This window comes from Streptomyces sp. NPDC056128, from assembly GCF_042263835.1.
Taxonomy (GTDB): domain Bacteria; phylum Actinomycetota; class Actinomycetes; order Streptomycetales; family Streptomycetaceae; genus Streptomyces.
On record NZ_JBHJVQ010000007.1, the window covers coordinates 17,867 to 71,963 of the forward strand.

Sequence of the window (54,097 nt, forward strand, 5' to 3'; positions counted from 1 at the left end):
GGCACCCCGGCCGGGCCAGGGCCGCCCGCCACCCCGTCCCGGCGCCCGAGCACGCCCCCGCCCTCCGGGGGTAAACCCCGCGCCCCGCGCAACCCCCCCCCCCCCCCCGCCGCCGCGTTGTTGGAGGTACACGTGCCCATCGCCCAGAACCCGTTGTCCGTCGAGGTGACGCTGCCGCGGGAGGAGATCGCGCTGCTGAAGGTCGAGGGCTACCTGGACGTCGACACCGCGACCGAGCTGCAGCATCACCTGGCCAACCAACTCCACCACGGCCGACGGCACTTCCTGCTGGACCTGTCGGAGGTCCCGTTCATGGACTCCTCCGGCATGAACATCATCCTGCGGGTCTACCAGGAGGCCCGGGAGCTGCCGGGCAGTGTGCACATCATCGCGCCCGCCCCGGCGGTGCGGCGCGTCCTGGACCTGACCGGGGTGAGCATCACCGTGCCGGTGTCGGAGAGCACCGAGGAGGCGCTCGCGCGCGTCGACGCGCAGCCGGAGGGTCCGGACGTGCCGGAGGCCTGAGCCCCCGGTCCCGCCGCTCATGGACCGGTCGTGCGGGAGCAGGTGTCGTACGAGGTCGGCGGGTGGTTACAGTTGTCGCCCGGCAGAGTCACATCACCGCCGCACCGCTTCGCGCGCTGTGTGCGGCACGAGCGGATGAGGAGTGGAACAGGTGCCGGAAGAGGGAACCGCGGGATCGCCCACGCTTGAGATCAGGGACTTTCTGCGGCGCCGCCGGGAGCAGATCGCCCAGCGCTGGGCGGACGAACCCTTGTTCCGGGCCGTGTTCACCGTCTCGCGCGACGAGGCGGTCGAGGCGGGCAAGGCCGTGGTGGACGCGCTGGCTCAAGTCGCGGACGCGGAACGGGTGGAGGATCCGGACGCCGCGGGATTCACGACGGTGCGCGAGCAGTTGGCGCGGATGGGCGCGGCCCGCTCCCGGGCCGGCCTGAGCAGCGCGCAGGTGTCGGGCGAACTGGCCGCGCTGCGGTCGCCGGTCGAGAACCTGCTCCTGGCCGATCTGCCCGACGACTCCGTCGAGCACATCCGCTCCTGCCTCACCACGCTGGGTGTGCTGATGGGCACGCTGCGGGTCGTGGTGATGCAGACGGCGCTCAGCGAGGGGCAGGCGCTCATCGACCGGCAGCGGCTGCAGTTGCTGGAGGTGGCCACTCCGGTCATCAAGCTGTGGGACGGCGTCGTGGCCGTGCCGCTGATCGGCACGCTGGACAGCGCCCGCAGCCAGGTGGTGATGGAGACCCTGCTGGAGTCCATCGTGGAGCAGCAGGCGCGCTTCGCGATCCTGGACATCACCGGTGTCCCGACGGTCGACTCGCTGGTGGCCCAGCACCTGATGAAGACGGTCGCGGCGGCCCGGCTGATGGGCGCCGAGTGCATGGTCTCCGGCATCCGGCCGGCGATCGCGCAGACCATGGTCCACCTCGGTCTCGACCTGGGCAACGTGCCGACCCGTGCGAGCCTCGCCGACGCGCTGGAGTACGTGCTGGACCAGCTCGGGGTCGGCATCGTGACGCCCGGCAGGAACGGAGCGGTCACGCGGTGAGCGAGGGCTTCCCGGGGCCCCACGGGGGTCCCCTGTCGGGTCGTCTTCCGGTCCTGCGGCTCGGTGACGTCCTGCTGGTCACCCTGCAGGGGGATCTGCACGACAGCACGGCGCAGCAGCTCCAGGAGGATCTCGCCGAGACCATCGTGCGCAGTGGCGCCACGGGCGTGATCATCGACATCTCCGGCGTGGAGATCGTCGACTCGTTCCTCGGCCGGGTGCTGGCCGAGATCGCCGGGCAGAGCGGTCTGCTCGCCGCGCGGACCGTGGTGGTCGGCATGCGGCCGGCGGTCGCCATCACGCTGGTGGAGCTGGGTCTGACGCTGCCGGGCATGCGGACGGCGCTCAATCCCGAGGCGGCCATGGAGTTCCTCACGGGGCGGGCCCCGTCGTCCCGCTCCGGCGGCCCGCGCCGGGAGACTCGGTGATGCACACTGCCGCGGGCTCCCAGGCCCGCCTGCCGATCCGTTCGGACATGGATCTGGTGTGGGTGCGACAGCATGTGCGGCAGGCCGCCGCCCAGACCGGCTTCGGCCTGGTGGACCAGACCAAGCTGGTCACGGCGGCCAGTGAACTGGCCCGCAACACGCTCGTGTACGGCGGTGGCGGAACGATGGAGACGGAGCCGCTGACCGACGGGGGCGCCCAGGGGCTGCGGCTCACCTTCGCCGACGAGGGACCGGGCATCGCCGATCTGGAGCAGGCGCTCAGTGACGGCTTCACCTCCGGTGAGGGGCTGGGCCTGGGGCTGGGCGGCGCCCGGCGGCTGGTGCACGAGTTCGCCATCGAGAGCGCTCCGGGCGCGGGCACGACGGTACGGGTGGCCTCCTGGGTGGGCCGGCCGCCCCGGCCGCGCGAGGAGACCTGATGCCGCGCGTGTGGGACGTGCCGGTGCACGACTCGACCCGGGTGCGCGACGCCAGGGTGGCCGCGGAGGAGGCGGCCGCCCTCGCCGGACTGGACGGACAGCGCACCGCCACCGCGGCCCTGGTGGCGACCGAGCTGGCCACCAATCTGCTCAAGCACGCCGGGGGCGGCCGGGTCCTCATCGACGTCGTCGCCCCGCCCGTCCTCGCCGGCGGCCGGGACGGGGCCCGGCTCGTGCAGGTCACCACGGTGGACCACGGCCCCGGGATCGCCGACGTGCCCGCCGCCCTGGGTGACGGTTTCACCACCGCGCGCTCCCTCGGTGCCGGTCTGGGCACCTGCGCGCGCCTCGCGGACCACTTCGACCTGCACAGCGTCCCGGGGCGGGGCACGGTGGTGGCCGCCCGGATCGGCGCCGTGCCCGACGGTCCGGCCGCCGAGCCGGGCCCGGCGGACCGGGTGCGGGCCGGCGGCGTCAACTTGCCCTTCGGCGGGGCGCAGTACTCCGGCGACGCCTGGGCCTGGGTGCGCGCGGGCGACCTGGTCACGCTGATGCTGGCCGACGGTCTGGGCCACGGCCCGGAGGCGGCCCGTGCCTCGACCGCCGCCGTCGAGGCCCTGCGCGACGCGGCCCACGTCACCCCCGCGGACGCGCTGCGGCGGCTCGACCGGGCGCTGACCGGCACCCGCGGCGCGGCGGTCGCGGTCGCCCAGGTCGACACGCGGGCCGGCGTGCTCAGGTTCGCCGGGGTCGGCAACATCGGGGCGCGGCTGTGCGAGGGCGGCACCTGGCGCCACCTGGTGTCCCGGCCCGGCATCATCGGCACCCACCGGCCCACGACCCTGCGTGAGGAGACGGCGGACTGGGCGGACGACCGGGTGCTGGTCCTGCACAGCGACGGTCTGCCGAGCCGCTGGACGCCGACGTCCGAGACCTGCCGCACGACGGTCGACCCGGCGGTGACCGCCGCCGTCACCCTCCGCGACGCGAGCAGCCCGGCCCGCCCGGTACGGGACGACACCGCGGTCGCCGTGCTGGCCCCCGTCCCGGCGGACCGCCCATGACCCGTACCTGGCAGATCAGCGACGTCACCGACGCGGCCCGGGCGCGCATTGCCACCGCGCGGCTGGCCACGGCCTGCGGCGTGCCGCCGCTGGAGCGCACCCGTCTGGCGTCCGCGCTCGGCGCGCAGCTGCGGCTGTGCCTGACCAAGGGCGGCACCTGGCGGTTGACCCTGACGACGGGCCCGGCGGGCCGCGCCGCGGCGGAGGCCGGGGAGGGCGCCCTGCACGCCGTGGTGACACCCTCGCCGGACGCCGCCGCCGCGGGTGAGCCGCCGTGGCGGGTCACGGTGCCCTGCCCCGAGCCGGCGCCGGACCTCGGGGACGGCGCCGGGCCGGACGACGCGACCGGGCTGGCGGAGGCCCTGCTGGGTGCCGACGAGGACACGGCGCTGGTGCTGGAGCGGCTCGGCGAGCAGGAGGACCTGGTCGACTTCCACCGCGAGGAGTTGCAGCAGACCAACCAGGGTGTCGTGGCGCTGCACGCGGAGCTGGACGCCGCCGGGCGGGCCCAGCGGGAGGCGTTCGCCGCCGAACGCAAGGCGCGCACGGAGGCGGAGAACGCCCGGCGCCGGCTGACCTTCCTGGCGGACGCGAGCGCGGTGCTGACGGCGTCCCTGGACCACCACGAGATCGTGCGCCGGCTGCCGGAGCTGCTGGTGCCCGAGTACGCGGCGAGCGTCGACGTCTGGCTCTTCGAGCAGGACGGCGGGGGGACGGGGCAGGCCCATCCGGCGGCCGCCGTGGTCGCGGCCCGCACCGGGCGGCCGCAGTACGCCGCCACGCACCCGGGGGACCTGCCCGGCGTCGAGGACCAGCCGCCCTCGGCGCTGGACCCGGACCGGCCCGCGCTGTGCATCCCGCTGCCGACCCGGCAGGCGCCCCTGGGCGTGGTGACCCTGTCCCCGCCCGGGGAGCTGTGGGACCCGGACGACGCCGTCATGCTGGTGGAGCTGACCCGGCGGGCGAGCATCGCGATCGACCACGCCCGGCGCTACCAGCACAACCGCGACATCGCGGAGACGCTCCAGCGGGCCCTGCTGACGGAGCTGCCCTCCCCGGCGGGCCTCGGGCTGGCCGCCCGCTATCTGCCGGCCACCCACGGGCTGAACATCGGCGGCGACTGGTACGACGCGTTCCGGCAGCCCGACGGCGGGGTCATCACCGTGGTCGGCGACGTCACCGGGCACGGGCTGCGCGCCGCCGTGATGATGAGTCAGCTGCGTACCGCGCTGCGGGCGTATGCCGTGGACGGCGGCAGTCCGGGGCGGCTGCTGACCCGGCTGCACACGTTCCTGCACCATCTGCAGCCCGACCTGTTCGCCACCGCCGTCATCGCGCGCTTCCACCCCGACGACCCGACCCTGACGTGGGCCGCCGCCGGCCATCCGCCGCCGGTGCTGCGGACCCCGGACGGGCGGGTGCGGATCCTGGACGACAAGCCCGGCGCGATGCTCGGCATCCCGCTCCGGCAGGAGATCGCCGACCACACGGTGCCGCTGGCGCCCGGTTCCACGCTCGCGCTGTACACCGACGGTCTGGTGGAGCGCCGCGCCCGGGGCATAGACCCGGGCATCGGACGACTGGCCGACGCGCTGGGCTCGTTCGCGCCGGCGGAGCTGGAGACGGACCTGGAGGGTGCGGCGGACGGGCTCCTGCGTCCGCTGCTCAGCGACTCCGAGCGGGACGACGACGTGTGCCTGCTGCTGTGCCACCTCCGCGGCCCGGCCTGACCGGCGGCACCACTCCCCCGGCCGCACCCGCCTCATCGCACCCGCCTGCCGCGCCCGGCTGGCCGTACCGGCCTGGGCGCGATGGGATGGTCGAGGTGCGAAGCAGCGATCCAGGGGCAGGCGAAGGGCGTTCGCGGCGGAACGTCCGAAGCCGCAGAAAGGGATGAACACCGTGACACGACCCAGGATTCTGGTGGTCGGCGCAGGTTTCGCCGGCGTGGAGTGCGTCCGCCGACTGGAGCGGAAGCTCGCCCCCCGAGAAGCCGACGTCACCCTGGTGACACCGTTCTCCTACCAGCTCTATCTGCCGTTGCTGCCCCAGGTCGCCTCCGGGGTGCTGACCCCCCAGTCCATCGCGCTCTCCCTGCGCCGCAGCCGCCGCTACCGGACCCGGATCATCCCGGGCGGCGCCATCGGGGTGGACCTCAAGGCGAAGGTCTGCGTGGTGCGCACCATCACCGACCAGATCGTCAACGAGCCGTACGACTACATCGTCCTCGCGCCCGGAAGCATCACCCGCACCTTCGACATTCCGGGGCTCACCGACAACGCGTTCGGCATGAAGACGCTGGCGGAGGCCGCGTACATCCGCGACCACGTCATCTCCCAGCTGGATCTCGCCGACGCCAGCCAGGACCCGGTCGAGCGCGCCTCCCGGCTGCAGTTCGTGGTGGTCGGCGGCGGTTACGCGGGCACCGAGACGGCGGCCTGTCTGCAGCGGCTGACGCACGCGGCGGTCAAGCGCTACAACCGGCTGGACCCGAGCCTGATCAAGTGGCACCTGATCGACATCGCCCCGAAGCTGATGCCCGAGCTGGGTGAGAAGCTCGGGCGCGACGCGCAGGAGGTCCTCGCCCGGCGCGGCATCGAGATCTCCCTGGGCGTCTCCATCGACAAGGCCGGGCCCGAGGAGGTCACCTTCACGGACGGCCGGGTGGTGCCGACCCGCACGCTGATCTGGACCGCGGGCGTGGTGGCGAGCCCGCTGATGGCCACGCTCGGCGCGGAGACGGTCAAGGGGCGGCTCGCGGTCACCGCCGAGATGTGCCTGCCGGACCACGACGGGGTGTTCGCGCTGGGCGACTCCGCCGCCGTGCCCGACCTCGCCAAGGGCCAGGACGGCGCGGTGTGCCCGCCCACCGCCCAGCACGCGATGCGGCAGGGCCGGCACGTCGCCGAGAACCTCATCGCCACCCTGCGCAACCAGCCGATGCGGCCGTACGTGCACAAGGACCTCGGTCTGGTCGTGGACCTCGGCGGCGCCGACGCGGTCTCCAAGCCGCTCGGCATCGAGCTGAAGGGTCTGCCGGCGCAGGCGGTGGCCCGCGGCTACCACTGGTCGGCGCTGCGCACGGGCGTCGCCAAGGCCCGGGTGGCGGCCAACTGGGCGATCAACGCGGTGGCCGGCGACGATTTCGTACGCACCGGCTTCCAGGCCCGCAAACCGGCCAAGCTGAAGGACTTCGAGTACACCGACGCGTATCTGACCCCGGAACAGGTGCGGGAGCAGGTCGAGGGGGCGGGTCTGAAGGAGCGGTGACCCCGCGGCCGGGACCGGCCCGCGGCATGACATGCTGAGAAGTGGATCTCGGCGTGAACCGGCCGGGAATCGGCTGTGAATCGGGAGAGTGTACGGCGGCGTGAAGGCAGCGGGGCGCTCGGTGCGGACACGGCTGCGGGACAGCGTCGCCGCGTCCGACCCCGGGCTGTTGCGGCTGACGGCGGGACTGCGGACGGTGGGCGCCATCGCGCTGACGCTGGCGGTGCTCGCCGCGTTCGGCGTGGACGTCAAGCATCTGGTGGCCGGCGCCATGGCGGCGATGGTCGCCACCTTCGCCATCCGGGAGAAGGAGCTGGGCCCGCAGGCCGTGACGCTGGCGCTGGGCCTGCCCGTCGCCCTGGCCTCGGTGTCGCTCAGCGCGCTGCTGACCTCGCGGGTGATCCTCGGCGACGCGATCTTCGTCGTCCTGATCTTCTGCGCGGTCTTCGTCCGCCGGTTCGGCGACCGCGGCACCGCGCTGGGGCTGATCGGCTTCCAGGTCTACTTCGTGTCGCTGTTCGTCGGCGCGAAGGTGTCGGGGCTGCCGGCGCTGTGGACCGCCATCGCGGTGGCGTTCGCGTCCAGCGCGGTGGTGCGCTTCGGGATCGTACCGGCCACGCCGGCGCGGATCCTGCAACGGCTGCGGCAGGCGTTCCGGGCCCGCCTGGCGCAGCTGATCGCCACGCAGGCCGAGTTGCTGGACGCCGGTCCCGACGACATCGAGAAGACCCTGGAGCGGCTGCGCGAGGGCACAGCGCGGCTGCACGAGACGGCCCTGATGATCCAGTCCCGGCTGGATGAGGGCACGCCCGACGAGTCCACCGCGCGGCTGGTGCAGCGGCGCATCGCGGACGCCGAGATCGCCGCCGAACGGCTGGGCCTGCTGCTGCTGACCGCGCGCAGCGCCGAGCGGGCGGACACCCTGACGCTGCATCTGCCGGGGGCGCCCGCGCCCTCGGTGGGCCGCTCACCGGCGCCCGGTGAGGCGACGGACATACTGCGCCGGGACCTGGCGGCGCTGCGCACGCTGGTGCTGAAGCCGCCGGCCGAGGCGCGCGGGACCGCGCTGTCCCATCTGCGCAACCGGCTCCTCGGCTACCGCGACGAGGAGAACCTGCCCGAGGCGACCCCGGCCGTCCAGGACGTGTTCCGCGGGATCGGTGAGAGCGCGCGGGCGGTCATGGGGCTGCGGATCGCGCTGGACGGGCCGCAGGACGAGTCGGACGACTCACCGGCGACGGCCCGTTCCCGGGAGGAGCTGGACGCCGAGGACGCGGCGATCGACGCCGGTGAGGAGGCGGCGGCCGAGGACGAGCCGACCGGGCTCAGGCGCCCCACCACGCGGGCCGCGGTGCAGGTGGCGGTGGGATCGTCGCTGGCCATCGTGGGCGGTGAGTTCCTGTCGACGCAGCGCTGGTACTGGGCGGTCCTCACCTGCTGGATCGTCTTCATCAACACCGCGTCCACCGGCGAGATCCTGGTCAAGGGCTACCGCCGGCTGCTGGGCACCGTGCTGGGGGTGGTGGCCGGCATCGTGCTGGCCGGTCTGGTCGGCAACCACACCTGGACCGCGTTCGGGCTGGTGCTGGTGCTGATCTTCGCGATGTTCTACACGGCGCCGCTGTCGTACACGCTCATGTCGTTCTTCGTCACGGCGATGCTGGGGCTGCTGTACACCCTGCTGCACACGTACAGCATGTCGGTGCTGCTGCTGCGGGTGGAGGAGACGGCGCTGGGCGCGGCGTGCGGGATCGTCGCGGCGGCGCTGGTGCTGCCGATACGGACCGACCGGCGGACGAACGAACTGCTCGGCACGGTGCTGGAGCGGCTCATCGACGTCACCGAGGGCGCCGTCGACCAGCTCAGCGGCGGTCCCGCGGCCGACCTGCTGGACCGGGCGCGGGAGCTGGACCAGGCGCTGGGCGACCTGCGGGCCGCCGTGCAGCCGCTCACCCATCCGATCACGCCGCTGCGGACCCGGCGCAACACGGCGCAGTACGTGGTGGCGCTGCTGGAGACCTGCGCCTACCACGCGCGGTCCCTGGCCGCGACGGCCGAGCTGCTGCCCACCCACCCGTCGATCGCGGCCGACCCGAGGCTGCGCGGGGCGGTGCGGCGCACGGTGCGCAACATCGAGGCGATCGCCGCGCACGTCGCGGACGGGGACGCCAGGACCGAGGTGGAGACCGGCCCGAGCATCGCCTCGCTGCTGGAGCCGGACGCCGCCGGGGTGCCGCGGTACGGCCGTATCACCGGCCGGGTGCTGCGGCACCTGGAGCGGCTGGACGAGGCGGTGGTCGGCCTCGCCCGGCCGCTGGGTGTGGCCGTGAAGACCCCGCAGCGCTGAGCGGCCGGAGCCGGGCGGTCAGAAGTCGCTGGGCAGACCGCTCGCCTCGGCGATGCCGCGCAGTTCCTCGTTCTGCCGGTGGCGTTCCTTGAGGTAGTCGGCTATCTCGCCGAGGCGTTCGGGGTCGGCGGCGGTGGTCGCGTCGGTGACGACCCGGACCGGACCGGTCTCGTCGGTGCTGATCTCGACGACCTCGTTGTCCAGCCGCCCGGTGACGGCGGTGGCGATGACCAGGGCGGCCTCGTCCCTGATCTCCTGGGGCAGTGCCTCGGCGTTGTCGCCGTCCAGGGAGAAGTCGATGGTCGGCATCTGCTGCTCGTCGATCGCCTGGAGGACCGGTTCCACCACGCTGAGCAGCAGCTGGTAGTCGTCGTTCGGCATGCGGACGCGCAGGAGGTCGAGGTAGACGTCCACGGGACGTCCGTCCGGCGGAGGAATCTCGTGTTCGTTCATTCGCCCCGTGTTCCCCGTGCCGCCCGGCTCAGACGCGGCGCCAGCGTGCCAGCGCGAAGGAGAACACCCCGAACAGGACCAGACCCGCCGCGACGCAGGCCAGGAGCCAGGGTCCGAGCGGGGTCTCGGCGAAGGAGCGCAGGGTGTCGTCCAGCCCCTTGGCCCGGTCGGGCTGGTAGTCGACGGCGGCCCGCACGGCGAAGGCGCCCGCCGCGGCGAACACGGCGCCGCGTGCCACGCCGCCGCCGACACCGGTGACGTCGAGCAGCTTCCGGGACCGGGCGCTCAGGGCGCCGAGCTTGAGCTTCTTGTGATAGGTGCGGCGTATGGCCTGGACGGCGATCACCACTCCGGCGACGGCGATGCCGGCGCCGACCAGGCCGACGAGCCAGCGTCCGGCCGGCATCTCCATCACCCTGGCCGTGATGTCCCGGGACTGCTGGTCGCTGGAGCCGCTGCCGCCCGAGCCGGCCGCGAAGGCCAGCACGGAGTAGGCGACGAAGGCGTAGAACACGCAGCGGGCCGCGGCCGGCGCCCGCTTCTTCGCCTTGTGGCCGTCCTTGCCGGTGGCGCCGAAGGCCGCCTCGGACAGCCGCCACAGGGCCATGCCGACGAGCCCGATGCCGAGCGCCCAGAGCAGGACTGCGCCGAACGGTTTGTCCGCCAGCTCCTCCAGGGCGCCGCCCCGGTCCGCCTGGCGGTTTCCGGTGCCGAAGGCGATCTGCAGGGCCAGGATGCCGACCAGCAGGTAGATGACTCCGCGAGCGGTGAGCCCCGCCCTGGCGGCCCCCTCGGCGGCCGATCCGTTCGCGGCCCTCCGGGCGCTGCTGCGGCCTGTGCGTGCCATGACTCGTGCGTTCATGTGGACCTCCCCTCCCGGACTCCGCATGCCCCGGCATCGGCCCCGCACGCACGGTCCGGCCCGTACACCGCCCAGCGGTGTACGGGCCGGAGTTCACGCGGTCAGTGCTGCGGCGGCCGCCCGCCGCCCGTCCGCTCGCCGAGCGCCTCGTCGCGGACCCGGGCGCAGCTGCGGCTGATGAGCCGTGAGACGTGCATCTGCGAGATGCCCAGCTGGTCGGCTATCCGGCTCTGCGTCATGTCCTCGAAGAAGCGCATGTAGAGGATGGCGCGTTCGCGTTCGGGCAGCCGGCGCAGGCCCGTCTTGGCGGACTCGCGGTCGATCACGGTGTCGTACGAGGCGTCCGCAGCGCCGAGGGTGTCGGCGAGGCTGTAGCCGTCGTCGCCGGCCGACAGCTCGGCGTCCAGCGACAGGGTGCTGAAGCTCTCCAGTGCCTCCATGCCGGCGCTCACCTCGTCCTCGGTGAGGCCGGTGTGGGCGGCGAGGGCGGTGAGCGAGGGTTCGGGGCTGCCCGGGCTCTGGGTGAGTTCGCGGCGCGCCACCCGCACCTTGTTCCGCAGCTCTTGGACCCGGCGGGGGACCCGCAGCGCCCACATCCGGTCCCGGAAGTGGCGCTTGACCTCGCCGGTGATGGTGGGCACGGCGTAGCTCTCGAAGGCGCCGCGCTCCGGGTCGAAGCGGTCGATGGCCTTCACCAGGCCGAGCGCGGCCACCTGGCGCAGGTCCTCCAGGGACTCGCCGCGGTCCCGGAACCGGCCGGCGATCCGGTGGGCCATGGGCAGCCAGGCGGTGACGAGTTCGTCGCGCAGGGCGTCCCGCTCGGGGCCGTCCGGCAGGCCCGCGAGGCGCCCGAAGAGGGCCATGGTGTCGGGGGCGTCGTCGTGGCGACGGCGGTTGGCGGTGGCGTTGGAGGTTCCCGGGGCATCGGGGGGGCCGGTGGGCGTTTCTACGAGCATGCGGATTCGCTCCTGAACGGTGGTGTCAGGGGACTTGCCGCGAGAACGGCACCGTTCGGACCCACCCCGGTCGCGATCCGTCGCGATCCGGAGGGGCCGAAGCGGCCATACCGCTCCCGCTGCTGCGCCTCCGGTCCGAAGCACGATTTTGCGACTGCCCCCGCCCCGGGGGAACAAACTCCGCTTTTCGAAATGTACTCAGGACAGCGGAACGAGGACGGTGATGCACTTGCCGCCGGCGGGAAGATCTGCCACGCGCACGTCGTGGGCGAGTCGGCAGACGATCGGCCAGCCCCGGCCGCCGACGCGGCGGCGGCCCTGGTCGTCGGTGGGCGGCACGGCCACCGGCAGGTCGTGGCTGCGGTCGCTGACCGACAGGCGCACGCCGGGTCCCACGACGTCGACCCGGAAGTCGGTGATGCCGCCGCCGTGCAGGATCGCGTTGGTGGTCAGTTCCGAGGCGACCAGCACGGCGTCCGAGAGGGCGCGCGCGTCGTACCGGGCGGGACCGTCGGCGCCCCGGCGCCCGGTGACGGCGCGTTCGACGGCTCTGCGGGCGTCGGCGGGCCGGCACGGCCGGTACCGGTCCGCGCCGTACTGATCCACGACGGTTTCGGTCGTGTGCCTGTCGCACATACGTCCGCTCCCTGATCGGTGACATGAGCCTTCGGTCCGGGCCGTGCGCCGCGGTGGGCGCCGTACGGACCCGTCACTTCCGGCTGACCTGTGGCCGCACCGGCAAACCTCGGGCCCTCCTTATGGCCCAACGGCCATCCGGGCGCCGTGCGCGGGTACGCGGAGTACATGACGGATGTTGTGGACTCGGACGAACTGCTCCGCCGGATGCACCGGGCGAGGTCCTGTGCGCTGGAGGAGACACGGAGCTGGCGGGACCGGAGCGCGGAACTGCGGCCGACCGATCCGGAGGGATCCCGGGAGGCCGCCGTACGGGCGGTGGCGTACGAGGCCGTCCTGCGGGTGCTGGACGAGGTGCTGACCCCTGGGCGTCACCCGCAGTGAGTGGTGCCGGGACGGATCGACGCCGCCGGGCGTGCGTGAGTCCGGTCACGTACGCCCACCCCGGTTTCCCCGGACACCCCAGGATGGTTTAGCGTTCATCCATACGTGGCGACGGAGTCGACCGAAAAGTCCTCCGCGGTCACCGCCAACGGCCCTGGCCGGCCTCCCCCGTCCGGCCAGGGCTTTTTCATGCCCGCGCACCGCCGTCCCCGGATTCCGCACCGAATCCGTACGGGATCCGCCGTCCGCCGAATGGCCCAGCGCGCCGACAACGACTGAAATGGGCATAGGGAAAGCCCCGGAACCGAATCGCCGGCGAGGAGCCCCGTGCCATGACCAAAGCGATCAAACTCCTGACCGCCCTTCCCCCGGCCCAGCGCGAGCGGCTGATGGCGCTCGCGCAGGAGATCTCGTTCCCGGAGGACGCCCGGATCTTCGAGGCGGGCGACCGGGCGGACCGCTTCTGGGTCATCCGCTCCGGCGCGGTCTCGCTGACCCAGCAGGTGACGCCCGTGCAGCAGGTCACCGTCGCCAGCCTCGGCGGGGGCGACCTGCTCGGCTGGTCCTGGCTGTTCCCGCCCTACGAGTGGGACTTCGGCGCCGAGGCGTTCAGCCAGGTGCGCGCCTACGAGTTCGACGCGGCCGCGGTGCTCGGCCTGTGCGAGGAGGACCCGCACCTGGGCATCGTGCTGGTGCGGTCGGTCGCCGAGATCCTCGCGCACCGGCTGGAGACCACGAGGGGCCGGCTCATGGAGCACTACGCGCTGCACGGGCGCGGCTCCCTGTAGGCGAGGGGCCCGGGGTCAGACAGGCCCTAGACGCGGTAGCGGCGCAGCGCCGGGACCGCGGCCGCCAGGGCCAGCATCACCACCACGACGAGCAGCCCGCCGCCCGTCACCGCCCCGCGCGCGCCGAAGGCGGAGCCCGCTCCGCCGTGCAGGACGTCGGCCAGCCGCGGGCCGCCCGCCACGACGACGGTGAACACACCCTGCATCCGCCCGCGCATCTCGTCGGTCGCGGCGGACAGCAGGATCGCCCCGCGGAACACCATGGACACCATGTCGGCGACACCGGCCACCGCCAGGAACGCCACCGCGAGCCACAGACTCCCGCTCAGTCCGGCGCCGGCCACGGCCGCGCCCCAGACCACGACCGCGCCGATCACCATCCAGCCGTGCCGCCGCGCCCGGGAGAAGGTGCCCGAGAACAGCCCGCCGACCACGGCGCCGACCGGGATCGCCGCGAACAGCAGGCCGAGGGCGAGCCCCTCGCCGTACGGGGCGTAGGTCTCGGCGGCGAGTTGCGGGAACAGCGCGCGGGGCATGCCGAGGACCATGGCGACGATGTCGGCCAGGAAGGACAGCAGCAGCACCTTGTGCCCGGCGATGTAGCGGAAGCCGGCCACGACCTCGCGCACGCCCGCGCGCCGCACCGCCGTGCCCGCGAGCGGCGGGAGGGCGGGCAGCCGGTAGACCGCCCACACCGTGACGCACAGGGCCAGCGCGTCGATCAGGTACAGCTCGGGCAGTCCGATCACCGGGATGAGCGCACCGGCGAGCAGCGGACCGACCACCTGCCCGGTCTGCATCACGGTCGAGCCGAGGGCGTTGGCCGCGGGCAGTTCGCCCTCGGGCACCAGGCGGGCGATGGAGGCGTTGCGGGCCGGGGCGTTGAGGCCCCAGAAGGCCTGCTGGAGCGCGAGCAGCAGCATCAGGGCGGCCACCGACTCCAGGCCGGTGACCGCCTGCACCCAGAAGAGCAGCGAGGTCACGGCGATGCCGGTGTTGGTGATCAGCAGCAGCTTGCGGCGGTCCATGGTGTCGGCGACGGCGCCGCCCCACAGCGCGAACACGATGAGCGGCAGCAGGCCGGCGAGACTGGCGGCGCCCACCCAGGCCGAGGAGCCGGTGATGTCGTAGATCTGCTTGGGCACCGCGACCGCGGTGAGCTGGCTGCCGACGGCCGTGACGATGGTCGAGGACCACAGCCTGCGGTAGGCGGGGCGGCGCAGCGGGCGGGTGTCCATCGCCCAGCGGCGCCACCCGCGCCGCGCCCCCTCGTCCGGGGCGGGGGTCTTCGCCGCCCCCTTCTCGGTCCCGCTCTCGCTGCTCTCGCTGGTGTCCACGCGCTTCCTACGTGCTCGATACATCTTTCGGCTGCGGAGATCAGTGTCGCAGCCCCGTTCGAGCGGGCGGTCAGGCGCCGGCGATGAGGCTCACCCCGAGGACGATCATGGTGGCGGCGACCAGTCCGTCGAGGACCCGCCAGGCCGCGGGCCGGGCCAGGAAGCGGCCGAGGTGGCGGGCGCCGAAGCCGAGGACCGCGAACCAGACCAGGCTGGCCGCGGCGGCGCCCAGACCGAAGGTCCAGCGCAGCGGGCCCCGGTCGGCGGCCACCGAGCCCAGCAGGAACACGGTGTCGAGGTAGACGTGCGGGTTGAGCCAGGTCAGCGCCAGGCAGGTGAGCACCGCCCGGCGGCGCGAGCCCGCGGTGTCGCCCTCCGCCCGCAGCGCGCCGGCCGGGCGGAACACGCGCCGGGCGGCGAGGGCGCCGTAGCAGAGCAGGAAGGCGCCGCCGATCCAGCCGACCACGGTCAGCGCGTCCGGCCACGCCACCACCACCGCGCCGACCCCGCCGACGCCCAGGGCGATGAGCAGGGCGTCGGACAGGGCGCAGATGCCGACCACGGCGAGGACCGCGTCGCGGCGGATCCCCTGCCGCAGGACGAAGGCGTTCTGGGCGCCGATGGCGACGATGAGCGAGAGTCCGGTACCGAAGCCGGCGGCCGCGGCGGTGAGGGCGTTGGTCATGCTCTCGACGCTAAGCGGACGATCACCGCAGGTACAGCTAAAGATTCTTACGTATCCTTAGCGCTCGTGATGACTCAGGAGACCGCTGATCTGCCGCTCGACCAGGTGCGCACCCTGCTGGCCGTGGTGGACGAGGGCACGTTCGACGCGGCCGCCGCCGCGCTGCACGTGACTCCGTCCGCGGTCAGTCAGCGGGTGAAGGCCCTGGAGCAGCGCACCGGACGGGTCCTGCTGCTGCGCACCAAGCCGGTGCGGCCGACGGAGTCCGGCGCGGTGCTGGTGCGGCTCGCCCGCCAGGTCGCCCGGCTGGAGCGGGACGCGTACGCCGAGCTGGGGCTGAGCGGGGCGGCCGGCGAGCCCACCCGGGTGTCGGTCGCCGTCAACGCGGACTCGCTCGCCACCTGGTTCCTCGGCGCGCTCACGGAGTTGCCGCAGCAGCCCCGGCTCTGTTTCGAACTGCGGCGTGAGGACGAGGCCCACACGGCGGCCCTGCTGCGGGAGGGCGTGGTGATGGCCGCGGTGACCTCTTCGCCCGATCCCGTCCCGGGCTGCGCCGTCCGGTTCCTGGGCCGGATGCGCTACCTGCCCTGCGCGGGACCCGGATTCGCCGCGCGGCATCTGGGCGGGCCGCTGCGGGAGGCGCTGGCCGTGGCACCCGTGGTGGTCTTCGACCGGCGGGACGACTTCCAGGACGGCTTCGCCCGGCGGTTCGGGCACGGCGGCGCGAGCACCGCGCGGCACTACGTGCCGACCTCGGAGGGCTTCGTGGAGGCCGTCGCCGCCGGCCTCGGCTGGGGCATGGTGCCGGAGCCGCAGGCGGGGCCGCTGCTGCGCGCCGGGAGGCTCGTCGACTTCGCGCCGGACCGGGCGGTGGACGTCCCGCTCCACTGGCAGCAGTGGAAACTCGACTCCCCCGCGCTGGCCATGGTGGCCGACGCGGTGACGGCGACGGCCCGGCGGGCATTGCGACGCTAGCCACATCGCGGTGTCCGTGGCGTGGAGCCGGTTTCGGCCCGCTGTCGACAGGTCACCCGCATCGGAGTAATCCATGCACGAGGGCGCGAACGAAACCGATCGCAGGTGACTTTGATGGACAACTGGCGAGAGCACGCCGCGTGCCGTACGGAGGATCCCGACCTCTTCTTCCCCATCGGCACCACCGGCCCGGCCGCTTTGCAGACCGAGCAGGCGAAGGCGGTCTGCCGCGGCTGTCCGGTCCAGGAGCAGTGTCTGCGATGGGCGCTCGACACCGGGCAGTCCATCGGCGTCTGGGGCGGGACCAGCGAGCTGGAACGCCGTGCGCTCAAGCGGCGCGAGGCCGTACGCAGAAGGTCGGGCGCGTGACCGTCCGGGTGCGCCGCGTGTACGACCCGCCCGAGCCCGACGACGGCGTGCGGGTCCTGGTGGACCGGCTGTGGCCGCGGGGCGTGTCGAAGGACGCGGCGCGGGTCGACGAGTGGCCCAAGGGCCTCACCCCGTCGACCGAGCTGCGCCGCTGGTACCACGCGGGCGAGGGCTCCTTCGCGGAGTTCACCGAGCGGTACGAGGCCGAGCTGGCCGCGCCCGAGGAGGCGGAACTCCTCGACCACGTGCGGGAACTGGCGCGCGAGGGGGACGTGACGCTGCTGACGGCGTCCAAGTCGCCCGGGGAGAGCCACGCCGCCGTGCTGCTCCGCCTCCTCGACGGGAAGTGAGGAGACGGAGCAGCACGCGGGCGGCCTCCCCGTCGGTCAGGCGGTCCGGCGCGCCGCGTCGCGGCCCGCGGCCCGTCCGGAGAACAGGCAGCCACCCAGGAAGGTGCCCTCCAGCGCGTTGTACCCGTGCACCCCTCCCCCGCCGAATCCGGCCACCTCGCCGGCCGCGTACAGCCCCTCGACGGGCGTGCCGTCAGCGGTCAGGGCGCGTGAGTCGAGGTCGGTCTGGATGCCGCCGAGGGTCTTGCGGGTGAGGATGTGCAGCTTGACACCGATCAGCGGGCCCGCCGCGGGGTCGAGGATGCGGTGCGGTCCTGCGACCCGGCCGAGCCGGTCGCCGATGTAGCGGCGGGCGTTGCGGATGCCCTGGACCTGGGCGTCCTTGGCGTACGGGTTGGCCATCTGGAGGTCGCGGGCCTCGATCTGGCGCCGGATCAGGGCCGCGTCGAGGAGCGGCTTGTCGGTCAGCCCGTTCATCTTCTCGACCAGTTGCTCCAGGTTCGGAGCGGTCACGAAGTCGGCGCCCTTGCGCAGGAACGCGTCCACCGGGGCCGGGGCGCCCTTGCCGAGGACGCGTTCGCGCAGGAAGCCGGCCCGGTCCTTGGCGGTGATGTCGGGGTTCTGCTCGGAGCCGGAGAGCGCGAACTCCTTCTCGATGATCTTCTGCGTGAGAATGAACCAGGAGTGGTCGTGCTCGGCGAGGCCGTCCGCCGTGCGCAGGTGCCGCAGGGTGCCGAGGGTGTCGTAGCCGGGCAGGCAGGGCTCGGGCAGCCGGCGGCCGAGGGCGTCGAACCACAGGGACGACGGTCCGGGCAGGATGCGGATGCCGTGGCCGGGCCAGATCGGGTCCCAGTTGCGCAGGCCCTCGGTGTAGTGCCACATCCGGTCGCGGTTGACCAGGCGGGCGCCCGCGTCGGCGCTGATGCCGAGCATCCGGCCGTCGACGTAGGCGGGGACGCCGGTGACCATCTCGGCGGGCGGGGTACCGAGCCGGTCGGGCCAGTGGCCGCGGACGATGTCGTGGTCGCCGCCGATGCCTCCGGAGGTGACGATCACGGCCTGGGCGGTGAGTTCGAACTCGCCGGTCGCGTCACGGTTGGAGGCGACTCCGCGGGGCGAGTCGTCCCCGGCGAGGACCGTGCCGCGCACGCCGCGCGCGGTGCCGTCCTCGACGATCAGGTGGTCGACGCGGTGGCGGTGGTGGAAGGTGAGCAGTCCGTCCCGCGCGGCCTGCTGCGCGTACCGCACGAAGGGCTCGACCACGCCCGTGCCGGTGCCCCAGGCGATGTGGAAGCGGGGCACCGAGTTGCCGTGTCCGCCGGCCCTCAGGTCGCCGCGCTCGGCCCAGCCGACGGTGGGCAGGAAGCTGATGCCGTGCCCGGCGAGCCAGGACCGCTTCTCCCCCGCCGCCCACTCCACGTAGGCCCGGGCCCAGCGCACCGCCCAGGAGTCCTCGTCCTCGGTCCGGTCGAAGCCGGCGCTGCCCTGCCAGTCGTTCCAGGCCAGGTCGAAGGAGTCCTTGACGCCGAGGCGGCGCTGCTCCGGGGAGTCGACGAGGAAGAGGCCGCCGAAGGACCAGAAGGCCTGGCCGCCGAGGTTGGCCGCGTTCTCCTGGTCGAGCAGGGCGACCTTCCGGCCCCGGCTGGTCAGTTCGTGGGCCGCGACCAGGCCCGCAAGGCCCGCTCCGACCACGATGACGTCGGCATCCATGGCGACCGTCCCTTCCTTGTCCACAGTGGCTCTGTCATTGACGAGCGCCGCCGTCGGTGAGCAGCGCGGTGAGCAGTTGTCCCAGCCAGGCCCGGGCGTGCTCGACGTCCCGGTCGAGGAGCAGTTGGGTGGTGACCCCGTCGTACGCGGCGACGACCGCGTGCGCGGCGCCCTCGGCGTCGCCCAGCACGGCGGGCAGGGCGGTGTGCCCGCGGGCCCGGGCGAGCCGGTCGGCGATCGCGCGTCGGAGGCGGGCCCGGTGCTCCAGCAGGGCCCCGGCGACCTCCGGGTCGCGGGCGGCGTGCACCAGGAAGTCCGTCTTCACCAGGAGCCAGTCCCGGTCCAGGAGCAGCACCTCGGTGACGCGGTCCACGGCGGCGGGCACGTCCAGACCGGGTCCGTCCTGGGCGAGAGCGCCGGCCACCTGCTCCGCGATCAGGTCGGCCCGGTCCCGGTAGAGGGCGAAGAACAGCTCGTCGAGGCTGTCGAAGTTGGAGTAGAAGGCACCCCGGCTGTACCCGGCCGCCTCGCAGACCTCCTCGATCGACACCCGGCCGAACCCCTTGGCGGCGAACACCGCGAACGCCGCGTCCAGGAGGTTCGCGCGGGTGCGCACGCGCCGCCTGGTCACCCGCCCGGTCGTCGCCTTCACCGCCATTGGCCCGGCCCCTTCCGTCGTTCGATGCGTGAATGTATCGGATACACCGGTGTATCCGACAGGCCCCTGAACCACAGGCGCGCGAACACGCTTAGAACGCACATTCGAATAAGGAGTACGCTGGTCCCATGACCAGGCACCTCCAGGGCTCGCTCTTCGACCAGACCGACGAGGTCCGGCTCGGCCCGCTCGGCGGACTGCGCCGCACCCACCTCGGGTCGGGTGCCTGGATCGACCTGCTGCCCGGCTGGCTGCACGGCGCCGACGCGCTGTTCGAGCGGCTGGCCGCCGAGGTCCCGTGGCGCGCGGAGCGGCGTGCCATGTACGAGCGGGTCGTCGACGTGCCCCGGCTGCTCGCCTTCTACGGCGCCGGGGACCCGCTGCCGCACCCCCTGCTGACCGAGGCCCGCGACGCCCTGTCCGCGCACTACGCCGACGAGCTGGGCGAACCGTTCACCACGGCCGGGCTGTGCCACTACCGCGACGGCCGGGACAGCGTCGCCTGGCACGGCGACCGGATCGGACGCGGCGCGCGCCAGGACACGATGGTCGCCATCCTCTCGGTCGGCGCACCCCGGGATCTGCTGCTGCGCCCGGCGGGCGGTGGCGGCGAGACCGTGCGCCGCCCGCTCGGCCACGGCGACCTGATCGTGATGGGCGGCTCCTGCCAGCGCACCTGGGAGCACTGCGTCCCGAAGAGCACCCGTGCCGCGGGCCCGCGCATCAGCGTCCAGTTCCGTCCGCACGGGGTGCGCTGAGGGGCGGACGGCCGTCACCGTGCCGGGTCTGCTTGGCTGGTGCGAGCAGAGCGGCAACGGAACGCGGGAGACCCCATGAGCGCGGACGTACGACAAGTGGCCGACGGCACCTACCTGGTGCACGGTTCGCACACCAACTGGGTGATCCTCACCGACGGCGACGCGGTGACCCTCGTCGACACGGGCTACCCCGGCGACCGGCGGCTGCTACTCGACTCCCTGGCCGCGGTGGGCAGTTCGCCCGAGGCGGTGACGGCCGTACTGATCACCCACGCGCACAACGACCACCTGGGCTCCGCCGAGTACCTGCGCGCCACCCACGGCACCCCGGTCCTGCTGCACGAGGCCGAAGTGCCGCACGCCCGGCGGGACTTCCTCCAGCAGGTGTCGGTCGGCACAGTGCTGCGCAACGCCTGGCGGCCGGGTGTGCTGCCCTGGATGGTGCACGTGCTGCGCTCCGGCGGCACCGAGCAGCACCCGGTGACCGCGCCCGCGCCCTTCCCCTCGGACGGCGCCCTGGACCTGCCCGGGCGGCCGGTACCGGTGCACACCCCCGGGCACACGGACGGGCACTGCGCCTACCACCTCCCGGACGCCGGGGTGGTGATCTCCGGGGACGCGCTGGTCAGCGGGCACGCCACGGCCCGGACCCGGGGGCCGCAGCTGCTGCCCGACATGTTCCACCACGACCGGGCGGGCACCCTGGCCTCGCTCGACGTCCTCGCCGGACTGGACGGCGACGTCCTGCTCCCCGGGCACGGGCCCGTCCACCGCGGTCTCGTCAAGGAAGCCGCGCTACTGGCCCGGGAACGCGCCGCTTAGAGTCTTGGCATGGCCTTGCAGATCAGCGCCACCAATCCGGAGCACCCCGCGCTCCTGCTCGAACTGCCGTGGCAGCTGCCGCTGGAGCAGTGGCCCGAGGAGTACCTCGTGCCGCTGCCGCGCGGCATCTCCCGGCACGTCGTCCGCTACGCACGCGCCGGGGACGAGGTCATCGCCGTCAAGGAGCTGGCCGAACGGCCCGCGCTGCGCGAGTACCAGCTGCTGCGCGACCTGGACCGGCTCGCCATCCCCGCGGTGGACGCGCTGGCCGTGGTGACCGGCCGCGCCGGCACCGCCGGCGAGGAGCTGGAGCCGGTGCTCGTCACCCGGCACCTCGGCGGCTCCCTGCCGTACCGGTCGATGTTCGAGACCACGCTGCGCCCGGCGACCATGCACCGTCTGATGGACGCCCTGGCCGTGCTGCTGGTGCGGCTGCACCTGGCCGGGTTCGCCTGGGGCGACTGCTCGCTCTCCAACACGCTCTTCCGGCGCGACGCGGGCGCCTACGCCGCGTACCTGGTCGACGCCGAGACCGGGGACCTGCACCCGCGGCTCAGCCCCGGACAGCGCGACTACGACCTCGACCTGGCCCGGGTGAACATCAGCGGCGAACTGCTCGACCTGGAGGCCTCCGGGGCGCTGCACCCGTCCGTCGACCCGATCGACTTCGGCACCGAGATCTGCGCCCGCTACCGGACGCTGTGGGAGGAACTCACCCGCACCTCGGTGTACCCGGCGGGCAAGTACCACTACATCGAGCGCCGGATCCGGCGCCTGAACGACCTCGGTTTCGACGTGGCCGAGATGCAGATAGAGCACGCCTCCAACGGCGACACGGTCACCTTCGTGCCCAAGGTCGTCGACGCCGGCCACCACCAGCGCCAGCTGCTGCGGCTGACCGGCCTGGACGCCGAGGAGAACCAGGCCAGGCGGCTGCTGAACGACCTGGAGAGCTGGATGGCCACCCAGGACGACTACGCCCCGGGCGACCCCCTCGGCGCCCGTCCGGAAGTCCTCGCCCACCGCTGGGTGCGCGAGGTCTTCCGGCCCACCGTACGCGCCGTGCCGCCGGACCTGCGGGGTTCGATGGATCCGGCCGAGATCTACCACGAGCTGCTGGAGCACCGCTGGTACCTCTCCGAGCGGGCCCAGCACGACATCGGCCTGGACACGGTCGTCGAGGACTACCTCGTCAACATCCTGCCCAAGGCCCGGGAGACCCTTCAGCCGACGTCGGACTGACGCCCCGGGCCACCCCCGCCCGTGCGGTCTCAGGTGTGCGGGACCACCGCCACCGGGCAGTCCGCGTGGTGCAGCACACCGTGCGCCACCGAGCCGATCCGGGCACCGACGGCCGTACGGCGGGCACGGCGGCCCACGACCATCAGCTGGGCGTTCGCGGCCACCGACAGCAGCACCTGGCCGGCGCTGCCCATCTCCACGTGCTCCACCACGGGGACGTCCGGGAAGCGCTCGCGCCAGGGACCGAGCGCCTCGCCGAGCGCTTTCCGCTCGTACTGCTCCAGCCCGCCGGCCTCGTCGGCGAGCGCCATCGAGCCGGGGCTGTAGGTGAAGACCGTCGGCAGGGTCCAGGCCCGCACGGCGCGCACGGTGGCGCCGCGCGCGGCGGCCGCCTCGAAGGCGTACCCGATCACGTCGGCGCTGTCCTCGGGCTCGCCCTGCTGGCCGACGACGACCTCGCGGCCGGCGGCCTCACCCGCGGCCTCGTCACCGGCGCGCACGAGGACGACCGGCCGGGTCGCCTCGGCGATCACCTGGCGGCCGACGGAGCCGAGCAGGAAGCCGACGACCGCCCCGTGACCGCGCGAGCCGAGCACCAGCGTCTCGGCGTCGGCCGCGGCGGCCAGCAGGACGGCGACGGGGTCGTCGGCCTCGCGGACCTCCGTGGACACGGTCAGCTCCGGGTGCCGCTCGGTGATGGTCAGGACCGGCTCGGCGACCGCGTCCCGCACCCACCGCTCCTGCGCGTCCCGGTCCCCCTCGCCGGCGTCCCGCACCCGCCAGGCGTGCACGACGTGCAGCGCCGCCTCCCGGCGGACCGCCTCCCTCGCCGCCCAGGCCAGTGCGGCCATGCTCTCCTCCGAACCGTCCACGCCTGCCGTGATCGGGCGCGTCATACGGGTCCCTCCCTGTGTCGCGGTGACGTCCATGGGACCCAGTCTTCCCTACGATGTCCGCATGCCATTGGAGTGGGAGCAGGTAGCGGTCGACGCGGCCGACCCCGAGGCCCTCGGACGCTGGTGGGCCCGGGCGCTGGGCTGGGTGGTGGTGGACGACTCCCCCGACGAGTACGAGATCCGTCCGGAGCCCGACCGGCTGCCGGGACTGCTGTTCGGCCGGGTGCCGGAGGACAAGGCCGGGAAGAACCGGCTGCACCTCGACTTCCGGCCCGTGGACCAGGCGGCCGAGGTGGCGCGACTGCTGGAGCTGGGGGCGCGCCACGCCGACGTGGGCCAGGGCGAGGACGTCCCGTGGGTGGTGCTGGCCGACCCGGAGGGCAACGAGTTCTGCGTGCTGGGCCCCCGCGGCGGGAGCCCGGCTGCCTGAGCGAGGTGCGGCGATCGAACATACGATGGGCTGCAGGCCGGTGCGGTGACGGGGACGCCGTGCCGTGAATCCGGCCGCTCGACGTGGGGGACGCATGGCACAGGACGACGGGGCGACGCGGACCGTCATCATGACCGTGGACGACGATCCGGGGGTCTCCCGTGCCGTCGCCCGTGACCTGCGGCGGCGCTACGGCGCGACGTACCGCGTCGTGCGCGCGGAGTCCGGCGAGTCGGCCCTCCAGGCGCTGCGGGAACTGAAGCTGCGCGGCGACCTGGTGGCGGTGCTCCTCGCCGACTACCGGATGCCGCAGATGAACGGCATCGAGTTCCTGGAGCAGGCCCTGGACATCTATCCGGGCGCCCGGCGGGTGCTGCTGACCGCGTACGCGGACACCGGCGCGGCGATCGACGCGATCAATGTCGTCGACCTGGACCACTACCTGCTCAAGCCGTGGGACCCGCCCGAGGAGAAGCTGTACCCGGTCGTGGACGACCTGCTCCAGGCCTGGCGCACCGGCGACCACCGGCCGGTGCCCAGAACCAAGGTCGTCGGGCACCGCTGGTCGGCGCGGTCCTCGGAGGTTCGCGAGTTCCTGGCCCGCAACCAGGTGCCCTACCGCTGGTACTCCTCCGACGAGCCGGAGGGGCGCCGCCTGCTGTCGGCGGCCGGGCAGGACGGGCAGCGGCTGCCGGTGGTGATCACACCGGACGGGACGCCGCTGGTGGAGCCGGAGGCGCCCGACCTCGCCGCGCACGTGGGCCTGGCGACGACCCCGACCTCGGACTTCTACGACCTGGTCGTGATCGGCGGCGGCCCGGCCGGGCTGGGAGCGGCCGTGTACGGGGCCTCGGAGGGGCTGCGGACGGTGCTGGTGGAGCGGTCGGCGACCGGCGGCCAGGCCGGGCAGAGCTCCCGCATCGAGAACTACCTCGGCTTTCCCGACGGGGTCTCCGGCGGGCAGCTCACCGAGCGGGCCCGGCGGCAGGCGGCGAAGTTCGGCGCCGAGATCCTCACCGCGCGGGAGGTGACCGGTCTGGAGGCCAACGGGGCGGCGCGGGTCGTCCGCTTCTCGGACGGCTCGGCGATCGCCGCGCACAGCGTGATCCTGGCGACCGGCGTGTCCTACCGGCAGCTCGCGGCGCCGGGCACGGACGAACTGACCGGCTGCGGCGTGTTCTACGGCTCGGCGCTGACCGAGGCCGCCTCCTGCCAGGGCCACGACGTGTACATCGTGGGCGGCGCCAACTCGGCCGGGCAGGCGGCGATGTACCTCGCGCGGGGCGCCAAGTCGGTGACGCTGCTGGTGCGCGGCGGCTCCCTGGCGGCGTCGATGTCGCACTACCTGGTCCAGCAGATCGAGGAGACGCCCAACATCCACGTGCGCTGCGGCACCGTGGTCGAGGGCGCGCGGGGCGACGGCCGGCTGGAGCGGCTGACGCTGCGCGACGCGGAGGCCGGCGACACCGAAGAGGTCGACGCGCAGTGGTTGTTCGTGTTCATCGGCGCGGCGCCGCTGACCGACTGGCTGGACGGCACGGTGCTGCGGGACGAGCGCGGGTTCATCCTCGCCGGGCCGGACCTCACCGTGGACGGGCGGCCGCCGGCGCAGTGGGAGCTGGACCGCCCGCCGTATCACCTGGAGACCAGCGTCCCGGGCGTGTTCGTGGCGGGCGACGCCCGCGCCGAGTCCGCGAAACGGGTCGCGTCCGCCGTCGGAGAGGGAGCCATGGCCGTGATGCTCGTCCACCGGTACCTGGAGCAGTCGTGAGCGGGCGGCCGATGCCGTGCGCCCCCGAGGAGATCGGGAAGCTGTTCCTGTTCGAGAAGCTGTCGCCCGAGCAGTTGGGCCGGCTGTGCGCGGAGGGGCGGGTCGAGCTGTTCGAGCCCGGTCCGGTGTACACCGAGGGCGAGGACGCGACGTGCTTCTACGTGATGATCGAGGGGGCGGTCGTGCTCTCCCGCCGGGTCGGCGGGGACGACGTGGAGACCAACCGCACCTCGCAGCGCGGTGTGTACGCGGGCGCGATGCAGGCGTACGTCGGTGACCGGCTGCCGCAGGTCTACAACAACTCGATGCGGGTCACCGAGCCGACGCGGTTCTTCGTGCTGCCCGCCGCGACGTTCGCGGCCGTCATGCGGGAGTGGTTCCCGATGGCGGTGCACCTGCTGGAAGGGCTCTTCTTCGGGTCCAAGAGCACGCAGCGGGCGGTCGGGCAGCGCGAGCGGCTGCTGGCCCTGGGCTCCCTGTCGGCCGGTCTCACGCACGAGCTGAACAACCCGGCGGCGGCCGCGGTACGGGCCACCTCGACGCTGCGGGAGCGGGTGGCGAAGATGCGGCACAAGCTGGCCGTGATCGCCGAGGGCCCGTTCTCCCGCGACGCGCTGGCGGGGCTCATCGAGATCCAGGAGCGCACGGCCGAGCGGGTCGCCAAGGCGCCGTCGCTGAGCCCGCTGGAGGCCGCCGACCGGGAGGACGTCCTCACCGACTGGCTGGAGGACCACGGCATCGACCACGGCTGGCAGCTCGCCCCGACCTTCGTGCAGGCCGGTCTGGACACCGACTGGCTGGAGCAGGTCGCGGCGGCGGTGGACGAGGAGATCCTCGCGGGAGCGGTCGGCTGGCTCAACTACACCGTCGAGACCGAGCTGCTGATGAACGAGATCGCGGACTCCACCGCCCGCGTCTCCCACCTCGTCGACGCGGCCAAGCAGTACGCGCAGCTCGACCGCGCGCCCTACCGCACCGTCGACGTCCACGAACTCCTGGACAGCACCCTGCTGATGCTGTCCGGGAAGATCGGCCCCCGGATCGAGGTCGTCAAGGAGTACGACCGCACGGTGCCGAAGGTCCCGGCGTACCCGGCGGAGCTGAACCAGGTGTGGACCAACCTGATCGACAACGCGGTCGCCGCGGTGAACGACGCGGGCGGCGACGGCACGCTGACGGTGCGGACCGCCCTCCACCACGACCGGCTGCTCGTGGAGTTCCGCGACACCGGCACCGGCATCGCCCCGGAGATCCGGGAGCGCATCTTCGACCCGTTCTTCACCACCAAGCCGGTGGGCGAGGGCACCGGGCTCGGCCTGGACATCTCCTGGCGGATCGTGGTCAACAAGCACCACGGCGCGCTCCAGGTGGAGTCCGAGCCGGGCGACACCCGCTTCCAGGTGCTCCTGCCGCTCACCGCCGCCGAGCCCGATCCGACCGAGGAGACGGCACGAGAGGAGACGGCATGACCAGCGACACCGGAATCGACCCCACCGTCCCGCCGAGCGGTACCGGCTGCGCCGAGTGCGACGCCGCCGGCGGCTGGTGGTTCCACCTGCGGCGCTGCGCGAGCTGCGGCCACGTCGGGTGCTGCGACAGCTCGCCGGGGCAGCACGCGACCGGGCACTACACGGCCACCGGGCACCCCTTGGTGCAGAGCTTCGAGCCGGGCGAGGAGTGGTACTGGGACTACGCGACCGGCGAGGTGCGCGAGTCCGGTCCCGGCCTCGCGCCGCCGGCCAGCCACCCCCAGGACCAGCCGGCGCCCGGACCGGCGGGCCGGGTCCCGGCGGACTGGGCCGCCACATTGCGGCGCTGACCGCCCGCTGACCGCCCACGGACCGGTCCGGCAGGCGCCCCGGGACCGGTCCGGGCGATCCCGGCCCCACGGGACGGGAGGCACTGTCGGACCCGCGTGTCAGGATGGGCGGCGTGCCGCAGACCTCACTCACCAGCCCACTCGTCGGCCGCGAGGACGAACTCGCGCGTCTCACCGGCGTCCTGGGGCGCGCCCGCGCCGGGGAGGCCCGCGCGGTGCTCGTCGCCGGGGACGCCGGGGTGGGCAAGACCCGGACCCTGGACGAGGTCGCCGGCCGGGCCGCCGCGGCCGGGACCACCGTGCTCACCGGGCACTGCGTGGACCTGGGCGACGTCGGTCTGCCCTATCTGCCGTTCACCGAGATCCTCGGCGCGCTGGCCGCCGACGAGCGGTTCGCCGCCGTGCTGGCCGCCCACCCGGTGGCCGACCGGCTGCTCGGCGGCGGCCCGGACGACGGGGGCCCGGCGGACCGGTCGCGGCTGCGGCTCTTCGAGGGCGTGGCCGCGCTCCTCACCGACCTGGCGGACGTCGCACCGCTGCTGCTGGTCCTGGAGGACCTGCACTGGGCCGACCAGTCCTCCCGGGACCTGCTGAGGTTCCTGCTCAGCCGGGGCGTGCTGCAGCGGCCGGCCGGCGGGGCCCCGGGCCACCGTCTCGCGTTGCTCGCCTCGTACCGGGCGGACGACCTGCACCGCCGTCACCCGCTGCGTCCCCTGCTGGCCGAGCTGGTGCGGCTGCCCTCCGTGGAGCGGCTGGAGCTGCGTCCCCTGCCGGACGCCGACGTCGCCCGGCTGGTGCGCGCGCTGCGGGACCGGCCACTGCCGGACACCACCGTGCACCGGATCGTCGAACGCGCCGAGGGCAACGCCTTCTACGCCGAGGAGCTGGTGGCCGCCACGGACGCGCCCGCGGGTGGCGTGCCCAGCGGCCTGGCCGACGTGCTGCTCATCCGCTTCGAGCAGCTGTCGGAGACCGCGCAGCAAGTCCTGCGCACCGCCGCGGTCGCCGGGCGGCGCGTGGGGCACGATCTGCTGCGGGACGCCGTGGGGCTGCCCGAGGAGGAGCTGGAGTCGGCGCTGCGCGAGGCCGTGGAGCGGCAGTTGCTCGTCTCCGGCGACGGGGACACGTACTCGTTCCGGCACGCCCTGGCCCGGGAGGCGGTCTACGCCGATCTGCTCCCCGGGGAACGGGCCCGGCTGCACGGCGGGTTCGCGCGGCTGCTCGCCGGGCCGGACCGCCGCTCGGACAGCGCCGCCGAACGCGCCCACCACTACCGCGAGAGCCACGACCTGCCCGAGGCGCTGGCCGCGTCCCTGGAGGCCGCCGACCACGCACAGCGCGTCGGCGCGCCCGCCGAGGAGCTGCGGCACGTCGAGGCGGCCCTCGACCTGTGGTCGGCGGTCGACGCCCCCGCGCGGCCCGCGGGCCCCGACGCGGTGACGCTGACGCTGCGCGCCTCGGCGGCCGCGGCGCACGCCGGGGAGGTGCACCGGGCGGTCTCCCTCACCCGTGCCGCGCTGGCCGGCCTCGGCCAGGACGCCGACCTGGAACTGGCGGCCCGCGTGCGCTACACGCTCGCCGGGAACCTGCTCAGCGTCGACAACCAGTCGGCGGCGTACGCCCACAGCAGCGAGGCGCTCGGCCTGATCCCCGCCGAGCCCCCGTCGGCGACCTGGCTGTGGGCCGCGGCGACCCATGTGATGGCGGCCCGCCAGGTCGGGGAGAACGGGACGGCGCTGCGCGTGGCGCGCCGGGCCCTCGGGGTGGCGGAGGAGCTGGGCATCACCGACGCCCGCGCCGACCTCCTGATCTCCCTGACCAGCCTGGAGGGCGGCAACCGGAGCACTCCGGAGGGCCGCGAGCGGCTCCTCGAGGCGCGGGAGCTGGCACGCCGGGCGGGCAACGCGCCGGTGGAGCTGCGCGCCCTGTTCAACCTGGCCATCGGCAGCTTCGAGTCCGGTGACCTGGAGGAGTGCCTGACCCGGGCGTCGGAGGGACTGGACCGGGCCCGCCGCTCCGGGCTGCTGTCCTCGCCGTATCCGCGGGAGATGCGGTATCTGCGGCTGCTGGTGCAGTACACGCTGGGGCACTGGGACGAGTGCGTACGCGGCTCCGAGGAGCACAGCGGGGCGCTGCCCGCCTGGGGCGGTCACACCATCGGTCCGGGGCTGTACGTGGCCCTGGCGCGCGGCGACTCGGGGGCCGCCGACCGCGCCCGGGCGCTGCTGAAGGGGCCGTTCGACTGGATGGCCCGGCTCGTCGGGGGCATCGTGCTGACCGACGCCGCCGCCCTGCGCGGGGACGCGGCGGACGCCGTGCGGTCGATGCGGTCCACCGTCGAGGCGCTCAGCGACGACGCGGGCACACCGCCGCTGGCGACCGTCAGGCTCGCCGCCCTCGCCCTGTCCGCGGCCGCCGACACCGTGATGGAGCTGCGCAGGACCGGCGACGAGCCCGGCGCCGCCCGCTGGGCCGAATCCGCGGCCGAACTGCTGGAGCAGGCGCGGTCGTCCGCCGGGTACGGGGAGGACGGCACGCCCCAGGGCCCCGAGGGGCAGGCATGGCTGGCGCGGGCCGAGGCGGAGTGGATCCGGACCACCGGTTCCGAGCCGGACCCGGCGTCCTGGGAGAGGGCGGTGGCCGCGTTCACCTTCGGCGACACCTACGAACGCGCCCGGTGCCGGCTGCGCCTCGCGGAGGCCCTGCTGGCGGCCGGCCGCCGCGAGGAGGCGGCCACCGAGGCCGAAGCGGTACGCCGGGAGGCCGACCGGCTCGGCGCCACGGTGCTGCGCGAGCGGCTGGACGACCTGACCCGCCGCGGCCGCCTCACGGACCCTGCGCCCGCCGGCGGGCAGGGGGCCGCGGTGCTCACCGCCCGGGAGCGGGACGTCCTGCGGCTGCTCGCCCTCGGCCACAGCAACCGGCGGATCGGCGAGGAGCTGTTCATCAGCGCCAAGACGGCGAGCGTCCACGTCTCCAACATCCTCGGCAAGCTGCACGCGGCCGGCCGCACCGAGGCGGTCGCCATCGCCTACCGGCAGGGCCTGATCGTCCCGGAGCCGGCGTCGTCGGACTGAGCAGGCGGGCGGACCGAACAGGCGGGCGCGGGCGCCGGGAACCCCCGCAGCCCGGCGGACGTTGACCCGGCACCGACACCCGTACGCGTACCCCTACCCGCGCCCGGAGCGCGCACGACGACACAGGGCGGCACGATGAGCGAGTTGGTCCCCGGGGGCAACGTCCCTCTGCCCGTCGGCCCCGTGCAGGTACGGGTGCCCGGCCCCTTCGACGTGTCGGCGCTCGTCACGGACGACGGCGGAAAGGTCGGCGGGGACGGGGACTTCGTCTTCTACAACCAGCCGCAGGCACCCGGCGCCCGGCTCCTCGGCGGCACGCTCACCGTCGATCCCGCCCGGCTGCGCCCCGGTGCGAGCCGGGTGACGGTGGTGGTCAGCCCGTCGGAGGCCGGGACCGCCCTGAGCGCGCTCCCCTCCCCCGCCCTCCACGTCACCGACACCGCCGGCCGGACGCTGGCCCGGTTCACCCCCGCGCGCCCCGGGCAGGAGACCGTGCTGCTGCTCGCGGAGCTGTACCGGCGCGGCGAGCGCTGGAAGCTGCGCGCCCTGGGCCAGGGGTACGCCGACGGACTCGCCGGACTCGCCCGGGACTTCGGGGTGGACGTGATCGACGACGCCCCCGTGCCGCACGGGACACCGGCCCCGTCAGCCATGCCGGCCGCCGACGCCGACGGCTTCCTCGGCCTGGTCAACTCCGCCCGGACGGCGTCCGGTTCCCCGCCGCTCACCGCGGACGCCCGGCTGGTCTCCGCGGCCGGGGCGCACGCCGCCGCGATGGCCGCCGCGGGCACGCTGAGCGTCGAGACACGGGACGGCGTCTCCGTCCATCAGCGCGTTGTATCGGCCGGGTTCGCCTACCTCACCGTCGGCGAGCACCTGGTCTCCGGCCCGCGCACCCCCGCCGAGTTCGTCGCGTACTGCCTGGGCACCGAACGCACCCGGCGCACGCTGCACGACACCGCCTTCACGCACGCCGGCTGGGGTCACGCCACCGGCGGGCCCTCGGGCGACACGTACTGGACGGCGCTGTGGGCCGTGCCGCTCACCCCGGACGGGCTGGACCGCACCACGGCGGAGGTCGTCGGCCTCACCAACCGGGAGCGGGCCGGGGCGGGGCTGCGCCCTCTGGCCGTCGACGCCGCCCTGACCCGGGCCGCGCAGGCGCACAGCGCGGACATGGTGGCCCGGGACTTCTACGCCCACACGGACCCCGACGGCGGGAAGCCCTGGGACCGGGCCGCCGCCGCGGGAGCCGCCCGGCGCACGGTCGGCGAGAACATAGCCTGCGGGCAGCGCTCCGCGGCCGACGTGGTCGAGGGCTGGATGAACAGCCCCGGTCACCGCGCCAACATCCTCAAGGCCGACTTCACCCGCATCGGGGTCGGCCTGGCCGGCGGCGGACGGGCGGGCACCTACTGGACCCAGCTCTTCGGCGGCTGAACACCTGGGAGGGACTCGGCACGCGATCTTGGCGGAACGGCACTCTCCGGGCCAGGATGCGGGTATGAAGGGTGACCTCTTTTCCAGTGAGCACATGGTGCAGCCCGCCTCCGCGCCGGGCATGACCGTCGAGAACTCCAAGTGCATCCGCTATGCGGTGAACGGCGAGATGCTCGCCCGGCAGGGCGCGATGATCGCCTACCGCGGCGGACTCCAGTTCGAACGCAAGGGCCAGGGCGTGGGCGGCATGCTCAAGCGCGCGGTCACCGGCGAGGGGCTGCCGCTGATGGCGGTGCGCGGACAGGGCGAGGCATGGTTCGCGCACGAGGCGCAGAACTGCTTCATCGTGGAGGTCGAGCCCGGCGACGAGTTCACGGTGAACGGCCGCAACGTCCTGTGCTTCGACGCCTCGTTGTCGTACCGCATCTCCACCGTGAAGGGCTCGGGCATCGCCGGCGGCGGGCTGTTCAACAGTGTCTTCACGGGACACGGCAGGCTGGGGCTGGTGTGCGAGGGCAGCCCGCTGGTCATCCCGGTCTCGCCGCAGTACCCGGTCTACGTCGACACGGACGCGATCGTCGGCTGGTCGGCGGGGCTCGAGACCTCCCTGCACCGTTCGCAGTCCATGGGCTCGATGCTGCGCGGCGGCTCCGGGGAAGCCGTCCAGCTGCTCCTCCAGGGCGAGGGCTTCGTCGTCGTCCGGCCGAGCGAAGCGACGCCGCAGAAGGCGCAGCAGCACTGATGACCACCTTGATCGGGATCACGGAGATCGAAGCCGCGGCCGAGCGGATCGCCGGCCATGTCGTCCGCACCCCGACCGTGCCCAGCCCCGGGCTGTCCGCACTGCTCGGGGTTCCGGTCACCGCGAAGCTGGAGCTGCTCCAGCGCACCGGCTCGTTCAAGGCGCGGGGCGCGACGGCGAAGCTGCTGTCGCTGACCGAGGCCGAGCGGGCGGCCGGGGTGGTCGCGGTCAGCGGCGGCAACCACGGCGTCGCCGTGGCGGTGATGGCCGCGGCGCTGGACGTGAAGGCGACGGTGGTCATGCCGCGCACGGCACCGGCCCGTTCCGTCTAGATCGCCGAGGAGGCGGGCGCGCTGGTGCGGCTCACCGACGGCATGGACAGCGCCTTCGCGCTCGTGACGCGCCTGCGGGAGGAGGGGCTGACCCTGGTCCACCCCTTCGACGACCCGGTGGTGATCGCCGGTCAGGGCACCGTCGGGCTGGAGTTCGAGGAGGACGCCGGGGAACTCACCGACGTGCTGGTGAGCATCGGGGGCGGCGGTCTGATCGCGGGCGTGGCAGCGGCGCTGCGGGCGCGGCGGCCGGAGCTGCGGGTGTGGGGCGTGGAGACCGAGGGCGCCGAGGCGATGTCCCGGGCGCTGGCGGCGGGCGGGCCGCTGCCCGTGGCCCTGTCGTCGATCGTCACCACGCTCAGCGCCCCGGCCGTCTCGCAGGTGACGTACGAGCATGTGTCGGCGCTGGTCACCGAGGTGCTGGTGGTGCCGGACCGGGAGGCCGTCGAGGGGTCGCTGGCGCTCGCCGAGCACGCAAAGGTGTGGACCGAGCCGGCGGCCGGGTGTCTGCTGCCGGCCGCCCGGCGGGTGGTGGAGCGGGTGGGTGACGGCGCCCGGCTCGGTCTGGTGGTGTGCGGCGGCAATGCCACGACCGCCGACATGGCGTCCTGGGCGGACCGGTTCGGGTTGCGCTGACACCGTTTTCCGGCACCGGATCCGCATTTACCGCCGGTTACCCCCAGGCGGGCATCGGAATTCCGGTGCCACGCGGTCCGGCGGCGGAATTCGGAACGGACGAGCGAGCGGGACCGTCCAGTTCAGGGCTGGTCCAGACCGGGTCGGTCGCTTTTCCCGCATACACGGTCGCGCAGGTGTTCGGCGCTTTTTGAAGAAGGGTCAGAAAGGGGCCCGGATCGCGCATTCGTTGAACGCGGCCGGGCCCCCTCACCGTATCCCTGGACAAGCTGAGAGCCAGCGGTGCGAACGAGGGATGGCCATGGGCTGGGCGCACGTCTCCACACACGAGTTGGTCGCCGGACGGTACCGCCTGCTGGAGGTCGTCCACGAGGAGACGAACCGTGTCTGCTGGTCCGGGGAGGACACCGGGACGGGCCGTCCGTGCCTGGTCACGCGGATCGCGCTCCCGGAGGAACAGGCCGGCGACACCGCCCGCCGGGCCACCGGGCGGGTGGTCCGCGCCTGCGAGACCGTGGAGCGGCTGTGTCCCGGGCGGATCGTCCCGGTGGTGGACGCGACCGTCGCGGACGGCGCCCTGTGGACGGTGACCGAGTGGGTCGGCGGGGTGCCGCTCGGCGAACTCCTGGCCCGGCAGGGCACGTTCAACTACGTGCGCGCGGCACGCGTCGGCCTGGAGCTGCTGGCCGTGCTGGACGCGGCGCACGGCGAGGGCATCACCCACGGCGAGCTGAGCCCGGGCCAGGTGTTCGTGCGCGAGGACGGCTCGGTCGCCGTCACCGGGTTCGGTCTGGCCGGCGCCACCCTCGCCCCGCGGCTCACCGCGCCCTCGTACGCCTCGCCCGAGCAGGCCCGCGACGAGCGGATCGGGCCCGCGGCGGACCTGTGGACGCTGGGCGCGATCCTCTACACCATGGTCGAGGGGCGTCCGCCCTTCCGCGACCGCGGCCGGCCCGAGGCGACGCTGAAGGGCGTGGACCGGCTGCCGCTGCGCACTCCGGTGCGCACCGGTCCGCTCACCCAGGCAGTGCTGGGGCTGCTGCGCAAGGACTCCCGCGAGCGGCTGACCCGCCCGGTGGTCCGCGAGGCGCTCACCCGGGTGCTGACGGAGGATCCCGACACGGCCGTGCGCGAGGTTCCGGGCCCCCGGCTGCGCGGCGTGTACGCGGCCGCCCGGGGCGCGAGCCGGGCGTGGAGCAGGCGCGGCACGGTCGCCGGGACCGCCCTCGCGCTGGCCACGGTCACGGTCGCCGTCGTCGCCGTCACCCAGGGGCTGCCCGGCACCGACGACGGTTCCGGCACGGACGCCCGGCAGCGCCCCTCGGCCCCCGCCGCTCCCTCCCCCGAGGACTCCGCCCCCGCCTCGCCCACTCCCCCGCCGAGCGCGAGTCCGTCACCGTCGAAACCGGCCGACGGAACACTGCCCGCCGGGTTCAGCCGCTACGACGCGCCGGAGGGCTTCTCCGTGGCCCTGCCCGGGAACTGGCGGCGCCTGGACACCTCGCGGGTGCCGGACGGGGCGTACCGGGTCGTCTTCGGCGCGTCCGGCGACCCACGCACCCTCGCGGTCACCTACAGCGAGCGCGCGGGCGCCGACCCGGTCGCGGTGTGGCGCGACGACGTGGAGCCGGGACTGGAACGCTCGGGCGGCTACCGGCGGATCGGCGAGATCCGGGCGACGACGTACCGGGGGCGGGAGGCCGCCGACATGCAGTGGGTGGCCCACGACGACGGCGACCGGATCCGCACCTTCGGCCGCGGGTTCCTGCTCGGCGGCGGCCGCAGCTTCTCGCTGCGCTGGACTACCCCGGCCGCCGACTGGGGCGACGGCGAGAACGAACGGGCGCTCGCCACGTTCCTCGGAAGCTTCCGGGAGGACACGGCCTGACCGCTTCCCTCCCGTTTGCGACGGTTTTCCCTCGGGCCGGGCGGGGACCCGGACGCCATGGCACACATCGGATACACGATGATGACCGAGCAGGCCGGCCCGCGTGAACTCGTCGGCCATGTGGTGCGGGCGGAGGAGGTGGGGTTCGACTTCTCGGTGACCTCGGACCACTACTTCCCCTGGCTGCGCGCGCAGGGCCACTCGCCGTACGCCTGGAGCGTGCTCGGCGCCGCGGCGCAGGCGACCTCCCGCATCCCGCTCATGACGTACGTGACGTGCCCGACCTTCCGCTACCACCCGGCGGTGGTGGCGCAGAAGGCGGCGACGCTGCAACTGCTGTCCGAGGGCCGGTTCCGGCTGGGTCTCGGCTCGGGCGAGAACCTCAACGAGCACGTGGTGGGCGGCGGCTGGCCGTCCGTCGACGTGCGGCACGAGATGCTCCGGGAGGCCGTGGAGATCATCCGGGCGCTGTTCGACGGCGGCCACGTGAACCACCGCGGCACCCACTTCGACGTGGAGTCGGCCCGGCTGTGGGACCTGCCGGAGAGCGCGCCGCCGATCGGGATCGCCGTCTCCGGCGACCGCTCCTGCGCACTGGCGGGCGAGTTCGCCGACCTCGTGATCGCCACCGAGCCCAAGGCGGAACTGCTGGCGGCCTTCGACCGGCACGGCGGCGCGGGCAAGCCGCGCGTGGGCCAGCTGCCGGTGTGCTACGACCCCGACCGGGACGCGGCGGTCGAACGCGCCCACGCCCAGTTCCGCTGGTTCGGCAGCGGCTGGAAGGTCAACTCGGAGCTGCCCCACCCGGACTCCTTCGCGGCGGCCACCCAGTTCGTCACCCCCGACGACGTCGCCGCGTCCATCCCCTGCGGCGACGACCCGGACGCCTTCGTCGCGGCCGTGCGCCCGTACGTGGAGGCCGGGTTCACCGAGATCGCCCTGGTGCAGATCGGCGGCGAGTCCCAGCACGCCTTCCTGGACTGGTCGGAGAAGACCCTGCTGCCCGCGCTGCGCGAGGCGCTGGGCGATAGCTGACCAACCGCGGGGTATGAGAGGGCTCTACGTCCGTCCCGCTGGAGGTCACTCGTGAACACCGCCGTGCACAGGACCCTGGTCGTGCAGATCCAGACGGGCGACACCGACCGTTTCCCCGTACTCGCGCACTTCTCCTACGACGCGCTGGACCCGTTCGCGCTCACCGTGGTGTTCAGCCACGACGGCCGCGTACTCGCCCGCTGGACGCTGGACCGGCAGATGGTGGGCGAGGGGCTGACCCGGCCGGTCGGCGTCGGCGACGTACGGATACGGCCCCAGTCGCGGGGCGTGTGGGACGAGCTCCGCATCGAACTGCTGGGCGACGACCGGTCCGACGGGGACCGTCACCGCGCCGTGGTGTTCGTCTGGGCCGCGGCCGTCGAGGCGCTCCTGCGCGAGACGCACGCCGTGGTCCGGCCGGGCACGGAGCAGGTGCGCGTCGACGACTTCCTCGCGGAACTGACGGCCGAGGGCTGACCCCGCCTCAGTCGGCGGTGTGCCGGTGCCGGGTCCACATCGGGATCCCGAACCAGCACAGCAGGTACCAGAGCACGACGCCGGTCACGACGTAGGGCACGAACCCGTTGTGGGTGGCGACGCGCAGGATCAGCAGGAGCGAGCAGGCCATGGTGGCGAGCAGCCCCACCAGGCCGAGCATGGTCAGCCGGGACGCCCACCGCACCGCCTGGGGTTTCACCCGCCGCCCGGACACCAGACGGTGCAGGGACACCGGGCCGATCAGGGCGCCGGTGGTCACGGCGCCGAGCACCACCGTCACCAGGTAGATCCGCTGGTCGGTGGCCGAGAGTTCCTCGTACTTGGACTGGAACACGACGGTGAGCAGGAAGCCGAACAGGATCTGCACGCCCATCTGCGCGACGCGTACCTCCTGGATCAGCTCCGACCACATCCGGTCGGCCCGCTCCTCCTCGGTCTCGTTGCGGCCTCTGCGCCGCCCCCCGCCGTCAGCCGTGCCCGAGTCAGTCACGGTTCCTCCCGATCGCCGTCGCCCGTGTGTTCTCCGTTCCCGTCTCTGTTCCCGCGATCCCCGCACTCAGGCGCCGGGCCTGGAGGAGGACGCCCGGTTTGAGGGAACGGCGGGCGGTTACACGGCCCGGACCAATCGGCACGCAGGGAGGAAGTGCGAAGGATGTCCGACACTCAGCTCACCGTGACGCTCAGCGGCGGCGGCCTCGACGACGCGCGGGCCATCGTGCGGACGCTGGAGGACGTCTTCGGGGCGCCCGACGGCCGTCCGGCCGACGAACGGGCGACGGTGCGCACCGCGACCTTCGACTCCCCGCCCTCACCGGAGGCCGCCCCGTCACCGGCGCGGGCCGCGCTGTCCGCGCCGGTGACGGTCACCGTGCAGGGCACGCCGCAGGCCGTGGAGGCGGCGAGCACGACGCTGTCGCACGCCTTCAGCACGCGCGACGAGGGAGCGGCCGCCGGCGACCAGGAGCGCGAACGGCAGTTGCTCCTGGTGCCGTGAGGCCGCGGCGCACCTGCTACCAGCGGCCCTCGACCTGGTCCTTGATCCGCCGGTCGTAGAGATCGCGGACGGCCGCGAGGGTCCGGTCGGACAGTTCCGGGAGCCGGGCGGCGTCGGTGTTGGCGCGTGCCTGCTCGGGCGAACGGGCTCCCGGGATCACCGTGGTCACACCGGGCTGCTGGACGACCCAGCGCAGGGCCAGCTGGGCCGGGGTGTATCCCTCGGGGGCGAGCGCGGCGAACTCCGCGGCGGCCTCCACACCGGTGGCGAAGTCGACGCCGGAGAAGGTCTCGCCCTGGTCGAAGGCCTCGCCGTGCCGGTTGAAGTTCCGGTGGTCGTTCGCGGCGAAGACGGTGTCCTTGGTGTACTTGCCGGACAGCAGTCCGGAGGCGAGCGGCACCCGGGCGATGATGCCGACGCCCGCCTCCCGGGCCGCGGGCAGGACCTCGGTCAGGGGCTTCATCCGGAACGGGTTGAGGATGATCTGCACGCTCGCCACGTTGGGCCGGGCGATCGCGGTCAGCGCCTCCTGGCAGGTCTCCACGCTCACGCCGTACGCGGCGACGCGCTCCTCCTCGACCAGTGTGTCCAGGGCGTCGAAGACCTCGTCGCTGGAGTAGACGGAGGTCGGCGGGCAGTGCAGCTGCACCAGGTCGACGACGTCGACGCCGAGGTTGCGGCGCGACCGGTCGTTCCACTCGCGGAAGTTGTCGAGGACGTAGTTCTGCGGGATCTGCTCGACCCGGCGGCCCATCTTGGTGGCGACCAGCACGTGCAGGTCGGGCCTGCCGCGCAGGAACGTGGCGATGGTCTCCTCGCTGCGGCCGTCGCCGTAGACGTCGGCGGTGTCGAAGAAGGTCACCCCCGACTCGGCGGCCGCCTCCAGCACCGTGAGGGCCTTCTTGTCGTCGACGTCCCCCCAGTCGGCGCCCAGTTGCCAGGTGCCGAGGCCGACCACCGACGCGTGCTGATCCGACCTGCCGAAAGTGCGCTCGTCCATGGCGTCAGTCTGTCATCCGCCGTGCGCCCGCGAGTCTGCGGGCCTGCGCGGTCCGCGCCAGCCGCGGCCCCAGCCAGCGCTTGAACCGGCGCAGCGCCTCCAGGCGCCCCGCCGCCCGGTCGAGCCGGTAGTAGAGGCCGGGCGGGAGGTACGGGAGCAGGGGTGAGTGGCGCTGGCCGAGCAGGGCGAACATCCGTTCCGGGGGCAGCCGGAGGTAGCGGGGCAGGTTCTCGTACCACTGGGCGCTGTGGCGGGCGGCGCTCTGCACCGGCAGCAGGGCGGCCCTGCGTTCTTGCTCGTACCGGGCGAGCGCGTCGGGAAGGCGGGCGTGCTCGCGCACCGCCGCGGCCAGGGCCATGGCGTCCTCCAGGGCGAGCGTGGTGCCGGCGCCGATGGAGTAGTGCGTGGTGTGGGCGGCGTCGCCGAGCAGGACGAGGTTGTCCCGGGACCAGGTGCGGTTGGTGAGGGTGCGGAAGGCGGGCCAGCCGGCGCCGGCGCGACCGCCGCCGGAGCGTGCGGTGAGCGGGTGTCCGTCCAGGACGTCGGCGAAGAGCTTCTCCAGCAGGACCAGCGCCTCGCCCTCGTCGGCCCGGTCGAGACCCAGACCGGTCCAGGTCTCGGGCGCGCACTCGACGACGCAGGTGCTGCCGCCGGGGCCGAACCCGTACCCGTAGGCCCAGATCCAGCCGTGGTCGGTCTCGGTGAAGGCGAAGGTGAAGGCGTCGAAGACCTTGGTGGTGCCGAGCCAGACGTAGCGGTTGCGGCCGAAGGTGATCTCGCTGCCGAAGTGCGCGGCGTGGTGGGTGCGCAGCGCGCTGCCCACGCCGTCGGCGGCCACCACGAGGTCGGCGGCGGGCGGGTTCGCGCCGGTGATCTCGTGGTCGAACTCCAGGCGCACGCCGAGGGAGCGGGCGCGGGCGGCGAGGATCTCCAGGAGCCGGTGGCGGCCGATGCCGAAGCCCTCGTCGCCCTGGTGCCGGGTGGAGACGTCGCCGACGTGGGCGACGCCGTCGCGCCAGCGCACGGAGTGCTCCTCGACGGCGCGCGCCGATTCGGGGTCGTGCTCCCGGAGCCGGTCGAGCAGTCCGCGCCAGTAGGTGACGCCCCAGCCGTAGGTGGAGCCCTCCGGGTCACGTTCGTAGACGGTGATGTCGTGGGACGGGTCCTGCAGCTTCAGCAGGATGGACAGATACAGTCCGGCGGGCCCGCCGCCGACGCAGGCGACCTTCACACACACCCCTGGTATGCACTCGTCGCGGTCATGGAGACACGCAGAGTAGCAAGGGTGGGGCGGCAGAACGGCGTCACACGGCCGAGGGGTCCGCGCGGATCAGCCGGCGGTCGCCGTGCGGCACTCCGGGTGGCCCCAGCCCTGGTCGTTCTTGGCGATGGACTCCCCCGCCGCGTAGGCGCGTCCGCACAGGCAGCGGCCCGGGAACTTCGCCTTGATGGTGCGCGCCGCGGAACCGTTGCTCTTGCGGGCGGTGCCCGGCTTGCGGCGCGGTGACTTCCCGGCCGCCGGGACGTCGGGGGCGGGCGGCGGCTCCGGGGAGCCGAGGCCGCTGCCCGCGGGCTCCTGGACCACCGCGGCCTGGCTGGCGGCGCGGTCGGCGAAGTCGTTGAGGCGGTCGCCGTCGACCTGGTGGGCGGGGACGTAGCGGAAGTCGACCGAGCGGCCGGCGAGCAGCTCGTCGATGCGCACGACCAGTTCCTGGTTGGCGACCGGCTTGCCGGCCGCCGTCTTCCAGCCGTTGCGCTTCCAGCCGGGCAGCCAGGTGGTGACGGCCTTCATGGCGTACTGCGAGTCCATGCGGACCTCGAGCGGCACGTCCGGGTCGGTCGACGCCAGCAGGCGTTCCAGCGCCGTGAGTTCGGCGATGTTGTTGGTCGCCCTGCCGAGCGGACCGGCCTCCCAGCGGACCGGGGTCTCCGAGGCGTCGGCGACCACCCAGGCCCAGCCGGCCGGACCCGGGTTTCCCTTCGACGCCCCGTCGCACGCGGCCACCACACGTTCACCCATGCGCCCGATCATGCCATGGCGCGGCGGGGTGCCCGGACGGGGCTCAGGCGACGTCCGTGATCTTCGGCATCTCCCCCTCGGTGGTGGTGATGTCGATCACCGAGAAGGCCGCGCCCTGCGGGTCGCTCAGCGCCGCGAACCTGCCGAACGGGGTGTCCATCGGCCCGAACCGCAGGACGCCGCCGCGTTCGGTGGCGCGGGCCACGGCGGCGTCGCAGTCGGGGACGGTGAAGTAGACGTTGATGTAGGGGGGAACCTCGGGCGGGAAGTCGTCTCCCATGGCCATGCGGCCCAGGACGGTGCGGTCGCCGAGGTCGAAGAGGCGGAAGTCCACCCCGTCGTCGTCCATCTGCTTCGCCTTGTAGGAGAAGACCTGGGGGAAGAAGGCGTCCGACTTCCCGGGTTCGCGGGTGAAGACCTCGGCCCAGCAGTACGCGCCGGGCTCGGCCATCGCCTCGAAGCCTTCGTGGGTGCCTGCCTGCCAGACGCCGAAGACGACGCCGCTCGGGTCGCGGGCCAGGCACATGGTGCCGTAGTCGCCGACCTGCATCGGCTCCATCACCACCTCGCCGCCGGCCTCCCGGATGCGGGCCGCGGTCGCCGCGGCGTCCCGGGACGCGAGGTAGAGGCACCACTGCGCGGGGCCCTCCTGGCCGGGCATGGGCGGGACCACGGCCGCCACCGCCTTGCCGTTCGCGTAGCACTCGGTGTAGTTGCCGTACTCCGACGATGCCTCGCCGAAGGTCCAGCCGAGGACGTCGCCGTAGAAGCTCTTGGCTGCCTCGACGTCGCCGAACATCGCGTCGGCCCAGCAGGGGGCCCCTTCAGGTTGCACGGCCATGGTGCCGCCTCCCGTGCGAATGACTGGTCCGGACGGCAGGGGCCGTCCGCTTCCTCACGCTAGTCACCCCCGGCCCGCCCCGCGCGCCGGAAGCACGCCTCACTTCCCGGCGTACGCCAGCTCCAGTGCGGCGATGTCGAGCTTGCGCATCGCCATCATGGCCTTGTTGGCGCGCGCGACCTTCTCGGGGTCCGGGTCGCGGAACATCTCCTCCAGCCGGATCGGGACGACCTGCCAGGACACGCCGAACCGGTCCTTGAGCCAGCCGCAGGGGCCCTCCTCGCCGCCGCCCTCGGTGAGCTTCGCCCAGTAGTGGTCGACCTCGTCCTGGTTCTCGCAGGAGATCTGGAAGGAGACCGCCTCGTTGAACCGGAACTGCGGGCCGCCGTTGAGGGCGACGAACTTCTGGCCGTTGGCGGTGAAGTCGACGGTGAGGACGGTGCCGGCCGGCTGGTACGACCCCTCGGGGTAGTGGGTGACGGCGCCGACGCGGGAGTTCTTGAAGAGGGAGACGTAGAAGTGGGCGGCCTCCTCGGCCGTGCCGTCGAACCAGAGACACGTGGTGAATCCGTCGGTGCTCATGACTGCCTCCTGGGCCTGGAACTCGGTCACCACTGTCGACCGGCGCGGAGCGCGAAAGTCATCGCTCTGCTCGTGGCGAATCTGCCGCGGGCAGAGAAAGCGCCGCCCGGGTCCGCGGCGGGCCAAGAGTGAAGGAGTGAGGGAACGCGGCGCCGCAAGCCGCGTACCACCCACCCTCCAGGACCGTCCACGACTCGACAAGGAGCGCCGATGTTCCCACTGACCGCCGGCCCCGGCCCGGCCGCACGGCCCCGCGCGGAGGAGGGCGACACCCCCGCGACCCGGTTCGACGAACAGCTCGCCGCGCAATTGCTCGACCAGCGGATCGTGCTGCTGGGCACGCAGGTGGACGAGGTCTCCGCGAACCGGGTCTGCGCCCAGTTGCTGATCCTGTCCGCACAGGACCCGCGCGCCGACATCACCCTGTTCATCAACAGCCCCGGCGGCTCCGTGCACGCGGGGCTCGCCGTCTACGACACGATGCGGCTGATCCCCAACGACGTCTCGACGCTCGCCATGGGCTTCGCCGCCAGCATGGGTCAGTTCCTGCTGAGCGTCGGCGCGGCGGGCAAGCGCTACGCGCTGCCGAACGCGCGGGTCATGATGCACCAGCCCTCCGCGGGCATCGGCGGCACCACCGCCGACATCGAGATCCAGGCCGACAACCTGGAGTTCACCAAGCGGACCATCGAGCGGATCACCGCCGAGCACACGGGCCAGACACCGGAGACCATCTCCCGGGACGGCGACCGCGACCGCTGGTTCACGGCCGAGGAGGCCAAGGAGTACGGAATGGTGGACCGGGTCGTCCACTCTCTAGCGGACGTGCGCCCGGCCGCGCCCGCGCGACGGATGGGGCTGTGACATGGGGAGCTACACGATTCCGAACGTCGTCGAGCGCACCCCGCAGGGCGAGCGGTCCTACGACGTGTTCAGCCGGCTGCTGTCGGAGCGGATCATCTTCCTGGGCACCGAGATCGACGACGGCGTGGCCAACGTCGTGATCGCGCAGCTCCTGCACCTGGAGTCGTCGGCCCCGGAGACCGAGATCGCCGTCTACATCAACTCCCCGGGGGGCTCGTTCACCTCGCTGATGGCGATCTACGACACGATGACGTTCGTGCAGGCGCCGATCTCGACGTTCTGCGTCGGGCAGGCGGCGTCCACGGCGGCCGTGCTGCTGGCCGGCGGGGACCCGGGGCGGCGGTTCGTGCTGGAGCACGCGCGGGTCCTGCTGGGACAGCCGGCCAGCGGCGGCCGGCAGGGCACGGTCTCCGACCTGGCGCTGCAGGCCAAGGAGATGGTCCGGATCCGCTCCCAGGTCGAGGAGGTGCTGGCCCGGCACACCCGCCACGACGTCGCGACCCTGCGCGCCGACATGGACCGCGACAAGGTGTTCACCGCCGAGGAGGCGGTGGCGTACGGGCTGGCCGACGAGGTGCTCGCCCGGCGCCTGGCACGGGTGTGAGGAGCCGGGCCGGCGTCGCACGGGGGCGCCGGCCCGGACGGTCTTCTCAGGCGGCCAGGCACATCCCGTCGTGCCGCGCGCCGGAGGTGCCCCGGCCGGCGCCCGCGCCGGTGTGCCGCGAGGTGAGGCGGACCAGCTCCCCGTGGGCCCGGGCCAGCAGGTCGCCCAGGGAGAGCCCGAGGGCGCCCGCGGCGGCGGCGAGCACCTCCGACGACGCCTCCTTGCGCCCGCGCTCCACCTCCGACAGGTACGGCATGGAGATCCGGGCGGCGTCCGACACCTCCTTCAGGGTCCGCTCCTGGGCGAGGCGTTCGCCGCGCAGGACGTCGCCGACCAGGTCGCGCCAGAGGGGCTCGCGGACGGTGGGCGGCCTTCGCTCCGTGGGCGCCGGCGCGACGGCGGGGCGGGGTCCCGGGCGCGTGGCCTGCGGGCGCAGCGGAATGACGCGGGCTTCGTTCGGCACGTGGCTGGTCACGTGCTCAGCCTAGGAGCCCGGCCGCGTCACGGAAGGGGTCGGCGTTCCGCCCTGAGGGAAATCCGCGGGTGACGGGGGCCACTCGCGGGACTACGCTGAGAGAGGAGGCATCACCCCGCGACGACGCGGCGGCACCCGTTTTCCGCCACCCGTGAGAACGGGGGGCATGTGCTGCCGTGACCCGGGTACCCGCAGGCGGGAAAAACCTAGGGAGACGTCTGAACCGTGACTTTCGTGGGAGAGGTAATGGAGACCGCCGTGGTCCGGCCGAAAGCGCAGGTTGTCGGGAAGACCGCCGGGGGCGGGACGGGTGACGGAACCCTGCCCGGGGTCGTGGACCCCCGTACCGTGGCGCCGCGTGACGCCCGGCAGTTGTCCCGCCAGTTCTTCCAGCGCCTGACGGAGCTCGAAGAGGGCACGCACGAGTACCAGTACGCGCGCAACACCCTGATCGAGATGAACATGTCGCTCGTGCGGTTCGCCGCCGGCCGTTTCCGCGGTCGCGGGGACGACATGGAGGACATCGTCCAGACCGGCATGATCGGCCTGATCAAGGCCATCGACCGGTTCGAGCTGTCGCGCGAGGTCGAGTTCACGTCTTTCGCGCTGCCGTACATCGTCGGCGAGATCAAGCGCTTCTTCCGGGACACCACGTGGGCGGTGCACGTGCCGCGCCGGCTCCAGGAGCTGCGCGTGGAGCTGGCCAAGGCCCGCGAGGAGCTCTCCTCCCGGCTGGACCGCGAGCCCACCGTGGCCGAACTCGCCACGCTGATGAACATCGGCGAGAACGAGGTGATCGAGGGCCAGATCGCGTCCAACGGCTACAACTCGTCCTCGCTGGACGCGGCGCTGACCGGCGACGGCCCGGAGAACGGCGAGTCGGTGCTGGCCGACTTCATCGGTGTGGAGGAGGACGGGCTGCGGCTCGTCGAGGACTTCCACTCGCTCGCGCCGCTGATGGCCGAGCTGAGCGAGCGCGACCGCCGGATCATCCACATGCGGTTCGTCGAGGAGGCCACCCAGGCCGAGATCGGCGCGGAGCTCGGCTGCTCGCAGATGCACGTGTCCCGGCTGATCAAGCGGATCATCACGCGGCTGCGCGAGGGCATGCTGGGCGAACTCGGCTGCGCCTGACGCCGCGGTTCGTGGTTCTTCGTGGTGCTCCTCACGCTTCGGTGAGGGGCACCACGCTCACGTTCACGCCTCCGTGAGCGGCACCACGGCGCGTACCCGCTTGCCGACCGGGACGGGTTCGACGACGACGGTCTCCGCCAGGGCGTGCACGATCTCCAGGCCGTGGTGCCCCACGCGTTCGGGGTCCTTGGGGAACCGCTCGGGCACCGCGCCGCTGCTGTCGTAGACGGTCACCGCCACCGAGGCGCCGGTGCCCTCCAGTTCCAGGATGTACGGGCCCTTGCTGTGGCGGTCGGCGTTGGTCACGAGTTCACTCACCACCAGCAGGACCGCGCCGTCGGAGCGGGCGCCGATCGCGGCGCACCACTCGGTCCTCAGCTGGTCGAGGAAGAGCGCGGCGAAACCTCGCGCCTGCGCTATGCATCCCGGCTCACCGGAGTAGTGTGCCGCCCGCCTCAGCGGTTCAACGGGGACGTCGAAACCAGTAGGTATCACTGCCCCGTCCAGGTGCTCGGTCATGCGTGTCTCTCTCGGAAGCCGGACTGGCCGGACGCTGCTGCACCCGTCCTCGTACCCCGAGCCGCGCGGCGCAGTCCCCGTCTTCTCGTAGTGCGGGCATCGTCACAGTGGAGCGGGGAACCCGAGGAGGCGGGAAGGGGTGCGATGAACGAGCTGATGGCCGCGCGAAGCATCACCACCCGGCCGGTGGTGACCCTCGGCGGCGACGCCGTCGCCCACGTCAAGGACACCGTATGCGACGCCGCCGCGGCCCGGATCACCGGTTTCACCCTGACAGGGCGAGGGCTGCTGTCCGGCTCGCTGAAGGACGGCCTGCCCTGGGCGGCCGTGTACGCGCTGGGCCACGACGCGGTGATGATCCGCGACCGGCGGGGCCTGGTGGACGCGGCGGCCATGACGGCGCGGCAGCAGCCCCTGCGGGCCCGGCTGCTGGGCGCGCGGGTGCTGACCGAGGCGGGCGCCGAGGTCGGCACGGTGCTCGACGTCGTCGTGGAGGGCGGCACCGCCGGGCGGGTCGTCGGCTTCCGGGTGGCGGCGAGCCGGCGGTTCGTGCCGGGGCAGACCCGGCACCGGCGGCGGGTGTACGTGCCGCGCGGCGGGACGCTCTCGGTCACCGGTCGCGCCCTCGTCCTGCCCGAGGACGCCGTCCGGCACGTCGCCGACGACCTGCCGGGTTTCAGCTCCCTGGTGGGCGGTGTGCCCGGCCCGTGGCGGGGCTCGCTGCCGTGATGCTGTTCACCGAGGTGCGAGGGCTGCCGGTGGTGCCGTCGGCCCCCGGGGCGGGCCCGCTCGGCACCGTGGTTTCGCTGACCGTCGACATCGCCTCCGGCACCGTGAGCCACGTCCGGTTCCGCGGCGGGCACCTGCGCCGGGAGACGGCGCTGGCCTGGGACGCGGTGGACACGATCGGACCCAGCGCCGTCCGGGTGCGGCCCACGGGCTCCACCGAGCCGCCCGTGCCCCACCACGACCTGCTGGGCCACCGGGTCCTGACCGAGGCGGGCACCTCACACGGCACCGTACTGGACGCCGCCTTCGACACGGCGACGGGCCGTGTCCTCGCGGTCTTCACCACCCGGGGCGAGGTGTCGCCCGACCGCCTCCTGGGGCTCGGCGAGCACGCCCTGGTCGTCCGCGCCGCCTGACCGGGGACGGCGGGCCACCGCGCGGACGGCCCAGTCGGCGGGCGGGCCCGGCGGGGCCTGCTTAGCGTGGCAGCGTGAGTGCGCGAAATCCCTCCGGAACGCCCGGCCGGACCGCACCCCCCGGCCGGGCGGTCGCCCGGCACGGCTGGGCGCAGGCCCTGGGCACCGTGCTGGCCGCTCTGGTCGCCATGGGCGTCGTGGCCTCGCTCGGACTGTGGGCGGCCGGGGCCGCTAACCTGCCCGACAACGCCTTCCCCCGGGTGGTCGTGGCGACCGTCGTCACCGCCCTGGGCGGCGCGCTGGAACTGGCCGGGGACGCCGGGGAGTTCGCCGACACCGACGCGGGGCTGACCGTGATGCCGCTGTCCGTCACCCTGACCGGTGCGCTGGTGATCGCCTACGGCTTCCTGCGGCCCCTGCGCCACCGTGCCGTCGCCGGCGCCCCCGAGCTGGCCGGCTGGGCGGGGCGGATCGCGTTCCTGTGGCTGCTCGCGCTCCTCGGGCTGGCCTTCGCCGCGCGGCAGACCTTCGAGGTCTCCCTCGGCGAGGGTGTGCTGAGCGACCTCGGCGACCTGTTCGGCGTCAGGCCGACCGTCGGATTCACCGCGGACGTGCCGCTGACCGTGCTCTTCGGGCTGCTGTGGCTGGCGGGCGTGCTGGTGCTGGCCCTGCTGGTCTCCCGCGGGGCGCCGCTGCCCGGCCGGCTGCTGCGCCTGCAGACGTCGGTGCGGCCGGCGGCGTACGCGATGGTCGCGCTGCTGCTCGCCTACGTCGTCATCGGCGTCGTCGTCGGCCTGGTCGTCGCCGGGACGCGCGGGCACCCGGCGGACACCTTCGCCGTGCTGCTCCTTGGCCTGCCGAACCTGGCCTGGCCGGCGCTCACGATCGGCCTGGGCGCGACCTGGAACGGGCGGGTCGAGGGGCCGTTCGGGCTGCCGATGCCGCGGGTGGTGGACGAGGTGCTGCGCACGGAGGACGTCTCGACCGTGAACCTGGGCACGCTCACCGAGCAGGACGGGCGGATGTGGTGGCTGCTGGTCGCCGCGGCGGTCCTGGTCGTGGCGGCCGGGTTCGTCATGGCGCTCCGCTCACCGGCCCGGATGCCGGTCTGGCTGCACGCGGTGCACCTGGCGGTGGCCCTGGCGCTGACGGTCCTGATGATCGGCCTCGTCGGCCGCGTCTTCGCCCACTACGGGCTGTCCGTGCTCGGCATCGGCGACCTGGGCGGCGGCCTCTCCGGCCGGCTCTTCCTGCGGCCGCAACTGTGGAGTGCGGTGGGTCTCGCGCTGCTGTGGGGACTGGTCGCGGGGGCGCTCGGCGCGCTGCTCGCACGGTGGGCGGGGCGGCGGGCGGGGCGGGCTCCGACGGGCTCCTAGGGCGGTCCCGCAGGCCCTCGGAGGGTCAGGCCACCGGGACGACGAGGGGCGGGGAGGCCCGTTGCATGCGGAGTGCGTCCACGGACTCGGCCATCAGCTCGTACTCGGTGGTGTCGTCGCTGGTCGCGATCCGCACCAGATGCCCCGCGGCCAGCTCGTCGGCGACCAGTTCCTGCTGGAGGTCGTCGGCGCACCAGGTGCGCAGCACGCGCGGCACGTCGGGCGCGTCGTCGGCGACGGGGGTCAGGGCGGCGCGCGGTAAGTGGGGGGTGTCGGGCTGCGGGTCCAGCCGCTCGGCCATCCAGGAGGCGCGGTCGCGCAGCCACCACAGGGCCAGGGCGAGGGTGGGAGCCCGGTAGGTACCGAGCGGGACACCGATGCGCCGGCCGTCACAGACGCCGTAGGCCGTGACGTGGCACAGGAACTCGTCGTGCACTGCTACCCTCCCCCGTCACCCACCGCCTGCCGGTCGGGCAGGGCGTCCGTGCGGCTCGTGTGCTGTGCGTGAGGGCGCTGTCGCATGGTGTGAGAGGCCCTAGAGGTGAGTATGTTCACCGATGAATCACTGTCACCATGAATTTCCGGCCAGTCTCCTGGCATATTCACGGCCGTTGATGGCCGAAAGCCGACCCGTGCCGTCGGCCGTCCCGATTCCGGGCGGACGGTCCGCCGGCGGATGCGCGGGGCGCCGCCATGACCCCGGGGGTAATCGACGGTGCGCGCGGGTGCGGGCATGGTTGCGGTACCGGGTCGCCGAGACCGGGACCCGGTCCCTGACCAGCGCACACGACCTCGATGGAGGCTGATCGCCATGTCCGCATCCGCACCCGCCCGCCGCCACGAAGACGCCGTCGCCCGCTACTTCGAGGCGTGGAACGCGGCACCGGAGGCGCGGGCCAAGGCGGTCGCCGCGGCCTGGACCAATGACGGCGGCTACACCGACCCCCTGGCCGATGTCCGCGGCCACGAGCAGATCGCGGCCGTGATCGCGGCGGCGCACGAGCAGTTCCCCGGCTTCGTCTTCCGGCTGTCCGGTGCCGTGGACGGGCACCACGACACGGCGCGCTTCTCCTGGGAGCTGGTCAGCGAGGCCGACGGCTCCGCACCGGTGGCCGGGTTCGACGTGGTCACGCTGGACGACGAGGACCGGATCAGCGCCGTGTTCGGCTTCCTGGACCGAGTGCCCGCCGGGGCGTGAGGGCGCCCCGGCGAACGCCCCGGGTCCCGGAGGCGGCGACCCGCCTCCGGGACCCGGGTGTGCGGTGGCCGCGCCCCTACTTGTTGACGATCTTGTCGATGCGGGCCAGTTCGTCGGAGCCGAAGTCGAGGTTCCTGGTGGCCGAGACGCTGTCCTCCAGCTGCTGCGGGCTGCTCGCGCCGACCAGCGCCGAGGTCACGCGGCCGCCGCGCAGCACCCACGCGAGAGCCATCTGGGCCAGCGACTGGCCGCGGGACTTCGCGATCTCGTCCAGGGCGCGCAGCCGCCCCACCAGCTCCTCGGTGACCGCCTCGGACTTGAGGAACGGGCTGTCGCTCGCGGCGCGCGAACCCTCCGGGATGCCGTCGAGGTAGCGGCCGGTGAGCAGGCCCTGCTCCAGCGGGGAGTAGGCGATGGAGCCGACCTTCAGCTCGTCGAGGGCGTCCAGCAGGCCGCCGGTCTCGGGGCGGCGGTCGAGCATGGAGTAGCGCGGCTGGTGGATCAGCAGCGGGGTGCCCAGCTCACCGAGGATGCGGGCGGCCTCGCGGGTCTGCTCCGCGGAGTAGTTCGAGACGCCCACGTAGAGCGCCTTGCCCTGCTGCACCGCCGTGTGCAGGGCGCCCATCGTCTCCTCCAGGGGAGTCTCCGGGTCGGGGCGGTGGGAGTAGAAGACGTCGACGTAGTCCAGGCCCATGCGGGTCAGGCTCTGGTCGAGGGAGGACAGGACGTACTTGCGCGAGCCCCACTCGCCGTACGGGCCGGGCCACATCAGGTAGCCGGCCTTGGTGGAGACGACCAGCTCGTCGCGGTACGACCCGAAGTCGGCCTTCAGCGCCTCGCCCAGCGCGGACTCGGCGGAGCCGGGCGGCGGGCCGTAGTTGTTGGCGAGGTCGAAGTGGGTGACGCCGAGGTCGAAGGCGCGGCGCAGGATGGCGCGCTGGGTATCGGCGGGGCGGTCCGGGCCGAAGTTGTGCCACAGGCCGAGCGAGAGCGCGGGGAGCTTCAGGCCGCTGCGTCCGGTGCGCCGGTAGGGCATGTCCGCGTAGCGGTCGGGGTGTGCGGTGTACAACGCGACTCCAGAGGGGGTTGGGCACCCGGGTACGGGTAGGGGTGGATCCGGCTGGAACCGCCCCCCACTCTGGCCTGACCTGCGTGCAGTGGTCCAACAGAAGAATCCGATGGGATTGCGCGGTTACGCTTCTCAATCATGGAACTGCGTCATCTTCAGCATTTCGTGGCGGTCGCCGAGGACCAGCACTTCACCCGTGCGGCGGAGCGGCTGCTGGTGTCCCAGTCGGGCCTGTCGGCGTCGATCCGGGCGCTGGAGCGGGAACTGCGGGCGCCGCTGTTCGTGCGGACCACCCGCCGGGTGACGCTGACGGAGGCCGGGCGGGCGCTGCTGGGCGAGGCGGAGCGGATCCTCGCCCAGGTGCGGTCGGCGCACGAGGCGGTGGCCGCCGTGCAGGGGGTGCTGCGCGGCACGCTCTCGCTGGGCGCCGAGCAGTGCATCGCCGGGGTGCCGGTGGCGGGGCTGCTGGCCGCGTTCCGGCGGCTCCACCCGGACGTGGAGATCCGGCTGCGGCAGGCGGGCTCCGGCGAGCTGGCCGAGGAGGTGGCGGCCGGGCGGCTCGACCTGGCCTTCGCCTACCGCACCCAGGCCGACACCGAACAGCTGCGCTCGGTCCCGCTGTCCGGCGAGCCGATGACGGTGCTGTGCCACCCCGACCACCGGCTCGCGGCGGACGGCGCGGTGCTCACCCCGCACGATCTCGCCGACGAGGTCTTCGTGGACTTCCACCCGGACTGGGGTCCGCGGCGCGTCACCGACGCCGTCTTCGCCGCGGCGGGCGTGCGGCGGACCGTGCCGCTGGAGGTGAACGACGTGCACGGGCTGCTCGACCTGATCGACGAGAACCTCGGCATCGCGGTGGTGCCGCGGCACTTCCGGCACAAGCGGGCCTCGCTCACCTCGCTGCCGCTGAAGGAGTCGGGCGACTCCCAGTACGAGACGATCGCGCTGCTGCCGCCCGCCCAGGCGACCAGCCCCGCGGCGCGGGCACTGATGGGGCTGCTGGAAACGGGGAGCGGGTGAGGGCGGACTGCGCGATGGTGGACGTATGCATGCGAAGGACATCCTCATCGAGGGCTATGCCCGTATCCAGGAAGAAGTCCACGCCGCCGTCGAGGGCCTGGACCCCGACGGCCTGAACGCCCGCCCCGCCGACGAAGCCAACTCCGTCTCCTGGCTCGTCTGGCATCTCACCCGCGTCCAGGACGACCACGTCGCGGACGCCTTCGGCCTCGACCAGGTGTGGCTGACCGGCGAGTGGGACAAGCGCTTCGGCCTCGGCCTGCCCCGCCGGGACACCGGGTACGGCCACAGTCCCGCCGAGGTCGCGAAGGTGCGCGTCGACTCGGGCGACCTGCTGACCGGCTACTACGACGCCGTGCACGAGCAGACGCTCGGCGCCCTGCGCTCCCTGGCCGCCAAGGACCTGGAGCGGATCGTGGACGACAACTGGGACCCGCCGGTCACCCTCGGCGCGCGGCTGGTCAGCGTCCTGTCCGACGATCTCCAGCACGTCGGACAGGCGGCCTATGTGCGCGGGCTCGTTCAGAGCGCCGCGTAGCCCGGCAGGACGACGTCCTCGATCAGGGCGTTGCGCTCGTCGAAGGGGATGAAGGCGCTCTTGAGGGCGTTCACCGTTACCGTGCGCAGGTCCTCGACAGTCCAGCCGGCCTGCTCGACGAGCAGGGACATCTCGCGGGTCATCGTGGTGCCCGAGACGAGGCGGTTGTCCGTGTTCAGGGTGACGCGGAAGCCGAGGTCCTTCAGCGCGGTGATGGGGTGCTCGGCGATCGAGGTGGCGGCGCCGGTCTGGAGGTTGGAGGTCGGGCACATCTCCAGGGCGATCCGGCGGTCGCGGACCCAGCCCGCGAGGCGGCCCAGCTTGCCGGAGGCGAGGTCGGGGATGTCGTCGGTGATGCGCACGCCGTGGCCGATGCGCTGGGCGCCGCACACCTGGAGGGCCTGGTGGATGCTGGGCAGGCCGTGCGCCTCGCCGGCGTGGATGGTGAAGGGCACGTTCTCGCGGCGCAGGTGCTCGAAGGCGTCGAGGTGGTCGGCGGGCGGGAAGCCGTCCTCGGCGCCGGCGATGTCGAAGCCGACGACCCCGGCGTCCCGGAAGGCCACCGCGAGGTCGGCGGTGGCGCGGGTGCGGTCGAACATCCGCATGCCGCACAGCAGGGTGCCGACCCGGACCGGGGTGCCGGCCGCGGCGGCCTTGGCCATGCCGGCGGCCAGGCCCTCCTGGACGGTCTCGACGACCTCGGCGAGGGTCAGACCGCCGCCGGTCATCAGCTCGGGGGCGTAGCGGACCTCGCCGTAGACGACGCCGTCGGCGGCGAGGTCGAGGACGTACTCCTCGGCGGTACGCAGCAGGCCCTCGCGGTTCTGCATCACGGCGAGGGTGTGCTCGAAGGTGGCGATGTAGCGCACCAGGTCACCGGAGTTGGCGGCCTCGTAGTACCAGGCGGCCAGCTCGTCGGGGTCGGTGGTGGGCAGGGTGTGGCCGACGGCCGCGGCCAGTTCCACGACGGTCGCGGGGCGCAGGCCGCCGTCGAGGTGGTCGTGCAGCACGGCCTTGGGGAGGCGGCGGAGGGTTTCGGCGTCTATGCGCGTAGATGACATGTGCGGTGGTTCCTCGGCGGGGTCTGAGCGGAAGGTCGGAAGGGTTCAGGCGGCGGGCTGGAGCAGGTCCCAGCGGTTGCCGTAGAGGTCCTGGAAGACGGCGACCGAGCCGTAGGGCTCGTGCCGGGGCTCCTCCAGGAAGGTCACGCCGGCGGCGGTCATGCGGGCGTGGTCGCGGGCGAAGTCGTCGGTGTGCAGGAAGAAGCCGACCCGCCCGCCGGTCTGGTCGCCGATCCGGGAGCACTGGCCCTCGCCCTTGGCGCGGGCCAGCAGCAGCGCGGTGCCCTGCCCGGGGGTGCCGGGTTCGACGACCACCCAGCGGGAACCGTCGGGCCGGGGCGCGTCCTCGGCCAGGCGGAAGCCGAGGGCCTCGGTGTAGAAGCGGATCGCCTCGTCGTAGTCGTCGACGACGAGGGTGACCAGGGCGATACGTGTCATCGGGACCTCTCGGGACAGGCGGTTGACCGGAGAGGTTATACGTAAAACGCTCCGCGGCGCCAGTCCCGGTCCTACGCCTCACGACCGAGGCGCGGGAGGACCCGGGCCCGAGGTGCGCGGGCGACGCGGCCGTTACCGTCACGGCCATGAAGATCACCGGACCGCCGCGCGAACCCGGGCGGCGCAAGCAGGACGTGCTGGCCCGTCTGGACGGGGAGATGGACATCTGGGTGGCGACCGCCGACGCCGGGGGCCTGCCCTGCCTGGTCCCGCTGTGGTTCGTGTGGCACGAGGAGTCGGTCTGGCTCTGTACGCGCCTCACCAACCCGACCGGCCGGAACCTCCGTGACGGCGGCCGGGTCCGGCTGGCCTTCGGGCACACCCGGGACGTCGTGCTGATCGACGGGGAGGTGCAGACGTTCGCCCTGCGGGAAGCGCCCGCCGCCGCGGCCGGGGCGTTCCTCGCGAAGACCGGCTGGGACCCGCGCGAGGACAGCACCTCGTACGCCTGGTTCCGGGTGCGCCCGCTCGCGGTGCAGGCGTGGCACGAG

58 protein-coding genes and 1 pseudogene (1 of these 59 only partly in view) are annotated in these 54,097 nt (G+C 73.5%); 38 read left to right on the forward strand and 21 right to left on the reverse strand.

Annotated elements, in window-relative coordinates; translation table 11 throughout:
- Positions 1–132 precede the first annotated feature (132 nt).
- The 8 genes from ACFC1X_RS16310 (at position 133) to ACFC1X_RS16345 (ending at position 9,116) form a co-directional block, all read left to right on the forward strand.
- Complete coding sequence (locus ACFC1X_RS16310; protein WP_376353850.1) at positions 133–525, forward strand: STAS domain-containing protein; 393 nt, start codon at positions 133–135, stop codon at positions 523–525.
- A gap of 151 nt (positions 526–676) precedes the next feature.
- A complete protein-coding gene (locus tag ACFC1X_RS16315; RefSeq protein WP_376353853.1) occupies positions 677–1,567 on the forward strand; it encodes an STAS domain-containing protein in 891 nt (296 codons plus the stop codon).
- A complete protein-coding gene (locus ACFC1X_RS16320) occupies positions 1,564–1,995 on the forward strand; it encodes an STAS domain-containing protein (RefSeq protein ID WP_376353855.1) in 432 nt (143 codons plus the stop codon). The genes ACFC1X_RS16315 and ACFC1X_RS16320 overlap by 4 nt, the downstream gene beginning before the upstream one ends.
- The gene (locus tag ACFC1X_RS16325; protein ID WP_376353857.1) at positions 1,995–2,435 is read left to right on the forward strand and encodes an anti-sigma regulatory factor; all 441 of its coding nucleotides are present in this window, start codon (positions 1,995–1,997) and stop codon (positions 2,433–2,435) included. Before ACFC1X_RS16320 ends, ACFC1X_RS16325 begins: the two co-directional genes overlap by 1 nt.
- Complete coding sequence (locus tag ACFC1X_RS16330) at positions 2,435–3,499, forward strand: ATP-binding SpoIIE family protein phosphatase (protein ID WP_376353860.1); 1,065 nt, start codon at positions 2,435–2,437, stop codon at positions 3,497–3,499. Before ACFC1X_RS16325 ends, ACFC1X_RS16330 begins: the two co-directional genes overlap by 1 nt.
- Entirely contained in the window at positions 3,496–5,229 is a 1,734-nt protein-coding gene (locus ACFC1X_RS16335) for a PP2C family protein-serine/threonine phosphatase (protein ID WP_376353862.1), read from the forward strand. Before ACFC1X_RS16330 ends, ACFC1X_RS16335 begins: the two co-directional genes overlap by 4 nt.
- A gap of 163 nt (positions 5,230–5,392) precedes the next feature.
- On the forward strand, positions 5,393–6,769 hold the full coding sequence (locus tag ACFC1X_RS16340; protein WP_376353865.1) for an NAD(P)/FAD-dependent oxidoreductase: 1,377 nt from the start codon (positions 5,393–5,395) through the stop codon (positions 6,767–6,769).
- A 100-nt stretch (positions 6,770–6,869) separates the two neighbouring features.
- Complete coding sequence (locus ACFC1X_RS16345) at positions 6,870–9,116, forward strand: FUSC family protein (RefSeq protein WP_376353867.1); 2,247 nt, start codon at positions 6,870–6,872, stop codon at positions 9,114–9,116.
- Between the two features lie 18 nt (positions 9,117–9,134).
- Here the strand turns inward: ACFC1X_RS16345 and ACFC1X_RS16350 are convergent, their stop codons facing one another.
- The 4 genes from ACFC1X_RS16350 to ACFC1X_RS16365 form a co-directional block, all read right to left on the reverse strand.
- Positions 9,135–9,569: a hypothetical protein gene (locus ACFC1X_RS16350; RefSeq protein WP_122618714.1), complete on the reverse strand. Its 435-nt coding sequence runs from the start codon at positions 9,567–9,569 to the stop codon at positions 9,135–9,137.
- A 28-nt stretch (positions 9,570–9,597) separates the two neighbouring features.
- Positions 9,598–10,431, reverse strand: coding sequence for a DUF1206 domain-containing protein (locus tag ACFC1X_RS16355; RefSeq protein ID WP_376353870.1), 834 nt, complete (start codon positions 10,429–10,431; stop codon positions 9,598–9,600).
- A 101-nt stretch (positions 10,432–10,532) separates the two neighbouring features.
- On the reverse strand, positions 10,533–11,387 hold the full coding sequence (locus ACFC1X_RS16360; RefSeq protein ID WP_376353872.1) for a SigB/SigF/SigG family RNA polymerase sigma factor: 855 nt from the start codon (positions 11,385–11,387) through the stop codon (positions 10,533–10,535).
- Positions 11,388–11,585: 198 nt separating this feature from the next.
- Positions 11,586–12,023 carry an ATP-binding protein gene (locus ACFC1X_RS16365; RefSeq protein ID WP_376353875.1) on the reverse strand — a complete coding sequence of 146 codons (438 nt, stop codon included), beginning with the start codon at positions 12,021–12,023 and terminating at the stop codon, positions 11,586–11,588.
- A 168-nt stretch (positions 12,024–12,191) separates the two neighbouring features.
- Between ACFC1X_RS16365 and ACFC1X_RS16370 the strand changes: the two genes are divergently transcribed.
- Both ACFC1X_RS16370 and ACFC1X_RS16375 read left to right on the forward strand, forming a co-directional pair.
- On the forward strand, positions 12,192–12,407 hold the full coding sequence (locus tag ACFC1X_RS16370) for a hypothetical protein (RefSeq protein ID WP_376353878.1): 216 nt from the start codon (positions 12,192–12,194) through the stop codon (positions 12,405–12,407).
- A gap of 332 nt (positions 12,408–12,739) precedes the next feature.
- A complete protein-coding gene (locus ACFC1X_RS16375) occupies positions 12,740–13,195 on the forward strand; it encodes a cyclic nucleotide-binding domain-containing protein (protein ID WP_376353880.1) in 456 nt (151 codons plus the stop codon).
- Between the two features lie 26 nt (positions 13,196–13,221).
- Here the strand turns inward: ACFC1X_RS16375 and ACFC1X_RS16380 are convergent, their stop codons facing one another.
- Together ACFC1X_RS16380 and ACFC1X_RS16385 are read right to left on the reverse strand one after the other, a co-directional pair.
- A complete protein-coding gene (locus ACFC1X_RS16380; RefSeq protein WP_376353883.1) occupies positions 13,222–14,532 on the reverse strand; it encodes an MFS transporter in 1,311 nt (436 codons plus the stop codon).
- Between the two features lie 70 nt (positions 14,533–14,602).
- A complete protein-coding gene (locus tag ACFC1X_RS16385) occupies positions 14,603–15,217 on the reverse strand; it encodes a LysE/ArgO family amino acid transporter (protein WP_376353886.1) in 615 nt (204 codons plus the stop codon).
- Between the two features lie 69 nt (positions 15,218–15,286).
- Between ACFC1X_RS16385 and ACFC1X_RS16390 the strand changes: the two genes are divergently transcribed.
- The 3 genes from ACFC1X_RS16390 to ACFC1X_RS16400 all read left to right on the forward strand — a co-directional run bounded on the left by ACFC1X_RS16390 (position 15,287) and on the right by ACFC1X_RS16400 (position 16,911).
- The gene (locus ACFC1X_RS16390; RefSeq protein WP_376354526.1) at positions 15,287–16,192 is read left to right on the forward strand and encodes a LysR family transcriptional regulator ArgP; all 906 of its coding nucleotides are present in this window, start codon (positions 15,287–15,289) and stop codon (positions 16,190–16,192) included.
- A gap of 114 nt (positions 16,193–16,306) precedes the next feature.
- The gene (locus tag ACFC1X_RS16395) at positions 16,307–16,561 is read left to right on the forward strand and encodes a WhiB family transcriptional regulator (protein WP_122618739.1); all 255 of its coding nucleotides are present in this window, start codon (positions 16,307–16,309) and stop codon (positions 16,559–16,561) included.
- Complete coding sequence (locus ACFC1X_RS16400) at positions 16,558–16,911, forward strand: DUF488 domain-containing protein (protein ID WP_376353889.1); 354 nt, start codon at positions 16,558–16,560, stop codon at positions 16,909–16,911. The genes ACFC1X_RS16395 and ACFC1X_RS16400 overlap by 4 nt, the downstream gene beginning before the upstream one ends.
- A 36-nt stretch (positions 16,912–16,947) precedes the next feature.
- On the opposite strand, the gene ACFC1X_RS16405 is transcribed toward ACFC1X_RS16400, so the two are convergent.
- Both ACFC1X_RS16405 and ACFC1X_RS16410 read right to left on the reverse strand, forming a co-directional pair.
- The gene (locus ACFC1X_RS16405; protein WP_376353891.1) at positions 16,948–18,621 is read right to left on the reverse strand and encodes an FAD-binding dehydrogenase; all 1,674 of its coding nucleotides are present in this window, start codon (positions 18,619–18,621) and stop codon (positions 16,948–16,950) included.
- Between the two features lie 34 nt (positions 18,622–18,655).
- The gene (locus tag ACFC1X_RS16410; protein ID WP_376353894.1) at positions 18,656–19,279 is read right to left on the reverse strand and encodes a TetR/AcrR family transcriptional regulator; all 624 of its coding nucleotides are present in this window, start codon (positions 19,277–19,279) and stop codon (positions 18,656–18,658) included.
- A 128-nt stretch (positions 19,280–19,407) separates the two neighbouring features.
- Between ACFC1X_RS16410 and ACFC1X_RS16415 the strand changes: the two genes are divergently transcribed.
- From ACFC1X_RS16415 to ACFC1X_RS16425, 3 genes are all read left to right on the forward strand, one after another.
- The gene (locus ACFC1X_RS16415) at positions 19,408–20,037 is read left to right on the forward strand and encodes an alpha-ketoglutarate-dependent dioxygenase AlkB (RefSeq protein WP_376353897.1); all 630 of its coding nucleotides are present in this window, start codon (positions 19,408–19,410) and stop codon (positions 20,035–20,037) included.
- Positions 20,038–20,112: 75 nt separating this feature from the next.
- Positions 20,113–20,859: an MBL fold metallo-hydrolase gene (locus tag ACFC1X_RS16420; RefSeq protein WP_376353900.1), complete on the forward strand. Its 747-nt coding sequence runs from the start codon at positions 20,113–20,115 to the stop codon at positions 20,857–20,859.
- 9 nt (positions 20,860–20,868) lie between these two features.
- Positions 20,869–22,101 (forward strand): DUF4032 domain-containing protein, encoded by a 1,233-nt coding sequence (locus tag ACFC1X_RS16425; protein WP_376353903.1) that lies wholly within the window; start codon positions 20,869–20,871, stop codon positions 22,099–22,101.
- Between the two features lie 29 nt (positions 22,102–22,130).
- Here ACFC1X_RS16425 and ACFC1X_RS16430 read toward each other — a convergent pair whose 3' ends face one another.
- The gene (locus tag ACFC1X_RS16430) at positions 22,131–22,997 is read right to left on the reverse strand and encodes a universal stress protein (protein WP_376353906.1); all 867 of its coding nucleotides are present in this window, start codon (positions 22,995–22,997) and stop codon (positions 22,131–22,133) included.
- A 61-nt stretch (positions 22,998–23,058) separates the two neighbouring features.
- On the opposite strand from ACFC1X_RS16430, the gene ACFC1X_RS16435 reads away from it, so the two are divergent.
- From ACFC1X_RS16435 to ACFC1X_RS16485, 11 genes and pseudogenes are all read left to right on the forward strand, one after another.
- A complete protein-coding gene (locus ACFC1X_RS16435) occupies positions 23,059–23,427 on the forward strand; it encodes a VOC family protein (RefSeq protein ID WP_376353908.1) in 369 nt (122 codons plus the stop codon).
- A gap of 94 nt (positions 23,428–23,521) precedes the next feature.
- A complete protein-coding gene (locus ACFC1X_RS16440; protein ID WP_376353911.1) occupies positions 23,522–25,198 on the forward strand; it encodes an FAD-dependent oxidoreductase in 1,677 nt (558 codons plus the stop codon).
- A gap of 11 nt (positions 25,199–25,209) precedes the next feature.
- Positions 25,210–26,667 (forward strand): ATP-binding protein, encoded by a 1,458-nt coding sequence (locus tag ACFC1X_RS16445; RefSeq protein ID WP_376354529.1) that lies wholly within the window; start codon positions 25,210–25,212, stop codon positions 26,665–26,667.
- Positions 26,664–27,017, forward strand: coding sequence for a UBP-type zinc finger domain-containing protein (locus ACFC1X_RS16450; protein ID WP_376353913.1), 354 nt, complete (start codon positions 26,664–26,666; stop codon positions 27,015–27,017). The genes ACFC1X_RS16445 and ACFC1X_RS16450 overlap by 4 nt, the downstream gene beginning before the upstream one ends.
- A 104-nt stretch (positions 27,018–27,121) precedes the next feature.
- Positions 27,122–30,094 (forward strand): AAA family ATPase, encoded by a 2,973-nt coding sequence (locus ACFC1X_RS16455; RefSeq protein WP_376353916.1) that lies wholly within the window; start codon positions 27,122–27,124, stop codon positions 30,092–30,094.
- A gap of 135 nt (positions 30,095–30,229) precedes the next feature.
- Positions 30,230–31,534 carry a CAP domain-containing protein gene (locus tag ACFC1X_RS16460; RefSeq protein WP_376353919.1) on the forward strand — a complete coding sequence of 435 codons (1,305 nt, stop codon included), beginning with the start codon at positions 30,230–30,232 and terminating at the stop codon, positions 31,532–31,534.
- Between the two features lie 64 nt (positions 31,535–31,598).
- A complete protein-coding gene (locus ACFC1X_RS16465) occupies positions 31,599–32,276 on the forward strand; it encodes an AIM24 family protein (protein WP_376353922.1) in 678 nt (225 codons plus the stop codon).
- Positions 32,277–32,284: 8 nt separating this feature from the next.
- Positions 32,285–33,244: pseudogene (locus ACFC1X_RS16470) on the forward strand (threonine/serine dehydratase).
- Positions 33,245–33,539: 295 nt separating this feature from the next.
- Positions 33,540–35,132 carry a serine/threonine protein kinase gene (locus tag ACFC1X_RS16475; RefSeq protein ID WP_376353924.1) on the forward strand — a complete coding sequence of 531 codons (1,593 nt, stop codon included), beginning with the start codon at positions 33,540–33,542 and terminating at the stop codon, positions 35,130–35,132.
- Positions 35,133–35,189: 57 nt separating this feature from the next.
- On the forward strand, positions 35,190–36,167 hold the full coding sequence (locus tag ACFC1X_RS16480) for an LLM class F420-dependent oxidoreductase (protein WP_376353927.1): 978 nt from the start codon (positions 35,190–35,192) through the stop codon (positions 36,165–36,167).
- Positions 36,168–36,218: 51 nt separating this feature from the next.
- The gene (locus tag ACFC1X_RS16485) at positions 36,219–36,644 is read left to right on the forward strand and encodes an SsgA family sporulation/cell division regulator (protein ID WP_376353930.1); all 426 of its coding nucleotides are present in this window, start codon (positions 36,219–36,221) and stop codon (positions 36,642–36,644) included.
- A 7-nt stretch (positions 36,645–36,651) separates the two neighbouring features.
- Here the strand turns inward: ACFC1X_RS16485 and ACFC1X_RS16490 are convergent, their stop codons facing one another.
- The gene (locus ACFC1X_RS16490; RefSeq protein ID WP_376353939.1) at positions 36,652–37,155 is read right to left on the reverse strand and encodes a DUF6328 family protein; all 504 of its coding nucleotides are present in this window, start codon (positions 37,153–37,155) and stop codon (positions 36,652–36,654) included.
- 162 nt (positions 37,156–37,317) lie between these two features.
- Between ACFC1X_RS16490 and ACFC1X_RS16495 the strand changes: the two genes are divergently transcribed.
- On the forward strand, positions 37,318–37,659 hold the full coding sequence (locus ACFC1X_RS16495) for a hypothetical protein (protein WP_376353942.1): 342 nt from the start codon (positions 37,318–37,320) through the stop codon (positions 37,657–37,659).
- Positions 37,660–37,675: 16 nt separating this feature from the next.
- Here the strand turns inward: ACFC1X_RS16495 and ACFC1X_RS16500 are convergent, their stop codons facing one another.
- From ACFC1X_RS16500 to ACFC1X_RS16520, 5 genes are all read right to left on the reverse strand, one after another.
- Entirely contained in the window at positions 37,676–38,659 is a 984-nt protein-coding gene (locus tag ACFC1X_RS16500) for an aldo/keto reductase (protein ID WP_376353945.1), read from the reverse strand.
- Positions 38,660–38,663: 4 nt separating this feature from the next.
- On the reverse strand, positions 38,664–39,896 hold the full coding sequence (locus ACFC1X_RS16505) for an FAD-dependent monooxygenase (RefSeq protein ID WP_376353947.1): 1,233 nt from the start codon (positions 39,894–39,896) through the stop codon (positions 38,664–38,666).
- Between the two features lie 93 nt (positions 39,897–39,989).
- Entirely contained in the window at positions 39,990–40,691 is a 702-nt protein-coding gene (locus ACFC1X_RS16510) for a ribonuclease H (protein ID WP_376353950.1), read from the reverse strand.
- Positions 40,692–40,722: 31 nt separating this feature from the next.
- A complete protein-coding gene (locus tag ACFC1X_RS16515) occupies positions 40,723–41,520 on the reverse strand; it encodes a VOC family protein (protein ID WP_376353953.1) in 798 nt (265 codons plus the stop codon).
- Between the two features lie 99 nt (positions 41,521–41,619).
- Positions 41,620–42,102, reverse strand: coding sequence for a VOC family protein (locus tag ACFC1X_RS16520; RefSeq protein ID WP_376353956.1), 483 nt, complete (start codon positions 42,100–42,102; stop codon positions 41,620–41,622).
- 210 nt (positions 42,103–42,312) lie between these two features.
- Here ACFC1X_RS16520 and ACFC1X_RS16525 point away from each other — a divergent pair, with 210 nt between their 5' ends.
- The gene (locus ACFC1X_RS16525; RefSeq protein WP_376353959.1) at positions 42,313–42,966 is read left to right on the forward strand and encodes an ATP-dependent Clp protease proteolytic subunit; all 654 of its coding nucleotides are present in this window, start codon (positions 42,313–42,315) and stop codon (positions 42,964–42,966) included.
- Between the two features lies 1 nt (position 42,967).
- On the forward strand, positions 42,968–43,570 hold the full coding sequence (locus ACFC1X_RS16530) for a ClpP family protease (RefSeq protein WP_125490397.1): 603 nt from the start codon (positions 42,968–42,970) through the stop codon (positions 43,568–43,570).
- Positions 43,571–43,616: 46 nt separating this feature from the next.
- On the opposite strand, the gene ACFC1X_RS16535 is transcribed toward ACFC1X_RS16530, so the two are convergent.
- Positions 43,617–44,045, reverse strand: a complete 429-nt coding sequence (locus ACFC1X_RS16535; RefSeq protein WP_376353961.1) for a helix-turn-helix domain-containing protein — start codon at positions 44,043–44,045, stop codon at positions 43,617–43,619.
- 246 nt (positions 44,046–44,291) lie between these two features.
- Between ACFC1X_RS16535 and ACFC1X_RS16540 the strand changes: the two genes are divergently transcribed.
- Positions 44,292–45,179 (forward strand): RNA polymerase sigma factor SigF, encoded by an 888-nt coding sequence (locus ACFC1X_RS16540; protein ID WP_234959341.1) that lies wholly within the window; start codon positions 44,292–44,294, stop codon positions 45,177–45,179.
- A 63-nt stretch (positions 45,180–45,242) separates the two neighbouring features.
- On the opposite strand, the gene ACFC1X_RS16545 is transcribed toward ACFC1X_RS16540, so the two are convergent.
- On the reverse strand, positions 45,243–45,698 hold the full coding sequence (locus tag ACFC1X_RS16545) for an ATP-binding protein (RefSeq protein WP_376353963.1): 456 nt from the start codon (positions 45,696–45,698) through the stop codon (positions 45,243–45,245).
- Positions 45,699–45,842: 144 nt separating this feature from the next.
- Here ACFC1X_RS16545 and ACFC1X_RS16550 point away from each other — a divergent pair, with 144 nt between their 5' ends.
- The 3 genes from ACFC1X_RS16550 to ACFC1X_RS16560 all read left to right on the forward strand — a co-directional run bounded on the left by ACFC1X_RS16550 (position 45,843) and on the right by ACFC1X_RS16560 (position 48,219).
- A complete protein-coding gene (locus ACFC1X_RS16550) occupies positions 45,843–46,427 on the forward strand; it encodes a PRC-barrel domain-containing protein (protein WP_376353966.1) in 585 nt (194 codons plus the stop codon).
- Positions 46,424–46,843 carry a PRC-barrel domain-containing protein gene (locus tag ACFC1X_RS16555; protein WP_376354532.1) on the forward strand — a complete coding sequence of 140 codons (420 nt, stop codon included), beginning with the start codon at positions 46,424–46,426 and terminating at the stop codon, positions 46,841–46,843. Before ACFC1X_RS16550 ends, ACFC1X_RS16555 begins: the two co-directional genes overlap by 4 nt.
- 74 nt (positions 46,844–46,917) lie before the next feature.
- Positions 46,918–48,219 (forward strand): streptophobe family protein, encoded by a 1,302-nt coding sequence (locus ACFC1X_RS16560; RefSeq protein ID WP_376353968.1) that lies wholly within the window; start codon positions 46,918–46,920, stop codon positions 48,217–48,219.
- Positions 48,220–48,244: 25 nt separating this feature from the next.
- On the opposite strand, the gene ACFC1X_RS16565 is transcribed toward ACFC1X_RS16560, so the two are convergent.
- Entirely contained in the window at positions 48,245–48,655 is a 411-nt protein-coding gene (locus tag ACFC1X_RS16565; RefSeq protein WP_376353970.1) for a hypothetical protein, read from the reverse strand.
- A gap of 375 nt (positions 48,656–49,030) precedes the next feature.
- On the opposite strand from ACFC1X_RS16565, the gene ACFC1X_RS16570 reads away from it, so the two are divergent.
- Complete coding sequence (locus ACFC1X_RS16570; RefSeq protein WP_376353973.1) at positions 49,031–49,417, forward strand: nuclear transport factor 2 family protein; 387 nt, start codon at positions 49,031–49,033, stop codon at positions 49,415–49,417.
- 76 nt (positions 49,418–49,493) lie between these two features.
- On the opposite strand, the gene mgrA is transcribed toward ACFC1X_RS16570, so the two are convergent.
- Positions 49,494–50,486: an L-glyceraldehyde 3-phosphate reductase gene (mgrA, locus tag ACFC1X_RS16575; RefSeq protein ID WP_376353975.1), complete on the reverse strand. Its 993-nt coding sequence runs from the start codon at positions 50,484–50,486 to the stop codon at positions 49,494–49,496.
- Positions 50,487–50,624: 138 nt separating this feature from the next.
- Here mgrA and ACFC1X_RS16580 point away from each other — a divergent pair, with 138 nt between their 5' ends.
- Positions 50,625–51,509, forward strand: a complete 885-nt coding sequence (locus ACFC1X_RS16580) for a LysR family transcriptional regulator (RefSeq protein WP_376353978.1) — start codon at positions 50,625–50,627, stop codon at positions 51,507–51,509.
- Between the two features lie 25 nt (positions 51,510–51,534).
- Complete coding sequence (locus ACFC1X_RS16585) at positions 51,535–52,047, forward strand: DinB family protein (RefSeq protein WP_376353981.1); 513 nt, start codon at positions 51,535–51,537, stop codon at positions 52,045–52,047.
- On the opposite strand, the gene ACFC1X_RS16590 is transcribed toward ACFC1X_RS16585, so the two are convergent.
- Together ACFC1X_RS16590 and ACFC1X_RS16595 are read right to left on the reverse strand one after the other, a co-directional pair.
- On the reverse strand, positions 52,032–53,108 hold the full coding sequence (locus ACFC1X_RS16590; RefSeq protein ID WP_376353983.1) for an adenosine deaminase: 1,077 nt from the start codon (positions 53,106–53,108) through the stop codon (positions 52,032–52,034). The two genes, ACFC1X_RS16585 and ACFC1X_RS16590, sit on opposite strands and share 16 nt — an antisense overlap.
- Before the next feature lie 45 nt (positions 53,109–53,153).
- On the reverse strand, positions 53,154–53,546 hold the full coding sequence (locus tag ACFC1X_RS16595; RefSeq protein ID WP_376353986.1) for a VOC family protein: 393 nt from the start codon (positions 53,544–53,546) through the stop codon (positions 53,154–53,156).
- 146 nt (positions 53,547–53,692) lie between these two features.
- Here ACFC1X_RS16595 and ACFC1X_RS16600 point away from each other — a divergent pair, with 146 nt between their 5' ends.
- A protein-coding gene (locus ACFC1X_RS16600; RefSeq protein ID WP_376353988.1) for a pyridoxamine 5'-phosphate oxidase family protein crosses the window boundary here: on the forward strand, positions 53,693–54,097 show its 5' portion. Its footprint extends 54 nt past the window's final position; 405 of the gene's 459 nt are visible here — the first part of the coding sequence; its start codon is at positions 53,693–53,695; the stop codon falls past the right edge of the window.

Bases quoted from the DNA above. Each gene is read 5' to 3' on its own strand.
- ACFC1X_RS16325 (WP_376353857.1), top strand. From the start codon at position 1,995: ATGCACACTGCCGCGGGCTCCCAGGCCCGCCTGCCGATCCGTTCGGAC.
- ACFC1X_RS16330 (WP_376353860.1), top strand. From the start codon at position 2,435: ATGCCGCGCGTGTGGGACGTGCCGGTGCACGACTCGACCCGGGTGCGC.
- ACFC1X_RS16335 (WP_376353862.1), top strand. From the start codon at position 3,496: ATGACCCGTACCTGGCAGATCAGCGACGTCACCGACGCGGCCCGGGCG.
- ACFC1X_RS16340 (WP_376353865.1), top strand. From the start codon at position 5,393: ATGAACACCGTGACACGACCCAGGATTCTGGTGGTCGGCGCAGGTTTC.
- ACFC1X_RS16350 (WP_122618714.1), bottom strand. From the start codon at position 9,569: ATGAACGAACACGAGATTCCTCCGCCGGACGGACGTCCCGTGGACGTC.
- ACFC1X_RS16355 (WP_376353870.1), bottom strand. From the start codon at position 10,431: ATGAACGCACGAGTCATGGCACGCACAGGCCGCAGCAGCGCCCGGAGG.
- ACFC1X_RS16360 (WP_376353872.1), bottom strand. From the start codon at position 11,387: ATGCTCGTAGAAACGCCCACCGGCCCCCCCGATGCCCCGGGAACCTCC.
- ACFC1X_RS16365 (WP_376353875.1), bottom strand. From the start codon at position 12,023: ATGTGCGACAGGCACACGACCGAAACCGTCGTGGATCAGTACGGCGCG.
- ACFC1X_RS16370 (WP_376353878.1), top strand. From the start codon at position 12,192: ATGACGGATGTTGTGGACTCGGACGAACTGCTCCGCCGGATGCACCGG.
- ACFC1X_RS16375 (WP_376353880.1), top strand. From the start codon at position 12,740: ATGACCAAAGCGATCAAACTCCTGACCGCCCTTCCCCCGGCCCAGCGC.
- ACFC1X_RS16385 (WP_376353886.1), bottom strand. From the start codon at position 15,217: ATGACCAACGCCCTCACCGCCGCGGCCGCCGGCTTCGGTACCGGACTC.
- ACFC1X_RS16390 (WP_376354526.1), top strand. From the start codon at position 15,287: ATGACTCAGGAGACCGCTGATCTGCCGCTCGACCAGGTGCGCACCCTG.
- ACFC1X_RS16395 (WP_122618739.1), top strand. From the start codon at position 16,307: ATGGACAACTGGCGAGAGCACGCCGCGTGCCGTACGGAGGATCCCGAC.
- ACFC1X_RS16405 (WP_376353891.1), bottom strand. From the start codon at position 18,621: ATGGATGCCGACGTCATCGTGGTCGGAGCGGGCCTTGCGGGCCTGGTC.
- ACFC1X_RS16410 (WP_376353894.1), bottom strand. From the start codon at position 19,279: ATGGCGGTGAAGGCGACGACCGGGCGGGTGACCAGGCGGCGCGTGCGC.
- ACFC1X_RS16415 (WP_376353897.1), top strand. From the start codon at position 19,408: ATGACCAGGCACCTCCAGGGCTCGCTCTTCGACCAGACCGACGAGGTC.
- ACFC1X_RS16420 (WP_376353900.1), top strand. From the start codon at position 20,113: ATGAGCGCGGACGTACGACAAGTGGCCGACGGCACCTACCTGGTGCAC.
- ACFC1X_RS16425 (WP_376353903.1), top strand. From the start codon at position 20,869: ATGGCCTTGCAGATCAGCGCCACCAATCCGGAGCACCCCGCGCTCCTG.
- ACFC1X_RS16430 (WP_376353906.1), bottom strand. From the start codon at position 22,997: ATGACGCGCCCGATCACGGCAGGCGTGGACGGTTCGGAGGAGAGCATG.
- ACFC1X_RS16435 (WP_376353908.1), top strand. From the start codon at position 23,059: ATGCCATTGGAGTGGGAGCAGGTAGCGGTCGACGCGGCCGACCCCGAG.
- ACFC1X_RS16440 (WP_376353911.1), top strand. From the start codon at position 23,522: ATGGCACAGGACGACGGGGCGACGCGGACCGTCATCATGACCGTGGAC.
- ACFC1X_RS16445 (WP_376354529.1), top strand. From the start codon at position 25,210: ATGCCGTGCGCCCCCGAGGAGATCGGGAAGCTGTTCCTGTTCGAGAAG.
- ACFC1X_RS16450 (WP_376353913.1), top strand. From the start codon at position 26,664: ATGACCAGCGACACCGGAATCGACCCCACCGTCCCGCCGAGCGGTACC.
- ACFC1X_RS16455 (WP_376353916.1), top strand. From the start codon at position 27,122: ATGGGCGGCGTGCCGCAGACCTCACTCACCAGCCCACTCGTCGGCCGC.
- ACFC1X_RS16460 (WP_376353919.1), top strand. From the start codon at position 30,230: ATGAGCGAGTTGGTCCCCGGGGGCAACGTCCCTCTGCCCGTCGGCCCC.
- ACFC1X_RS16465 (WP_376353922.1), top strand. From the start codon at position 31,599: ATGAAGGGTGACCTCTTTTCCAGTGAGCACATGGTGCAGCCCGCCTCC.
- ACFC1X_RS16475 (WP_376353924.1), top strand. From the start codon at position 33,540: ATGGCCATGGGCTGGGCGCACGTCTCCACACACGAGTTGGTCGCCGGA.
- ACFC1X_RS16480 (WP_376353927.1), top strand. From the start codon at position 35,190: ATGGCACACATCGGATACACGATGATGACCGAGCAGGCCGGCCCGCGT.
- ACFC1X_RS16495 (WP_376353942.1), top strand. From the start codon at position 37,318: ATGTCCGACACTCAGCTCACCGTGACGCTCAGCGGCGGCGGCCTCGAC.
- ACFC1X_RS16500 (WP_376353945.1), bottom strand. From the start codon at position 38,659: ATGGACGAGCGCACTTTCGGCAGGTCGGATCAGCACGCGTCGGTGGTC.
- ACFC1X_RS16510 (WP_376353950.1), bottom strand. From the start codon at position 40,691: ATGATCGGGCGCATGGGTGAACGTGTGGTGGCCGCGTGCGACGGGGCG.
- ACFC1X_RS16515 (WP_376353953.1), bottom strand. From the start codon at position 41,520: ATGGCCGTGCAACCTGAAGGGGCCCCCTGCTGGGCCGACGCGATGTTC.
- ACFC1X_RS16520 (WP_376353956.1), bottom strand. From the start codon at position 42,102: ATGAGCACCGACGGATTCACCACGTGTCTCTGGTTCGACGGCACGGCC.
- ACFC1X_RS16525 (WP_376353959.1), top strand. From the start codon at position 42,313: ATGTTCCCACTGACCGCCGGCCCCGGCCCGGCCGCACGGCCCCGCGCG.
- ACFC1X_RS16530 (WP_125490397.1), top strand. From the start codon at position 42,968: ATGGGGAGCTACACGATTCCGAACGTCGTCGAGCGCACCCCGCAGGGC.
- ACFC1X_RS16540 (WP_234959341.1), top strand. From the start codon at position 44,292: ATGGAGACCGCCGTGGTCCGGCCGAAAGCGCAGGTTGTCGGGAAGACC.
- ACFC1X_RS16545 (WP_376353963.1), bottom strand. From the start codon at position 45,698: ATGACCGAGCACCTGGACGGGGCAGTGATACCTACTGGTTTCGACGTC.
- ACFC1X_RS16550 (WP_376353966.1), top strand. From the start codon at position 45,843: ATGAACGAGCTGATGGCCGCGCGAAGCATCACCACCCGGCCGGTGGTG.
- ACFC1X_RS16570 (WP_376353973.1), top strand. From the start codon at position 49,031: ATGTCCGCATCCGCACCCGCCCGCCGCCACGAAGACGCCGTCGCCCGC.
- ACFC1X_RS16580 (WP_376353978.1), top strand. From the start codon at position 50,625: ATGGAACTGCGTCATCTTCAGCATTTCGTGGCGGTCGCCGAGGACCAG.
- ACFC1X_RS16585 (WP_376353981.1), top strand. From the start codon at position 51,535: ATGCATGCGAAGGACATCCTCATCGAGGGCTATGCCCGTATCCAGGAA.
- ACFC1X_RS16590 (WP_376353983.1), bottom strand. From the start codon at position 53,108: ATGTCATCTACGCGCATAGACGCCGAAACCCTCCGCCGCCTCCCCAAG.
- ACFC1X_RS16595 (WP_376353986.1), bottom strand. From the start codon at position 53,546: ATGACACGTATCGCCCTGGTCACCCTCGTCGTCGACGACTACGACGAG.